Here is a 57,671-nt window from a genome sequence, read left to right as displayed (position 1 = left end):
GGATCACGCCGCGGGCCGAGATCCTGCGGGCGTTCGCCGCCGAGGATGATGTCCTGCTGCGCGGGGTGCTCTTCGACCTCTGCGAGAGCCGCCTGATCTTCCAGGCGGGGCAGGGAGCTCAGGTGGTGTATCGCGCGATGTCCGACGACGAGCTCGGCGCGCTTCGCGCGATCCGCTCCGGCGAAGGCGTGGACGAGCTCGTCGTGGCGATCATCTACCGGGAAGGCCCGCTCACACGCGACGATCTGGTGCAGCGGACCCACATCGATCGCGCGGAGCTCGATTGCGCCCTGCAGCGCCTGGTGGAATCAGCGCGAGTCGAGCGGACGGGTGAAGATGCCGGAGCGACGTACAGCGCCGCGAGCCTCTACGTGCTTCTTGGCTCGCCCGTGGGCTGGGAGGCGGCGATCTTCGATCACTACCAGGCGATGGTGAAGACCATCCTGTGCCGGTTGCGCGAGGATCGCACCGCGCCCGGCCTCGGCGACCGTGTCGGGGGGAGCACCTATACCCTCGACGTGTGGCCCGGCCATCCGCACGAACAGCGGGCCCACGAGACGCTGGGGCGCCTGCGTGCCGAGCTTGTCGCGCTGCGCGAGCAGGTCGAGGCGTTCAACGCGGCGCACGAGACGCCGGACAGGTACACGCAGGTGGTGCTGTATGTCGGACAGTGCTTGATCCAGCAGGACATCGGGGGCGGCGATGAGGCCTAGTGGGGTCGCGACGGCGTGCCTCGTCGTGAGCGTGACGGGCGCGGTGCTGCTGGCCCCGGCCTGCAAGGGCGTGGGCCCTCAGACCGGGAGCGAGACAAACTTTCTCACGAGCTTTCTCACGAGCTGCGATGCCAGCTGCGGGGACGGTCTCGCCTGCATCTGCGGCGTCTGCACGCGCGCCTGTTCGGTCGCCGACGAATGCTCGGGGCTCGCCTCCGGCGCCGAGTGCGTGGCCGCGGCGGAGCGGCCCACCGAGGCGGCGTGCGCCGCGGCCGAGAGCGCCGCGTTCTGCGATCTCTCCTGCAGCGATGATGCCGCCTGCGCGCCGCTCGGCGAGCCGAGCGGCGCGCCGTTCCGCTGCCAGGGCGGCTTCTGCCGAGCGCCCGGCGATGGCGGCACGGCGACCGCCTGCCCGGTCACCACCCTGGCGCCCGGCGACAACGAGCGAACGGTGGCGGTCGGAGACGCGACCCGCAGCTACGTCGTTCGCCTCCCCGCGAGCTACACGGGAGCGAGCTCCATGCCGCTTGTGCTCGATTTTCATACGCTCGGCGGGACCTCGGCGGCGGAGGCCGAGGCCTCGGGGTACCGCGAGCTCGCCGAGAGCGAGGGGTTCATCGTCGCGTGGCCGCAGGGCATCGACGGCGCGTGGAACATCGGTCCGTGTTGCACGACGTCACGCGACGTCGACGACGTGGCGTTCGCGCGTGCCCTGGTCCAGCAAGTCCAGGCGGAGGCGTGCGTCGACGTCAAACGCGTCTATGCCGTGGGCGTCGCGAACGGCGGCGGGATGGCCTACCACCTGGCCTGCAACGCGGCGGACGTCTTTGCCGGGGTTGCTCCCGGCGCCTTCGACCTTCTGGCGGAGTCGGAGCAGCCCTGCCAGCCGGTGCGGCCGATAGCCGAGATCTCGTTCCGGGGTACCGCGGACGTGCTGGTACCCTACGAGGGGGGGGCGCAGCAGGCGCCGAACGGCGCGAACATCACCTTCCTCGGCGCCGTTGGCACCTTCGAGAGGTGGGCCGAGCTGAACCGGTGCACGGGAACCCCGAGCGCGGCGGACAGCAACGGTTGCTCGACCTACTCGAGCTGCGCGAGCGGCGTGGAGGTGACGCTGTGCACGGCGCAGGGCGGCGGCACGGCCTGGGGGAGCCCCGAGATCGGGTGGGCCACGCTGAAGCGGCATTCACTGCCGTGAGCGCGTAACGAACGATATTCCCCTGCCTCTTCTCTGCGTCCTCTGGGGTTCATTCTCGGTCTTCAAGCGGATCGGCGCTCGACCGTGCGGGATGGACGCCCGAAGCCTCATCACAGCGGTGCGCCGGTGTGGCGGCCGGCGACAAAGTCGTCATCCCCCTGCGTGGCGATCTTGCCGCTTTCTCGGCGGAACCCACCTCACCACCAGCCGATGTCCTGGATGATGGTGCCGATGTCGCCGTGCCGCACGATCGCGCGGTTCTGACGGATCTCATAGGATTTCGGCGAGCTGTCGACGACGTCCTGATCGAAGGTGTGGCACTCGAGCTTGTAGGTGCCCTCGCCCTGCATCAGCGCGCCCTTCAGCTTGATGTACGTGCCGTTGTGACGGCTCCTGAGCCGCTGGATCGCCTCATTGCTGGCGTCGATGAGCAGCTCGAGGTGGACCGTCTTCTCCTGCTTCCCGTGCGACGCGTCGAACGCGAGATTGACGGTGATGCCGGCGTCGAGCAGCGCCTCGATATCGGACTTGGAGAACGTTTCGTACATCACGATCTTCGCCATCGCGCGCTCCTTTCTAGGATGTGCTCGTAGCTGTACCACGGCACGAAGCGCCGAGCCGAGGATCGTCGGTGAAGCGCGGCGCCGGAGCCCCGGGGTTGCCCTCGGGCACCGGGGTCTTCGTCGCGCGCCCGAGCCGGGGCGCTGCCCTCATCAATGGAGCCGCTCGAGCTCGCCCTTCACGGCCGCGAGGCGCGCCTCGCGCTGCGCCTCGAGCTGCTCGACGCGGCGCCGGGCGCCCGACAGCTCGTCTTCCAGCGCGAGGATGCGGACGACCAGCGGATTCGCGCCCGCCGGCGAGCCGCTCTTGTCGCCGAGCGCCTCGAGGTGCTCGCGCAAGCGCGCGAGATCGCTCTCGATCCGGTCGATGCGCGAGCCCTCGGCCGCCATCTCCTTGTCGGTCCGCTCGACGTCCTCGAACAGCCTCGCCGCGGCGCCCAGCGTGACGCGGTCCGCGGCGGACAGGGCGGCGAGGTCGGACTTCTCCCGCAGCACGCGCGCCGACAGCGAGCGCACGCTGACCGAGCGCTGGAGCGCCTCGTCGAGGGTCACCTCGCGCTCCAGCTTGCTCCGCGGCGCGACGCGCAGGACGCCGAGCGGCTTCTCGCTCGCCTCGTCGAAGTCCACCGCGTCGAAGCCGCGCACGCTGGCGTTCTTCACGATGTCGAGCGCCACGTAGACGCGCCGCTCCTGGCCGCCGCGGTTCTCGACCACGTACCTGCGCCTGTGCTTGCGGACGAAGTGCTCCTTCAGGGCCTCGCCCTCGAAGACAAGCTTCTGCGGGACGTCCTCCGCGCGCCGGTCGGCCGCCCGGAGCTCGACGTCGAGATCGGCGCCGAACAGGAGGAACGCGCGCTCGCCCGGCTTGAGGCGGGGGAGCCCCGTCTCCCCGGCGAAGCCGCTCGCCTCGTAGACGGCGATCGGCCCCGCGGGCAGCGTCTGCCGGGTGGTGTTCGCGAGCCGCGCGCCGCTGCGGCCCCGCTCCTCGTCGCCGCCGAACCACGTGAGCCGCTGCGTCTCGACGTCCTGCTGCGTGAACGGGACGAGCGCCGAGCCGTGGGCGCGCAGGTGGAGCCCCCCGGCCAGCCGGTACGTGAACAGCGCGCCGTTCTCGACGCCGGCCGCCTGCGCGAGGTCGGCGAGGTTGCCGATGCTGAGGACCTCGCTCTCGCCGGTGCTCCCGTCGGGCGTGACCATCCCGCCGCGCACCGTCGGCGCCCCCGAGACGTGGGCTCCTCCCAGGCGACCGGCGCCCGCGCCGAAGCCCTGGCCGGTGACGGTGAAGCCCTCACCGACGTTGTCGCCCCAGAGCTGATCGGGCGTCCTGTCGGCGAGCTGCGGGACGGTCGAGAGCGCCTCGGAGGGCTCGCCGAGCTCCCTGCGCGCGTAGCGCGGGGCGCTCAGCGGGAACAGGAACGAGTCCGGCCGGCCGTTGACGAGCTCCACGCTGACGCCGGCCCAGGGCTCGTCGGTGTCGTTGTGCAGGAGCGCCCAGCCCTGCAGCCGGGCGCGCCCGCCGTCGAGGATCAGCCGGTAGGTGGAGCGCCAGACCGGCGTCTCGGCGATGTATCCGAGGCGCACCGGCGTCGCGCTGTCCGCGAGGACGCGCAGGCTCCGGCGGAGCTGCGCCGCGCGCCCCGAGAGCGCGCCGACGGCGGCGCCGAGGCGACCGGCGACCGTCGGGTCGACCGGGCGCACCTCGTCGACGCGCGAGGCGCGGAGGCGCCGGACCGCGCCGCCCCGCTGGATCAGGGTGAGATAGAGATCTTCCTGGGTGTCCGGCGCGACGGGCGTTCGCTCCGCGGGGCCGGGCTTGCCCGCCGCGGCGCCCCCGCCGGTCCCGGCGGCCGGGGCCGAGGGAGCCGGCGGCGAGAGCGGTATCGGCGGCGCCTCCGTCACCTCGGCGAGCTGGCCGATCCACGTCGCGTCCCCGGCCGTGACCTCGACCTCGATGCCGCGCAGGCTCTCCAGCACGTCGCGGTAGGTCACCGGCGTATCGGAGTCGACAGGCAGCGCCGCGAGCGAGCGGCTGAGCGCGCCGCTCAGCACGCTGTCGAACTCGACGCCTGTCACGCGCGCCTTGCCGTCCGAGAGCACGACGAGCGTCTTGAGCGCGTCATCGACGTGAGAGGCCGGCACGGGCAAGGAATCGCCGCTGCTCGACGAGATGTTTCCGCTGCGCTCGAAGTAGCCGATCCCGGTCTCGTACAGCCGCAGCTTCTTCAAGGGGAGCGCCGGCGGCGCGTCCGGCGAGGCCGCGGGCGACACGTGACATCCGGCGCTCAGCGCGAGAATGCAGAGCGCGACGGCTCGACGGCGAGCCGGGGTCAGACTGACCAGCATGCGTGTCATGACACCTCGGGGGGCGTCGAGGTTCCCGGGCGCCGGGCCGACGCGCCATTCCGCGGCGGGAGCGCTCCGGGCGCGCTCCTGGGGTCGGGGGGCCGGGGCCATTTGACCGGGGACGCCTGCGCGTGGGAGAACGCCCGGTCCTCGGCCGATGACGTTCGTCCCGCTGCAGCCGCCCGATCTGCCCCCCATCCGCGCGCGCGGGACGCCGCGCTGCCGCGGCTGCGGCTTGCCGCGATCGATGTGCCTCTGCGCCGCGCTGCCGCGGCTCGCGGTGCGCACGCGCGTCGTGCTGCTCACCCACCGGATCGAGCGCACGAGGAGCACCAACACGGGTCGGCTCGTCGCGCGCATGGTCGAGGGCGCGGAGGTGCGTGTGCGCGGCGAGATCGAGCCGCGGCCGCGCCCGCCGCTGCCGGAGGGGCGCCGGCTCGTGCTGTTCCCGTCGCCCGGGGCGCGCGCCCTCTCGCCCGACGACGCGCGCGGCGAGCCGGTGGTGCTGCTCGTCCCGGACGGCAGCTGGAACCAGGCGCGCCGGGCCGTTCACCGCGATGCGGACGCGCAGGGCGCCGAGCCGGTCACGCTGCCGCAGGGCGCGCCGAGCCGCTACGGGCTGCGGCGCGCTCCGCGCGAGGGCGCCCTGTCGACGCTGGAGGCCGTCGCGCGCGCGCTCGGCGTGCTCGAGGGCGCGGCGGTCGAGCGGCGGATGATGGAGGCGTTCGACGTGTGGGTGCACCGCGCGACGCGCGTGCGGCTCACCGGAAAGCTCGAGGACGGGGCGGCGGCCCGGGGAGAAGGAGACGGCTCCGAGGTGCTCGTGGGGCGGGAGCTCGACGGCTCGGAGAGCGGGTGAGCGTTCGCGCGCCGGTCACTGGAAGTTCTGCACCGCCCAGACGCTGCCATCCGGGAAGGTGTGGAATCCGCAAGCCACCTTTGTGTACTCGGTGTTGCTCATGTTGAGGTAGTGGCCGTGGGCATTGAAATCCTCGCCGGGCCCCTCGTCCCACATGAGCTGCAGGCACGGGACGATCATGGATTCGGGGGGGCCGCCCCAGCCGGGGCATTCGTTCTGAGCCCGCTCGTCGCATTTGCCGAACGCGCCGTGCGGCTTGTTGGCGTTCCCGTCGGACTCGGACTCTCCATCGGAGCACGACTCCGCCTCGCTCCAGCGCGCCAGGGGAGGCAAGCCGAGCGTGGCGCGGTGCTGGTTGATCGTATCGACGCACAGCTGCGCCGCGCCGGTCGAGCCGCCGTTGCCGCCGTCGCCGGAGCCGCCGGAGCCGCCCGCGGGTGAGCCGCCGGAGCCGCCGGAGCCCACGGTGGTTGAGCTGCCGGAGCTGCCGGAGCCGCCGGAGCCCGCGGTGGTCGAGCCGGCGCTGCCCCCGGCGCCCGCGGTGGTCGAGCCGCCGGAGCCGCCGGAGCCCGCGGTGGTCGAGCCGGCGCTGCCCCCGGCGCCCGCGGTGGTCGAGCCGCCGGAGCCGCCGGAGCCCGCGGTGGTCGAGCCGGCGCTGCCCCCGGCGCCCGCGGTGGTCGAGCCGGCGTTGCCGCCGGCGGGTGAGCCGCCGGAGCCGTCGCTGGCTCCGGAGCCCGCGGCGGTCGAGCCGCCGGTGCCGGTGGTCGGCCCGCCGCCCGGCGATCCGTTATCGCTCCCGACACCGGCGCCGCTCGTCGGGCCGCTCTCTTCGCCCTCGGTCAGCACGCTGCCCAGCTCCCCAATGCAGCCCGACAGCACAGAGGCAATGAACGTCGCGGCGAGCGCGATGGTACATGAGCGCGTCGAAGGGTTAAGCATCTGCTGAGTCTATGGGGCTTTGGACTCACGCTCAACGTGTACCGATCATGCTGCACTTTTGCATGCTGAGAGCGGTTCATGCGCAGTCAGTGAGCTTGCAGCGTTTCTGTGCGGAGAGAAGCGTCGGTGTCGCACAGGGGTGTGCTGGTCGGCCTTCAATTCCAGTCGGGCGGGATAATGCTGATTGATTGAGGGAAAGAAAAACGCGCCGAGACGCGAAGACGCCAAGATGCCAAGATGATGAGATCTTTCTTCTTCTCTTGGCGTCCCTGGCGCCTTCGAGGTTCAATCCTCCTCCGCTGGCGGATGACGAGCGCACACGACGCCGATCACGGCGCGCCGCGCCTCCGCTGGAGAAAGACGATCAGCGCGCCGGCGAGGGCGTTCGCCACCATGAGCGAGTTCGTCGCCACGAAGACCCAGTTCTCGACCAGCCAGCTGTAGACGACGAACCCGGTCGATGCGGCCAGCTGGCCCACGAAGAGCCATTTGGAAACACCCTCGCTCGTCTTGCTCTTCCACTGCTTGTGGACCTGCTTGCCGACCGTCAGGACGAGAATGACGGAGCTGATCCAGCCGATTGCTTCTACCATGGTCGACCGCCGAACTGCCGCTCGCGGGCCCCGGGCCGGCGCGCCGCGCGCCACCACCAACACAAGAAGAAGAGCCGCGAGGGCTGGGAGGGCACAGGGCCTCCGCCGCCCCGCGCCCTGCCTGCCCCGCGGCTCAACCCCGGTCTATCGCGCTCCCGCTCTCCGCTCGCTCTGGCCCCGTCAGCCCAGGTTCACGCCGTTCGCGTGCCTGGGGTGGCTCGCCTTGTCCGCGGAGGTCTTCTTGTAACCCGCCGGGAGCAGCGCCTCGTACCCCTCGGCCAGCCGCTGCTCGAACTCCGCCTTCATCTCCTTGCCGAGCTCCGTGAGGCGCTTCTCGTCGAGGGCCTTCTCGACCTTGGGGAAGAGCTCCTCCTCCTCCTCCTCGACGTGGTGCTGAATGAGCTCCTTCAGCGTCGTCACGCGCGCCTTGAACGAGATGTCCTCCGGGTCCGTCGCGAGCAGCCGCTTCAGGGCGAGCTCGGCGATGGCGTGCTCCTCGTAGCTCTCGAGGATCAGGTCCTCCTTGACCTGCCGCACGGCCGGATAGAAGCTCTCCTGCTCGATCGCCATGTGCGCGACAAGCTCGTTGGCGAGCTCGGCGAGCAGAGGCCCCGGCTCCGACTTGCCGCCCTCGAGCTGCTTGAAGAGCGACTCCACCTTGCGATGCTGCTTCTCGAGCAATGACGTTGCTTTCATCTTCCTGCCTCCACCCCGCGAGCCGCGCCTCGGCGCGGCCGGGTCTCATGGGTTCAATCGAAGGCCGCGGAGGATCTCGGGCATCTCGCGCGTAGACCCTCCGGCCAGATCTCCTCGCAGCGCGACGCGCGGTGGGGCGAGCCGCCCGGCCCAGCCCCCACCGCGCGAACAGCAGGAGACCACCTCAGCGCTCCGCGCCGCTCTGCCGGGCGCGCCGGTCCTCGGGCCAGCGCGTCCCGGTAGACGAGTCCGGTCCTGCTAGTCCGTCTTCTCCTCGACCTTGTCGCCCGCCTCCTCGGCGGCATCACCGGTCGACTCCGCCGCGTCCTTCGTCTCGTCCTTGACGTCGCGCGCAGCGTCGTCCACAGCCTCGCCCGCCTTCTCGGCCGGCCCCTCCGGCTGAGGCTTGCTGCCACCACAACCCACGATCACGATGCCGCCCAGGAGCAGCGACAGATACACTGTTTTCACGGTACATCTCCTCCGAGATCAAGCGCGACCCGCGGCGTCTACCCCCGGGCGCGTTCAGCAGTTCTCCAGCGACTCTCGACGCTTGCTTCAGCTCCTTTCGCCCAGCAATGCCCGGGCCAACAAGGATCGAGCACCCGCGCGTCCTCCTCCGCGCCGCGCCCGCGCTCCGGCGCGAAAACCCTGAGACATATCGCCTCGACCGTGGCGTCCTGCGACGCGCAACGGCCGTTCGCCCGCCGGGGGCGCCGCGCCCCGCGAAGGCGTTCAGCGCAGCCGCCGGCGACGTCCCGCGCCGCAGCGCGGGCGCATTCGCTTGGCCTCGGCGCGGATCGGAGCAAGACTCCGCCCCGGAACGCGACATGATCCACGACATTGCCCGCGCGCTCAGCGCCATCTTCACAGGCGAGCGAGCCCGCCTGCTGCACGTGATCGTTCCGGCGCACGTGCACGGGCACACGCTGGCGCTGCTGCGGGCGCTCGGCGAAGCAGGCCCGGCGCCCCGTCCCGTGTGGGTCCTGGCCGACCCCTTCTACGGGCCCAGCCGGGGCTGGGCCGCCCGCGAACGCGCGCTGGCGCGCGAGCTCGGCGCCCCGGCGATCCCCGGTGAGCCCACGGCGACGCCCGAGCCCGGGCCCCTGCGCGAGCCGCTCGACGCGTTCGCGGGCGCCCTCGCGGCCCACCTCGCCGCCCGCGCTCCGGACGCGGGCGCCGTCGTGGTGCTCTCGCCCCAGCACATCGACGACCCCCGCGCGTATGCCCGCGACGTCCTCTGGCTCGCGCAGGGGCCCGAGCTCGCGCTCGTGCGCTGGGTCCTCGTCGATGCGGTCCACTCGAGCGTCGGCGACCTGCTCGCGCGCTTCGGCGAGGGCGCGTCCCGCGTCGTGTGGCCGGAGGCCGACAGCGCGGCCCTTGTCGATCTCGAGCGCCTGCTCACCGATCTCTCGGCCCGCGGGCAGCGCCTCCCCGCCGACCTCGAGAACCGCATCGCGCCCGACTCCCCCCTTCGCGCTCCGGAGCTCCTCCAGGCGCGGCGCCTCCTGCACGAGGCCGACAAGTGCTTTCAGGCGGGGCGGCACACCGAGGCTGCGCAGCTCCAGCAGCAGGCCGAGGAGATGCTGATGGGCCGCGGGCTGGGCGAGGAGGCCATTCACGTCGCCATGCAGCGCGCGCGCTCGCTGATCGGCGCGGGCGTGGTCGACGAGGGACATCGGGTGTTCGTCGCCGCGCTGAAGGAGGCAGAGCGGCGCGGGCTGTTCGCGATCGTGCCCGAGGCCTACGCCTCGCTCGGCAGCCTGCACAGCAAGCAACGCCGCTTCCTCGACGCGTCGGAGGCGTACGCCCGCGCCGGAGACCTCGCGGACCGCCGCGGCAGCCACGAGTTCGCGGCGGACATGCACCGCTGCTCCGGGCACGCGGCGCTGAACGCCGACATGCCGGACGCCGCCGCGAAGTCGTGGCGGCGCGCCTTCGAGCTGCTCGGCTCCGCGGCGCCGACCGTCGGCGCGCTGGAGAAACCCCAGCAGATCGTCATCCTCGGGCTCGCCCTCGCCGACGTCTTCGAGACGCATGGCAACCTGCCCGCCGCGCGCGGGCTGCGGGGCCACGCCGAGGCCATCGAGACCCGCAACCCGCGGCGCTCGGAGACGTGGAGCTGACGCCGGGCTCCGCCTGACGAGGTGCGGTGTCCACGGCGCCCCCGCGAGGGGAGCCGCTCCGTGACGCCGCGGGCTCCGGGGTCCGCCGGGCAGGGGCGCGAAGGAGCGCCCGGGGTCAGCGCGCGCCGGCGCGCTCGGCGACGAGGAGCCGTGCGCCGGCGGCCGGGTTGGACGAGGCGAAGGGCGCTCCGAACTGCCGGGCCCAGTCCTCCGCGCCGGTGTCGCGCAATGCGCGGAACCCGGCCCGCTCGACCTCGGCGAGCATCACCTCGCGCCGGCGGAAGCCGACGAGCGGCTCGCTCCAGATCCGCGCGATCAGGTGGCCAACGAGGCCCAGGCGACGCCGCGCCTCGGGCTCCATGTAGTTCACGAGGAGGAGGCTGCCCGGCGCCGAGGCGTCGGCGAGCGCCCGCAGCGTCGCCCGGAGCGCGTCGTCCGACAGGTACATCACGACCCCTTCCCATATCCACGCGGTGGGCTCGTCCGGCCGGTGACCGGCCGAAAGGAGGCACGTGGAGAGCGCGTCGCGCTCGAAATCGACCGGCACGTACGTCAGCTTCTCCACGACCGGCGACAGCGCAGCTGCCTTGCTCTGCTTGAACGCCTGTGTCGCCGGGTGATCGATCTCGAAGAAATGAGTCGCCGAGAGCGCCTTCATCCGGAATGCGCGCGTGTCGAGGCCCGCCCCCAGGCTCGCGACCTGCCGGCACCCGAGCGCCACGGCGCCCTCCAGCTCCACGTCGATGGCCCGCACCCGCAGCGGGACCGAGGAGAGCCGGGCCAGGACACGCGCGCGCTTCGCGGGGTCCATGCGCCGGAGCCGCCGCGCGATCAGCGTCAGCGCGGCGCTCCACCCGCGCGACAGGAGCCGGTGCACGACGGGGTCCTCGAAGCCCGGCACATCGGTGAGGCCCTGGTCGGCGAGCGCCCGGATGAGCGCGACAGTGGCGGCGGTCTGGCTGGGACGACGCTCACGCATGCCTCGTGCATAGCGTCTGCCGCCGACATTTCAATGCGCGAGCGACTCCGAGCGACACAACGGAAGCGCTCTGCATGGAGACGTGCGCGGTGATCCGACCCGCACGTGATGCAGCCCCGCGCGAGTCCCGCTAGGCTGCGCCTCCCCATGACCTTGGAGGCCATTCTCGCGCTCGTAATTCTCGGGCTCGCGATCGTCCTGTTCGTGAGCGATCGCTTGCGGCTCGACGTCGTGGCGATGATGTCCTTGCTCGCGCTCACGATCTCCGGTGTCAGCACGGTCCCGGACGCGCTCGCGGGGTTCTCGAACCCCGCGGTGCTCATGATCGCCGGCCTGTTCATCGTCGGGGCCGCGCTGACCGACACGGGGGTCGCCGACTGGCTGGGCCAGCGCCTGGAGCGCTTCGCCGGCGGGGGGGAAGCGCAGGTGACCGTCGTGGTGATGGGGGCGACGGCGCTCCTGTCCGCCTTCATGAGCTCCACGGGGACCGTGGCGATCCTCCTGCCGGTCGTCGGGACGCTCGCGCTCCGCCGCGGGATCGCGCCGGCGCGGCTCTTCATGCCCGTCGCGTTCGCGGCGCACCTCGGGAGCAACCTCACGCTCATCAGCACCCCGCCGAACCTGCTCGTGAGCGAGGCGCTCCGCGAGGCGGGGCGAGCGCCGTTCCGCTTCTTCAGCTTCACCGTCCCCGGCCTCGTCGTGCTCGCGGTCGGCGTGGCGTACGTCGTCGCGATCGGTCGCCGCGCGCTGCCCGGCAAAGGGGACAAGGCCGAGGCGGGCGCGCCGCGAGCGCTCTCGCTCGACGACCTCTCGATGGAGTACGGGCTCGGCAGCGCCCTGCGCGCCGTGCGCGTCCCGCCCGGCGCGAGCCTCGCCGGCCTCACGCTCGGAAAGGCGAACCTGCGGGCGGACTTCGGCGCCACCGTGGTGGGCATCGCGCGCCCCGGGCCCCACGGCCTCGAGGCGCAGCGCGTGGTGCCGCAGGCGGTGTTCGCCGTCGGCGACGAGCTGCGCCTGCTCGGGAGCGACGCGGCGATCGCGGCGCTCGCCGATCACTTCGGGCTCGAGGCGCTCTCGGCGCGGCCCGTCTTCGCGCTGCCGCCCGAGGAGTCGCTCGCCGAGGTGGTGCTGCCGCGGCGCTCCGGCCTGACGGACAAGACCCTGAGGGAGGCCAGGTTCCGCGACCGCTACCGCGCGAGCGTGCTCTCGATCCGGCGGGGCGACGGCTGGCTCCCGGTGTTCCATGCCACGCCCGAGCTGCGCGATCTCAAGCTCCGCGCCGGCGACACGCTGCTCGTGAAGGGGCGGCTCAAGCACCTGAAGAACCTCCGCGACGAGCGGCGCGATCTCGTGCTCGTCGCCGAGCCCGACGCGCGCGGCGACGTCCTCGTCGATCGCGAGCGCGCCGCCGTCGCGGTGTGCATCACCCTGGGCATGCTCGTCTGCATGGCGTTCGGGTGGCTGCCCAACGTGATCGCCGTGCTGCTCGCCGCGCTCCTCCTCGTGCTCGCGCAGTGCGTGCGCCCGGTGGACGCCTACCGCGCCGTGAACTGGGAGAGCGTCGTGCTCATCGCCGGCATGGTCCCCCTCGCCGCCGCGCTCGAGCGCACCGGCGCGATGGGGGCCGTCGTCTCCGCCGCCGAGGGGCTCCTCGCGGGCGCGCGCCCCACGGTGGTCCTCGGCGTGCTCGTGCTCTTCACCTCGGCCATCGGCATGGTCCTCTCGAACACCGCGACCGCCGTGCTCATGGCCCCCCTCGCGGTCCGCCTGGCCGGCGCGCTCGATCTCACGCCGGAGCCGCTGCTCATGGGGGTCGCGTTCGCGGCCTCGGCCGCGTTCGCGACGCCGATCGCCTCCCCGGTGAACATCCTCGTCATGGGACCCGGCGGCTATCAGTTCAAGGACTTCACCCGGGTCGGCCTGCCGCTGCAGCTGCTCGTGCTGGCGACCACCTTGATCGTCGTCCCGCTCGTCTGGCCCTTCTGATCGCGGGTCAACGCTCCTCCGTCGCTCTTTGCCCGGGACCGCCGCCCGCGGAGGACGCGAGAGCGCGCGAGCGCGCGTTGCGGATGTCGTGTCATGTGATCTCGGACATCTCCCCGCTTCCCGGGCACAGGCACGCTCCCGTCTCGCCTGGCTTCGCGCCTGCCTTCGCACGCAGCCCGCCCGACCGCTCCGGTGACGCCTCTCCTATCTTGCGGATCCGGGAGCGATCCTGTAGCGCAGGATCTACGGTGATCGCCCCCAGAGACATCACGCACATCGCGGCGCGCCCGCCGCGCGCGCCGATTGCCATCGTCCTCGTGTCGCCGCCGCGAGGCGACGCATGAGGGAGCGGCTCGAGAGCCTGCTCCTCGTCCTGGCCGTCGGCTCCACCGTCGCGATCGGCGCCAAGCGCGTCGGGATCCCGTACAACGTCGCGCTCGTGCTCGTGGGGCTCCTCCTCGTCGTCGTCGACGTGCTGCCGAACACGCCGATGGACCCGGAGGTCATCCTCATCGCGTTCCTCCCGGTGCTCGTGTTCGAGGGCGCCCTGTTCGCCGACGCGGACAGCCTGCGCGCCGCGAGCCGGCCCATCCTCGCGCTCGCCGTGCCGGGGGTGCTCATCTCGCTGCTCGGCACCGCCGCGGTGGCGACGCTGGTGCTCGATCTCCCGTTCGCGGCGGCGCTGCTCCTCGGCGCGGTGCTCTCCATCACCGACACCGTGAGCGTGCTGCTCGCCTTCCGGAGCGTCCACGTCCCGCACCGGCTGGCCGCCATCATGGAGGGGGAGAGCCTCTTCAACGACGGCACCGCGCTCGTGCTCGTGGTGCTCGCCTCGCGCGTCCTCGCGAGCGGCACGTTCGACGCCGTCGAGACCTTCCGCGGGCTCTCGATGGCCGTGGCCGGCGGCGCCGTCCTCGGCGGGGCGTTCGGCGCCGTCGGCACGGCCCTCCTCCGCCGCACGCCGGACCACCTGACCGCGATCCTCGCCTCCATCGTGATCGTGTTCGCCACGGCCCTGGTCACCGAGCGGCTCCACGCCTCTCCGGTCATCGCCGTCGTTGTCGTCGGCGTCGTCATCGGCAAGGCGGCGCGCCGCCACCTCGAGCCCTCGCGCGTGCTCGCCCTCGAGGGGTTCTGGGAGACGGGCGGCTTCGGCCTCAACGTGCTGCTGTTCCTGCTCGTCGGCATGCAGATCCACGCGGAGATGCTCGTGCGCGAGGCGGTCTCCATCGGCCTCGCGCTCATCGCCCTGCACGCCGGCAGGGCGGTGGCCGTCTACGGCTGCTTCGGCGTGCTCCGGGCCATGAGGGTGGAGGCTGTGCCGCTCCGCTGGCAGCACGTGATGCTCGTCGGCAACATCAAGGGCGCGCTCTCGATGGCCGCCGTCCTCAGCCTCCCGCACGACATGCCGTACCGCGACCGCCTGGTCACGATCGTCTTCGGCGTGACCTTCGTGACGCTGATGGTGCAGGCGCTGCCGTTCGCGCGGCTGCTCAAGTTCCTGGGGGTCGCGACCCCGAGCGCCGACCCGACGCTCGACGCCGCGAAGGCGACGCTCATCGCCGCGCGGCGCGGCCAGTCGGAGCTCGACGACCTGCTCGCCTCGGGCCTCCTCTCCCGAAAGGAGCACGCGGAGCGCCGGGCCGCGTTCCAGCGCCGCGTGATCGCGGCGGAGGCGGCGCTCCAGTCGCCGCGGGGCGAGGAGGTGCGCGACCACCTCACGGACGTCGCGCTGCTCACGGCGCAGAAGGCGGCGGTGCTCGACGCGGCGAGGCGGGGGCTCATCGACACCGAGACGGCGGACGCTCACGCGAACGAGATCGACCGGGAGATGGTGAAGCTCTCCGCGCACGAAGGAGGCGGATGACATGCGCGTATTCATCGCGGGCGCCGGGCGCGCAGGGCTGAGCGTCGCGGTCCACCTCGCGAAGACGGGCCACGAGGTGACCATCATCGATCGCGACGAGTCGATCGCCAACAGCGCCTTCGAGCGCCACGGCCTCGTCTCGCTCGTGGGGGACGCGACCGACGCCGGGCTCCTCAAGGAGGCCGAGGTGGGGCGCGCCGACGTGGTCGTGGCCATGCTCCGCCGCGACGCCGACAACCTCGCCGTCGCGCTCCTCGCCCAGGCCGCGGGCGCCAAGCGCGTGATGGTGCGCATGCGCGACTCGGACTACCGGAGCGTCTACGTCAGCGCGGGCGTCCACCGGATCCTCTCCGAGATCGACGTCTTCATCGGCGCGATGGCCACCGCGATCGAGCACCCGGGCGTCCGCCACGCGATGGTGCTCGGCGCCGGCGAGTCGGTGGCGTTCGAGCTCGACATCCCCGTCGACTCGATGGTCGCCGGCCGCTCGGTGAGCGTCATCGCGGGCAGCGGCGGCTTCCCCGCGTCGTGCGTCTTCGCCGGCGTCTACCGCCCCGACGGCCGCGTCGAGGCGCCGCGCGGCTCCTCGATCGTGGCGGGGGGCGCCACGGTGCTCCTCGTGGCCGCGCGCGACGAGCTCGCCGAGGTCATCGCGTTCTTCCTCCGGCGCGAGCTGGCGACGAACGGCGGGGTTCACGAGCGTCGCTGAGGCGAGGGCAGGTGTTCCCATGGTGAGGCGCACGGGCTTATCGGTGTGGCGGGGCGCGGCGCTGGCCGTCGTCCTCGCCGGGTGCGGCGGCGACGACGAGGCCGGGGCCGCGGCGGGCGGCGGCGTCCAGGCCGCGGTCTCGTACTACCGGGACGTCAAACCCATCTTCGACGCGAGGTGCGCGGGGTGCCACAGCGGCGGCGGCATCGCGCCGTTCTCGCTCGAGGGGCCCGAGGCGGCGGTGCCCTGGGCGCCGCACATCCAGCAGGCCGTCGTCGAGCGCACCATGCCCCCCTGGCCGGCCGACAGCGCGTGCGCCGAGTACGTGGGCGATCGCTCCCTGTCCGAGCAGCAGATCCAGACCATCGCCGCGTGGGTCGACGGCGGCGCGGCCCTGGGCGACCCGGCGGAGGAGGGCCCGCCGCTCGATCCGCCGGCGAGCAACGAGCTCGCGCGGGTGGACCTGACGCTCGAGATGCCGGTCGAGTACACCCCGCAGGCGGGGCCCGACGATTACCGCTGCTTCGTGATCGACTGGCCGGAGGAGAGCGCGCGCCATGTCACCGGCTTCGGGGTCAGGCCCGGCGAGGAGCGCATCGTCCACCACGTCATCGCCTACATCGCGGGGCCGGAGCTGGTCGCCGACGTCGAGGCCCTCGACGCGGCCGACCCGGGCCCGGGCTATCCTTGCTTCGGGGGCCCGGGGATCCGGCCGCGCTGGCTCGGCGGCTGGGTGCCCGGCGGCGGGAGCATGACCTTCCCCCCGGGGACGGGCACCCGGGTCGAGCCGGGCTCCCGGCTTGTCGTGCAGGTCCACTACAACACGCTGGCGGCGGGCAAGCTGCCGGATCGCTCCGCGATCGATGTGATGCTCGAGAGCTCGGTCGAGCGGGAGGGCTCCACGGAGCCGTGGACGAACCCGGCCTGGCTCGTCGGCGACGCCATGAGGATCCCCGCCTTCGAGGGCGACGTCGTCCACCGCTGGGGGGCGCAGCCCACCCGGGCGCTCGCGGGCGACGCTCCGATCGAGCTCCACATCGCGGGTCTCCACATGCACACGCTCGGCACGCGCGCGCGCCTCGAGATCGAGCGCGCCGACGGCAGCTCGGAGTGCGTGCTCGACATCCCGCGCTGGGATTTCCACTGGCAAGGGAGCTACAAGCTCGTCCAGCCCAAGGTGCTCAATCCGGGCGACAGGCTGTCGCTCGAGTGCCACTGGGACAACACGCCCGAGAACCAGCCGATCATCGACGGAAAGCCGCGGGTCCCCGGCGATGTCGTGTGGGGCGAGGGCACGAGCGACGAGATGTGCCTCAGCACCTTCTACATGACGGAGCGCTGACCTCGCCATCTCCCAGAACGCTCCTGGGCATCCGACACCGCGGGGGGCGGTGTGTGCAACAGAGCAGATGTGCACAGCCGCTGGCTAGCTATCGAGGGAGAGAGCACGGACACGGCGATCTTGCAGCCTGACTCGAGCGGGCAGCGAAGTCGTGACGCGCGGCACTGGCAAGCACGGCCACCTCGCGCGTCGGACACGGGCCGTGAGCTCCTTCGGGAGCGCACGGCCGGGGTATATTCTCCGGCACCTGGGGCGAGGCGTGTCACCGTGAAAGAGAAGACAGCTGAAACCCTCGCGCAGGCCGTCCGGCGCCCCGTCGGAGCGGAGACGCTGCCGCGGGCGGCCGACGCGCCGCCGCCGTCGAGCTTCAGCCCGTCGAGCTTGAGCCCGTCGAGCTTCAGCCCGCCGAGCCGCTTCGAGGAGTACCGGCTCGTCCAGAAGCTCGGCAGCGGCGGCATGGGCGACGTCTATCTCGCGCACGACACGCTGCTCGACCGGATGGTCGCGGTGAAGCTCATCCGCGCCGAGACGGCGGACGCCGAGGTGCGCGCGCGGCTGCTCGCCGAGGCGCGCGCGGCCGCGCGCATCCAGCACCCGAACGTCGTCGCCGTCTACCGCGTGGGCGAGCTCCGCGGGCAGCTGTTCATCGTCTCGGAGTTCGTCCGCGGCCAGAGCCTCGACCGCGTCGCCGTGCCGATGCCCTGGCCGCGCGTGCTCGATCTCGGGGCGGGGCTCGCGCGGGGCCTCGCGGCCGCCCACCGCCGGGGGGTGCTGCACCTCGACATCAAGCCGGCCAACGCGGTGCTCACCCAGGACGGCGAGGCGAAGCTCCTCGACTTCGGCCTCGCCAAGCTCCTCGAGCCGGCGGCGCAGGGGCCCGCGCTCCGCGGCGGCGCGGCCCCGCTGCAGGCTCCGGGCGACGGCGATCCGGCGTTCGTGCACGGCGACGAGCCGCTCGACAGCGAGATCCGCGAGGCGGCCGAGATGGCGTCGCGGTTCCTCGACGCGACGAGGAGCGTCGACGGCGGCACGCCGCACTACCTGCCGCCCGAGCTGTGGCGCGGCGAGCTGGCGACGCGCCGCTCCGACGTGTACTCGCTCGGCGCGCTGCTCTTCGAGCTCTGCGCCGGCGTCCCGCCGCACGACGACGTGCCGATGAACGAGCTCTCGCACGTCGTCCATAGCGAGCGGCCCCGGCCCCTCGCCGCCCTCGCGCCGGGCGTCGACGCGCGGCTCGCGGCGGTCATCGAGCGGTGCCTCGAGATCGACCCCGCCGCCCGCTTCGCCTCGGGGGACGAGCTGCGCGACGCGCTGGAGCAGCTGCTCGCGCGGAGCCGGCACGCCTCGATCGCGCCGGAGGGCAACCCCTACCGCGGGCTGCTCGTCTTCGACCTCGAGCACCGCGCGGTGTTCTACGGGCGCAGCTCCGAGACGGGGACCATCCTCGACCGGCTGCGCTCCGAGCCCATGATCGTCGTGGCCGGCGACTCGGGCTCGGGCAAGTCCTCGCTCTGCCGGGCCGGCGTGCTCTCGCTCGTCCTCGAGGGCGCCCTCGGCGGCGGGCGCGCCTTCCAGGCGGCCATGATGGTGCCCGGCCGCCACCCGCTCGCCGCGCTGACCGCCGCGCTCGAGCCCGTCCTCGGCGCGCCCGCCGAGCGCATCGCCGAGGCCGTGCGCGCGGCGCCGGGCTCGCTCGCCCGCGATCTCCGCGCGCGGCTCGGCGAGCGCGGCGGGCTCGTGCTGTTCATCGACCAGCTGGAGGAGCTCGCGACGCTCAGCAGCCCCGGCGAGGCGGCGCTCGTCGGCGAGATCCTCAGCGCCTTCGCGGCGCGCTCGCCCTCCCTGCGCCTGCTCGCCACGGTGCGCGGCGACTTCCTCGCGCGCGTCGCCGGCATCTCCGGCCTGGGCGACGAGATCGAGCGCGCGCTCTACCTGCTCCGCCCGATGTCGGCGGACAAGCTGCGCGAGGCCATCACCGGGCCGGCGCGGGCCAAGGGCGTCGCGTTCGAGTCCGACGCGGTCGTCGACGCGCTCGTCGAGTCGACCGCGCGCGCCGAGGGCGGGCTGCCGCTCCTCCAGTTCGCGCTCGCCGAGCTGTGGGACGCCCGCGCCGCGCCCGACGCGCCGCTCAGCAGCGCGGATCTCGCGCAGATCGGCGGCGTCGAGGGCGCGCTCGCCCGCCACGCCGATCGCGTGCTCGGCCGCATGCCGCCCGCGGTCCGCGCGGCCGCGCGGCGGCTGCTCGGCGAGCTCATCACGCCGCAGGGCACGCGGGCGCGGCGCCCCGAGGCCGAGCTCGCGGAGCGGTGCGGCGACGAGGCCGCGCGCGCCGCGCTCGACGCGCTCGTGCAGGGGCGCCTCCTGTTCGCCCGCGAGGGCGAGCAGGGGACGGTCTACGAGATCGCCCACGAGGCGCTGATCCACGGCTGGGGGACGCTGCGCCACTGGCTCGAGGAGCAGCGCGAGCAGCGCGCCACGCGCCAGCGCCTCGACGCCTCCGCGGCCGAGTGGGAGCGGCTCGGCCGGCGCCGCGACGCGCTGTTCAGCGCGCGCCAGCTGAAGGAGGCGAAGGGCCTCGACCCGGGCGATCTGCCGCCGCGCGAGGCGGCGTTCCTGCGGGCGTCGCGGGGCGCCGTCCTGACGCAGCGCGCGGCCCGGTGGGCCCTCGCCGTGGGCGTCCCGCTCGTCGCCGCGCTGCTCTACGGCGCGCTGGAGCTCAGGGCGGCGCGCCACCTCGCCGCGAGGGCGGACCGGAAGATCGACGAGGCCGCGACCACCTCGGCCGCCGCGGCGCTCGAGGGCGCCGCGGCCGAGGCGCTCCGCGCCGAGGCGCTCGCGGCGTTCGACGGCCGGCGCCGCGACGAGGGGGAGGCGCTCTGGGAGCGCGCGCGCCGGCGCGCCGCCGAGTCCGAGCGGCTCCACCTGCAGGCGAGCCAGAAGCTCGAGGCGGTGCTCACGCTCGACGGCGCCCGCCGCGACGCGCGCGACCTGCTCGGCGACGTGCTCTACGATCGCGCGCTCGCCGCGGACAGCAGGGGCCACCCCTCGCTGCGCGAGGAGCTGCTCCAGCGCATGATCACGTACGACCCTGACGGCGAGCGCCGAGAGCGATGGAACGCGCCCGCCGAGGTCGCCATCGAGACCGAGCCCCCCGGCGCGGATATCACGCTGGAGCGGTACGAGAGCGACGCGGAGGGGCGCCGGCAGCTTGTCGGCCAGCGGATCGTCGGGACGGCGCCGCTCTCGGGCATCGCGCTCGCGCAGGGCTCTTACCTGCTCACCTGCGAGGCGCGGAACCGCACCATCGTGCGCTATCCGTTCCAGGTCCGCCGCGGAGAATCCCTGCGCCTCTCCATCCCGCTGCCGCCCGCCGGGGACGTCCCTCCCGGCTTCATCTACATCCCGCCGGGACGGTTCCTCTTCGGCGCCGCCCTGGACGACATGTACCGGTGGGCGTTCCTCTCCACCGTTCCCCTTCACGAGATCAGCACGGGCGCGTACCTCATTGCGCGGCACGAGACGACCTTTCAGGAGTGGCTCGACTACATCCAGGCGCTCCCGAGGGAGTCCCGCGGGCCGTCTTCCATCCAGGCGGGCAACGGCGCCATGACAGGCGCCCTCGGGCTGCGCCGTTTGCCGAGCGGCGTATGGCAGCTCACGATTCAGCCCACGGTGCAGGCGTACACGGCGCACGCCGGCGAGCCGCTCGTTTACCCCTCGCGGTCGGTCCGGGCGCAGCAGGACTGGCTTCGTTTCCCGGTCACGGGCATCTCCTTCGCGCAGGCCACCGAGTATGCCGCATGGCTCCATACGACAGGCCGCGTCCGCGGCGCCCGGCTGTGCACCGACCACGAGTGGGAGCGCGCGGCGCGAGGCGCCGACAGCCGCATCTTCCCGCACGGCGACACGCTCTCTCCCGGCGACGCCAACTTCGATGAGACCTATGGCAAGGAGAGCTCCACGATGGGCCCAGATGAGGTGGGCTCGCACCCCGCCTCACGTAGTCCCTTCGGGGTCGACGACATGGCGGGGAACGTCCTCGAGTGGGCTATTTCGTCGATAGAGGCCGACAAAGTTCTTTTGCGCGGCGGGGCTTACCTCTACGATCAAACATCGGTCCGCAGTGACAATCGGACCGTCGTTGACGGCACCTTCCTCGATCCGGTGATCGGGCTCCGCATCTGTGCCTCCTTTCCTCCACCACCGTAAAGGGTGACGAGGATCTGCGGCGCCCGGGCAGCGCCGCCTCAGGCCGCGTGACTCGCGCGACCGGAGCCCGACAGCCGGGAGGGAGATCGTCGATGCGCGGGCGTCATGGCTTCAGCGTCAGCCTTGGAGGCGATCATGTTTCAGCGAGGGTTCCTGGCAGGGGCGATGGTCGGGCTCATCTCCGTGGGCGTCGGGTGCGTCGCGGAGGTCGACGGCGGCGGTGACGAGGAGGAGCCAGCGGAGAGCGCGCTCGCTCTGCGGGCGCTCAACGATCTCACCTTCAACGGCACGTACCTGAACGGCACCCAGCTCAACGGGGTCCGCTTCAACGGGGTTCGCTTCAACGGGGTCCGCTTCAACGGCGTCTCGCTGAACGCGACGACGCTGATCGGGACGCGCGAGAGCGACGGCGCGCCCGTCGACGGGATCGATTTCCTCGGCGCGGAGGCCGAGGCGATCCTTGGCGATGGGTCGACGCTGGCTGTTCGCATCACGGGCATCGCCCAGCGCAACGGGCTCACGTACTACACGGTGAAGTACCTCGCCGCCCCCGGGATCTGGGCGAACGTCTGCGGCGAGGGCCTCGGGGCGATCCCGGTGAACGGGACCTGGGATCCGGTGACCGGCGCCTTCTCGGATGACGGGAGCTCGTTCACGTTCGCCTGCCAGGGCGCGGTGATCGCGAAGTGCGCCGAGTGGGGCTACAGGGACTGGGCAACCAGGGCGGAGTGCGACGGGAAGACCTGCGCGAGCAGGGATCTCTCCTACTTCCACCAGGCGTGCATCCGCATGGTGCGCGCGGACTACTGCGGCGACGGCGCGCCGCACACGCAGCCCGGGACGGCGATCGACGTCTGGGATGCGCTCGGCATCCAGACCCAGACCGCGGGCTCTGGCATGAGCCTCGAGGCCGAGTGGACGGTGGACGGCGCCGCCTGCATCCGGCACACGCGGTGGCGGGGCCTCGGCGGCAGCAACCCGGACCACGACTACGTCATGGCGCATTGCCCGGAGCGGTGGGCCGGGAGCGACCCGAGCTGCGGCGGGAGCTCCTCGACGTTCCACACGGCGAGCGGCTTCACGACGCCGCTCGCCGCGCGGCGCATCCTGCGGAACGCGTCGTTCACGATGAACGTGAGCCCGCTGTAGGGTGCGCCGCTGCGCAGGGCCGGACGCGCGGGCACGGTCGCGCGGGCACGGTCGCGCCCGGCTTGACGCCCTGGCGGTTCATTTCTCGCTCAGTCCACGCGATCGGTGTTCTCGCGTGGTGGAGGCGCTCAGCTCCTCGCTGCGGAGAGGATCGCCGCGGCGTGCTCCTTGGGATCCACCTCGAGCCAGACCTGCTTGATCTTGCCGTCCTTGTCGATGAGGAAGGACTGGCGCGAGGCGAACTCATTGCGCAGCGGCACGCGGAATGCGCTGGAGACCGCGCCGCCTTCGTCAACGACGAGCGGGAACGGGAGCTCGTATTTCTGGATGAAGGCCTGGTGGCTCTGCGCGTCCTGGGTCGAGACGCCATAGACCTCCAGCCCGGCGGCCTGGAGATCGGCCCAGCCGTCGCGCAGGCCCTGGGCCTGGACGGTGCAGCCCGGCGTGTCGTCCTTGGGATAAAAGTAGACGAGCACCTGCTTGCCCTGCAGGCTCGAGAGCTTCACCTCTCTGCCGTCGTGCAGCGTGAAGGTCACGTCGGGCGCGGCGTCGCCCGGCTTGAGCGCGGCGGGCTGGGCGGAGGCGCCCGCCTGCGAGGGCTTCTCGGCGGCCCCGCCGGGCGCGCTGGAAGGCTCGTTGCAGCCGGCGGCGAGGGCCAGCGCCGCGAGCGCGACGCCGAGGAGGGAGGCGAGGTGCGTTCTGCTCGTCATGATGAGGCGCATGGTCCCACCGGCCTCCACGGACGGCAAGCGAGCATCGGACGACGGCGCGCTCTGCGGCTGAGGCGGACAGAGCCATGCTGACGTTTGCGGGCGGTCCAGGGACGCTGGCGAGAGCGCGCGTGACTCGAGGAGACCCGCCGTCAGGATGCCTGAAGACACCGTGAGTCAATCTCCCTTTCGGGCGTCCGGCGGCTCGATTCGAACATCACGCCAGAGCGGTGCTCGGACGATCGGACGAGAAGACTGCGAGCCGCGCAACGTACGCCAAGCCGCCAAGCCGCCAAGCCGCCAAGCCGCCAAGCCGCCAAGGACGCCGGACACGCCGGCCCCACGTCCGAACGAGCAATGCAAAAACGTCCTGACCGAAAGCTAAGGTGGCGCCCGATGCGCAGCCCACGCTATATCTGCGGCTGCCATGCGCTGGACACCCGGGAAACGCAGTGCAAACCTCCGAGATCTCCGCGGCGTCTCCGGCGGAGCGAAGCTCGGCGTCGGCGGGACGGTGATCCTGCTCGTGCTCTCGCTCGTCTTCGGGAAAGACCTCCTCTCCTCGGGGCTCGGCCAGGGCGTCTCGCTCCCCGGCGCGGGGAACGAGCGCGCGAGCTCGCCCGAGGAGGAGCGGCTCGTCGACTTCGTCTCGTTCGTCCTCGATGACACCGAGGCCGTGTGGAAGCAGGTGTTCAGCCGGACGGGGCAGACCTATCCGGCGCCGCAGCTGACGGTGTTCACCGACTCCGTGAGGTCGGGCTGCGGCGTCGGCGAGTCGGCCATGGGGCCGTTCTACTGCCCGGCCGACCGGACGGCGTACATCGATCTCGGCTTCTACCGCGAGCTCAAGGCGCGGTTCGGCGCGCCCGGCGACTTCGCCCAGGCCTACGTGCTCGCCCACGAGATCGGCCATCACGTGCAGAACGTGCTCGGGATCGAGCGCCGCATGCGCCAGCAGCAAGCCGCGCGTCCCGGCGAGCGGAACGCGCTCTCCGTGCTCATGGAGCTCCAGGCGGACTGCTTCGCCGGCGTGTGGGCCCACTCCACGGCGAAGCGCGACCTGCTCGAGACGGGCGACGTCGAGGAGGCCCTCCAGGCCGCGTCCGCGATCGGCGACGACCGGCTGCAGAAGAGCGCGACCGGCAGGGTCAACCCGGAGACGTGGACGCACGGCTCGTCGGCGCAGCGGGTCGCCTGGTTCAAGCGCGGCATGCAGGGCGGCCGCGTCGAGGACTGCGATACGTTCGCAGCAGGCGCGCCCTGAGAGCGCGGCGCGCGCCCGAGGCGGCCCGATCCCCCGCGTCCGCCGGCGCTGAACGGCGCCGCATAACAGACGACAGCCGCTGAGCCCGCCCAGGGCGCCGCGTGCGCCGGACGGCCTCCGTCCTGTGGCGGTGTGTTCGAGACAACCGCGAAGTCGGCCTGCTGAGCTCGCGCTTCCTCGTCCGACCGGGAGAGCCCGGACCGCATGAAGAGCGGCTCGCGACAGCTCCGCGCGACGGTGTACCCTGCTCGCCCGCCGATGGTCTCGCCGCACGGTGTCCCGCGCTTCCCGCCGCAAGGCCGCACTCTCCGCGATCGTGCTCGCGAGGGGACGCCGTGAGCCTGCGCGAGGCGACCGACTCCTGGACCGCCGCGCCGCGCTCGCTCGCGGAGGTCATCGAGGACAGCCTCCCGCAGATCGAGGTCCGCCTGCGCCCGCGCGCCATCGCCGCGGTCGTCGCGCGCGTCACGGCCGACCTGGGCGACGAGGAGCACCCGCGGCCGGCGCTGCTCGCCGCGCTCGCCCGGTGCGCCGACGGCGCGGCCGCCGAGGTCGACCGGCTGCGCAGCGCCGAGTCCGCGCTCGTGCTCGCCTACCAGTCGGCCGCCACCCCGGCCGAGCGGCGCGAGCTCCTTGCCCGGCAGCTCCGCGTCTGGGCGCGCGAGCGCAAGAGGGGCGGCGCCGCCTCCCTGCTCGGCTGGGCCACCGCGCGCGTCGAGCAGACCGGCGACCTCTCGGCGCTCGCCCGCAACCTCGACCTCGAGGCGGCCCAGGAGCGCTTCGCCACGGCCATCGCCGACCGCCTCGACGAGATCGAGGTCGCCTACCACGCGCTCACCCACCTCGCGCAGCACCTCGACCCGCCCGACGCGCTGCACGTCGTGCGCGACGGCGGCGTCCTCCGGCTCGCCGTCGCGCACGCCGAGCCGAGCCGCCCGGCGCCCGTCCGCCGGTCCGCCTTGCTCGCGGCCGTCGCCCTCCTGCACCGCATCCCGGCGCGCGAGCGGCTCGGCCACCTCGGGCTCGACGCCGCCCGCTCGGTGCTCGCGTGGGCGCGCGGCGTGGGCGCGTCCCGCTGGGTGCAGATCGCCGCCCTCGAGATCGGCGTCCTCCTCTTCCCCGACGAGGCGTTCTCGCTGCTCGCCGATCGCATCCGCACCCGCGACCCGGCGGACAAGGACGGCCCCATCCTCCGCCGCAACGCCCTGCGCCTCCTCGGCGCGGCCGCGCGCCCGTCCGCCCCGGTGATCCCGCTCGGCGACGCGCGCGCGGCGAGCCCGGCGCGCCGCGCCGGCGCAGCCGAGGACCCGCGCCGCTGGAACGGCGCGCAGGCCGGCCGCGGCAGCAGGCCGAGCGTCGCGCCGGAGGCCGCCGCCCCCGGGGGCGCCCTCGACGGCCCCGACAGCGCCGATGCGCCCGATGCGCCCGCGCCCGACTCGGCGCCCCGGCTCAGCGCCGAGCCCGCCGTGAGCGCGCCGCCCGCCCGCGCGGCGCACGCGAGCGCGGACCCGCTCGCGATCGTGCTCCTCGCCCGCGACGACCCGAGCGAGCACGTCCGCCAGGAGCTCGTGCGCCAGCTCCTCGCGCTCGGCGGCCCCGAGGCCCTCACGGCGCTCGCCGAGGTCGCCGAGGGCGACGGGTCGCCTCGCGTCCGCGGCTACGCCATGCGGGAGCTCTCGCGCTCCGCGACCGACCACGCGGACGCCGCCCCGTACGCCGAGCGCACCGTCCGCTTCGCCCTCGCGAAGCCCGGCCCGCCGCTCGTGTCCCGCGCGGCCCTCGAGGCCGTCCGCACGCTCTGCGCCGGGCCTTACGCCCCGCTGCCGCCGCCGACGTTCGTCGACCTGCTCGCCGAGTTCGCGAGCCGCCCGGCGATCTCGCCGGACCTCTCCGACGAGGCGGCCGCGGCGCTGCGGCTGCTCGAGGTCGAGAGCCGTCCGGTGGCCGAGGACATCCGGCAGGCGCTCGTCGCCGTCGCCTCGGAGCTCCTGGAGGGCGAGAGCGCGCCGGTCGAGATCCCGGCCGACGCCGAGCCCCGGGACATCGAGCGCGCGCTCGTGGTCGCGTCGCGCGGCGACATGACCTACACGCTCCGGCGCAGGGGCCGGGGCCGGTACGTGCTCACGCGCGGCGAGCCGCGCGGCTTCCGCCTCTGGCGGCTCCTCCACGAGATGCGCACCCCGATGCCGGACAAGCGCAAGGGGTGGATCCACTCGAGCGGCCGCCTGTTCGCGGGCGAGCTCGTCGCGCCGCCGGTCGGCATGTCGGAGGTCACGCCCACGCGCGTGCCGGGCGAGCGCCACGTCTACCCGCCCGTCGGCGGCTGGGGGCCGTTCGTCCCCCGCATCGACGACCTGCTCGCCGCCGCCAGCCTGACCCAGCGCGAGATCCGCCTCGTCACGGCGCGCGGGACGGTCACGGTGCGCGCGCCGGCCAAGCTCGCGCACCGGCTGCGCGCCCGCGCGCTGCTCACGCTGCGCTACGACCGCTACGCGCAGGCCCGCATGCGCGCGCTCGTGGCGCAGGAGCCGGCCGAGCAGAAGAAGTTCACCCTGATGACGGGCGAGCTCGGCTTCACGGTCGCGCTCGGCGACACCGGCGGCGAGGTCGACGGCCGCCCGTACGCCATCGAGCCGCACCTGCCGGGCAAGTACCTCTCCGTCGCGCTGCCCTCGGCGTTCCAGATCGGACGCGACTGGCTCGTCGGCCCGTCGGTGCCTGTCTGGATCGACAGCTTCTTCTCGTACCTCGTCTCGCCCGCGGGCAACGTCCCCACGCAGCTCGCGTGGGTCGTGTTCCTCGTCCTCGCGTACATGGTCCTGCGGGCCGCGTGGATCATGACGCAGATCGAGCGCGCGCGCCGGGGCATCCCGCTCTCGATCGGCGGCTGGGGCACGCGCGGCAAGAGCGGCTCGGAGCGGCTCAAGGCCGCGCTGTTCCACGCGCTCCGGTACGACGTCGTCGTGAAGACGACCGGCTGCGAGGCGATGTTCATCCACGCCATGCGCGACCTGCCGGCGCAGGAGATCTTCATCTATCGCCCCTACGACAAGGCGACGATCTGGGAGCAGCGGAACATCCTCGCCGCCGGGAGGAACCTCCGCGCGCAGGTGTTCCTGTGGGAGTGCATGGCGCTCCAGCCGCTCTTCGTGGACACGCTCTGCTCCGAGTGGATGCGCGACGAGATCACGACGCTGACGAACGCCTACCCGGATCACGAGGACATCCAGGGCCCCGGGGGCGAGGACGTCGCCCGGGTGATCGCGCGCTTCATGCCGACGGACGGGCTGTCGTTCACGACGGAGGAGCAGATGCTCCCGCTGCTCAAGGACCAGGCGCAGCGCAAGGGGACGAACCTCGTCGCGATCCCGCCGATCGACGCGGATCTCTTGCCTGTCGACCTCCTCGACCGGCTCCCGTACCAGGAGCACCCGCGCAACGTCGCGCTGGTGCTGGCGCTGGCGGATCACTTCGGGGTCGATCGCGAGTTTGCGCTGGTCGAGATCGCGGATCACGTGATCCTCGATCTCGGCGTCCTGAAGACGTACCCGACGGTGCAGTACCGGGGGCGGAAGCTGACGTTCTCGAACGGGATGAGCGCGAACGAGCGCGCCGGGTTCATGTCGAACTGGACGCGGCTCGCGTTCGACAAGCACGACATGGACGCCACGCCGGGCAAGGCGACGGTGATGGTGGTGAACAACCGCGCGGACCGGGTCGCGCGGTCGCGCGTGTTCGCGCAGATCGTCGTGGAGGACATCGGGGTCGATCACGTGGTGCTGATCAACTCGAACCTCGGCGGGATGATGCAGTTCATCACGGAGGGGCTCGACGCGCGGCTGCGCGAGGTGGTGATCACGGGCGACGGGGGCAAGGAGCGCGCGCTCGAGCGCTTCGACGAGCAGATGAAGAAGGTGGGCATCCCGGCGCGCGCGGGCGCGTTCGAGGACGATCTCACCCGGATGCTGCGCGCGCTGCCGACGCTCGACGAGGCGGCGGCGGCGGCGATCGTGGGCGGCCCCGAGGTGGCGGGGAAGAAGGGGGAGCCCGAGGCCATCGAGGCGGCGGTGAAGAGGGCCCTGGAGGCGCACGCGCCGCCTGCGGGCGAGGACGACATCCGCCCGGACATCGTCCACCACGCCGCGCGGCTGTCGCGGCGGCTGGCCCGGCGCGACAAGGCGCGCGCGGAGGTGGAGGCGGCGCTGTCGCGGGGCGCGGACGCCGAGGCCAACCAGGCGTTCCGGGCGGCGCTTCGCGAGCTGTCCCTCGACCGCATCGCCGTCCTGTGGAACGCCGACGCCAAGGGGGACAAGGTGATCGACTTCATCACGCGCGAGATCCCGCCGGGGTTCGACGCGCGGCTGATGGGATCGCAGAACATCAAGGGGACCGGGCTCGACTTCGTTTACCGGTGGCTCTCGATGGACCGGGTGCGGACCGCGATCGAGCGGCTGCAGAGCAACGCGTCGGCGCGGCGCGAGGTGCTGACGTTCTTCCTGTCGTACTCGGATTTCGGCCTGATCGATCTCCGCGAGGCGCTCGCGGCGGTGCGCGCGGCCAAGGAGCAGGGCGGCGCCGGGTGGGCGGAGCACGCGAACCTGATCGACGGGGCGATCCGCAGGCTCGAGGCGCTCGACAAGGAGAAGACGGCGGCGCTCGTGGTGACGGGCAAGACGGGGGTCGGGACGAAGGTGCTGCTCCGGATAGAGCAGTTCGTCGATCATATGGACTCGGTGCGCCGCACGCGGTGGGCGAAGATCGTGATGGATGACCTGTTCGCGATGCGCATCGGCCACGGCCAGGCCGCCCTGCTGCTGCGGGAGATCGTGGGGCGGCAGAAGGGCGGCTGGCTGGCGAAGGACCTCGCCAAGTGGGTCGAGAAGCGCCGGGCGTGGCTGGAGAGCCGGCGGAAGAAGCCGAAGCAGGCCGAGACCGCCGCGCCGCCGGGGGCGCCGACGACGGAGCAGGGGTGACGCGGGCGCAGGCGGGCGGGGACGGGCGGGGAGGAGAGCGCTGCTGCCGCTGGAGGGGCGGCTTGGGAAGAGGAGCCGGCAGAGCAGGCGGCGCCGGCGCGGGCAGGGGCGGGCGCCGGGAGGAGGTCGGCGGCGTGCCGCGTCGGACCTCTCCTGGGGGGAAGGGGCGGGCGCCTCGCCTCCAGCGGGCGGATGCCGTACGCTGTCCGCCATGGGACACGCTGCCAGGCGCACCGGGCTCTCGCCCGCGGAGTACCTCGCGTTCGAGCGGGCCTCCGAGCAGAAGCACGAGTACGCGAACGGCGAGATCTTCGCGATGGCGGGCTGCACCCGGGCGCACAGCCTGCTCGCCGGGAACATCCAGCGCGAGCTCGGCAATGCGCTGCTCGATCGCGCCTGCGAGGTCCACACCTCCGACCTGCGCGTCAAGATCACGTCCACGGGGCGTTACGTGTACCCCGACGCCTCCGTCGTCTGCGGCGATCCCGTGTTCGAGGATGCGGAGCTCGACACGCTCATCAATCCGAGCGTGATCGTCGAGGTGCTCTCCGATTCGTCGGAGGCCTACGATCGTGGGGACAAGTTCGCGCAGTACCGGAGCGTCCCCTCGATCCTGGAGTATGTGCTCGTCTCCCAGAAGGAGGTGCGCGTCGAGCATTTCCAGCGGCAGCCGGACGGCCGGTGGCTGCTCGCGATCCTGGGCCCCGGGCTGCACCTCGAGCTCGAGTCGGTCGGCGTCGTCATCGACGTGGATCGCCTCTACCGCAAGGTGCCGCTCGCGCCCTCCGCGGTCGACTGAGCGGCTCTCCTCGGGGCGCTCCGGGCGCGGCGCGCGTCATTGCGCTGGACGGCAGTACTCGTCCTGCGGGGTGACCGACTCCACGACGACGGTCGTGCCCTTCCTGATCACGAACTCGCTCAGGCCGACCTTCTGGCCCTCTGGGCTCCAGTCGTACGTGTAGCCGAGGCGCGTCCACGGATACCCATTCTCGCCGTAGGACGTCGCCTTCAGGGCGTTGAACCAGTCCACGTGTTCTTGCGGCGTGCCGGCCGGGAAGTCGAGATCGGCGGTCGAGTCGTCGATCTCCAGGTCCGGGGTCGGGCGGAACATCGACTCGGCCGGTGCCCAGAGCGCCACGACGCGGTCCTTGCCGTTGCCCGGTGGCAGGCCGAGCAGCTGCTCCAGCCGCAACGAGAGCTCCGTTTCTTCGAGGCCGCTCGCGCGGCAGAACGTCTGAAGCGCGGCCGCCGCCGTGGTCCAGACCTCGACGGCGAGCTCGGTCTCCTCGCCCACGAGCTCGTCATAGCCCGCGTACGACGTCCAGGTGACCATCAGCACACGATCGTCGGCGTCGCGGAGGAGCTCCGCGTTCTCGTCGTCGATCGCCGTCAACGTGTCCACGCGCTCGCTCTCCTCGGCGATCTCCGCGTCGGCGACGGCCGCCTGGTACAGCTCGACAAGGCGCGTTTCACCGCCGGCGCCGCCGCTCCCGCCGGCGCCGCCGCTCCCGCCGGCGCCGCCACTCCCGCCGGCGCCGCCGCTCCCGCCGGCGCCGCCGCTCCCGCCGGCGCCGCCGCTCCCGCCGGCGCCGCCGCTCCCGCCTGTGTCATCGCCGCCGCAAGCGACGAGCAAGGCGCACGCGCAAACCCCCACCACCATCCAATTTTTGCCCATATCTCCTCGATGACTCCCGCCTGTCCCGCCGGCTCAGCGAGAGCCGACCGGACACCAGCCATCGCAGGCTACAGCAACGAGGTGACCGGCGGGCTACAGCAACGAGCTCGCCGCACGATAGGCTCGTCCGCGCTCTCCTCGCGCATCCTCACGTGGCGTCGTGAAAGATGACACCCAACGTGTGACGATGGCCCGAGCGCACGCGGCTGACACCGTGTCGCATGTTGACCCGGTACACCCCCCGCGTGCCCTGCACGGGTCGATGACGGACGGCGAAGACCGCCGCGTCGCCCTGGCGCAGCGGCACCACCATCGGTCGAGACTGCATGCGCGGGCGCTGCTCCGTCATCACGAGCTCGCCGCCCGCGAAGTCGCGCTCGGGCTCGGAGAGAAGGATCGCGACCTGCAGCGGAAAGACGTGCTCGCCGTAGAGGTCCTGATGCAGGCAGTTGTAGTCGTCCTCGCCATACTGCAGCAGGAGCGGTGTCGGCTGGACCTGGCCTGCGGCGTGGCAGCGCTCGACGAACCGCGCGTGCTCCTCCGGATACTGGACCTCCAGGCCCATCGCCGCGCTCCAGCGGTTGGCGACGGGCACGAGGCGCGGGTAGATGCGGGTCCGCAGCGAGGCGACCAGCGCGGGCAGCGGGTGCGCGAAGTACTTGTACTCCCCGCGCCCGAAGCCGTGCCGCGCCATCACCACCCGGCTGCGAAAGAGCTCGTCGCGCGCGTACAGCGCGGCCAGGTCGCCGCACTCGGCGCGGGTGAGCAAGCCCTCGACCACCGCGCAGCCGAGCGCGTCGAGGTCCTGGGACACGCGCGCCCAGTCCACCGCCGCCACCCGCTCGTCCACGCGGCTCGCGATGGGGACGGCGTCGCAACACGCGTTCAAGCGCCCGCCTCCCGGTCGAGCAGCGCGCGCTTGCGCTCGACACCCCAGCGATAGCCCGACAGCCCGCCGTCGTTCCGCACCACACGATGGCACGGGATCGCCACCGCCAGCGCGTTGGCCGCGCAGGCCTGGGCCACGGCCCTGACCGCCCTCGGCGCGCCGATGGCGCCGACGATCTCCGCATAGCTCGAGGTCGTACCGGCGGGGATGTCCCGCAACGCCTGCCAGACGCGCTGCTGGAACGCCGTGCCGCGGACGTCGAGCGGCAGCTCGACCGAGGCGCGCGGGCTCTCCACGAGGCCCACAACCGTCGCGACGAGCTGCTCGAACCCCGCATCGGCGCCGATCAGGTCGGCCCGAGGGAACCGGCGCTCGAGATCGTGCGCCAGCGCCTCCGGGTCGTCGCCGAGCAGGATGGCGCACACGCCTTGCGCGGTGGCGGCCACCAGGATGGAGCCGAGAGAGCACTCCCCGATCGCAAACCGGATCTCCATCTGCGCCCCTCCGGCGCGGTACCTCGTGGGCGTCATGCCCAGCACCTGGTTCGACTGCTCGTAGAAGCGCCCGCCCGAGCCGTACCCGGCCGCGTAGATCGCCTCGGTCACGGTGCTGTCCTTGCCGAGCTCGGCCCTCACCCGCCGGGCGCGGTGCGCCGCCGCGTACGCCTTCGGCGTCACCCCCGTCACGGCCTTGAAGACACGATGCGTGTGGAAGACGCTCCATCCCGCGTGGCGCGCCAGCTCCTCGAGGCTCGGCACCTCCTCGCTGCTCTCGATGAGCCGGCACAGCTCGGCCACCTGGGCCGCCTGGCGCTCGGCCAGGGGGGGCTGGTCCGGCTTGCAGCGCAGGCACGGCCGGAAGCCCGCCCGCTCGGCGGCGGCCGCGGTCGGATGAAAGCCGACGTTCTCGGGCCTCGCGGGGCGGGCGCCGCACGACGGGCGGCAGTACACGCCCGTCGTCTTGACCGAGTAGAAGAACTTGCCATCGGCGCTCGCGTCGCGGGCGATCACGGCTGTCCAGCGAGGGTCGCCCTCCACCACGACGGCGAGCCCATGGGCCTTTCCCGACATGTCGTCTGCCTCCTTCCGGCGCTTCTTGCGGGTCACGAGGCGAGCTTAACCCGCGCCGAAATCGCCGCACTCCGGGTCTTGCTCTCGAATTCGCCGACGCCGGCGAGGTGTCGGAGCTCGCCCTGGCGGACCCGGCCAGCCGCCGGGCTCGCCCAGGATCTCGCGCCCGCGCGGCGTCAGCAGCGGCGCCCGACGGCCGACGCTCCTCTTGAGCGAGCACGGCGGGCCGTTGTCGGGCTGCATCGCCCGCCGTCTGCGTTTAACCTGCGAGCACCCCACGCTCGGAGGAGACGACGATGAAGACCCAGATCTGGTGGATGGCGCTCGCGATGCTCATGGCATCCGGATGTGGTAGCGACGGCGGCGAGACAGAGGGTCTGCCATGTACAGGCGCAGGATGTGCGTGCAGCGGGGCCGACTGTGAGTGCGTGGCGGGCGCCGATTGCAAGACCGATTGCGGCGCGACGGCGTGCTCGCTCGACTGTTCGGCGAACGCCAGGTGCCACGGCAGCAGCGAGGACGCGCTCACGCTTGAGTGTATCGACACGAGCGAGTGCAAGGGCAGCGGCGGAGACGGGAGCGTGATCACGTGCACGCAGGCGTCGAGCTGCGATCTGAAGGCCGGCGACGGGTCCACAGCGGCCTGCCGGGACCAGGCCGTGTGCAAGCTCAACCTGGGCTCGGGCGCCTCGATCCGCTGTGAGGGCGGGAGTACCTGCGACCTCAAGTGCGACGCGGACTGTGTCGTGACGTGCGTCGAGGCAGCGCAATGCAACGTGAGCTGCGGCGCGGACGGCACGCCCGGCGCGACGTGCCCAGACGGGCGCCTTGTCTGCGGCACGGCGTGCTGAAGAGCACGTGTTCGGTGTGGCCTTTAGCGCCCTTTCCCTGGCGCTAAAGGCCCCCTGTGGGCCCTCCGCGTCCAGGCCCCGCCCTCGCCTGCGGTGGTCAGCCCGGGCGCGCCGGCTGCCGGACCGAGTACTCGGTGCCCGAGCGGAAGGGCACCGTCATTGACGCGAAACCGTGGCGCGGATCGCGCACGTAGGCGACGTAGTCGCGGTAATCGGCCTTGAAGACGCCGACGTTGTCGGTCACCACCACGGCGCCCGGACGCAGGGCCGGGGCGACGAGCTTCAGCACGTCGAGGGCCCGCAGGGGAAACCCATCGTTGAGCATGAAGTCCACCTCGCCGAGGTCCGCCCGCAGCGTCTCCGTCGCGTCACCCACGCGGATCTCGGCGAAGGACGCGAGCCCCGCCTCCTCCAGGTTCGCCTGCGCGCGCCGCGCCTTCTCCGGCACGAGCTCGGTGCCGATGACGCGGCCGCCGCCGTTGTCGCGCACCGCCGCCGCCAGCCACAGCGTCGAGACGCCAAAGGACGTGCCGAACTCGACGATCGTCCTGGCACCGAGCGCCCGCGCCGTCAGGTAGCAGAAGGCGCCCTGGTCGCGCCCGAGCGCGAGGTACTTGTCGGTGAAGTCGAGCTCCGCGCCCGGGGTGTCGACGCGGCGGCCGAGGAGCATCCGCGGCAGCTGCGGCAGGAAGTGGAGGAGGACGCCCGGCACCTGCCGATCGGCCTCGTCGTGGAGGCGCCGCAGCACGGCGCGCACCCGCCCGTCGGGCAGGACAGCGAAGGGATCGGACTTCATGGTCGGCCTCGGGTCAAGGACACAACTTCTCGGAGCATTCGCTCACCCTTCTTACTGGCATTGCCGCTAGCGCTGAACACCGGAGAATCCCTTTCGCCCTGGGGCCCAGTAGGCGATGTTGGTGACCTGTGAACAACATAGCGACCGGTGCGGTTGACCGCATTGCGCAATCAAGACAAAATGTTTATCAAAACGGCCATGGCAGCGAAGCGGCGGGATTCGAGGGCGGCACGGGTTGCGCATCCGACGGGCTGGACGATTCGCGGAGACGTCCAGGTGGCGAACGAGCCCCGTGGCGCGGTGGCGTCGCTCGAGTCGCTCGCGAGCCGTTTCGTGCTCGAGGCGCGCGGGCGCTGGAAGACCGCGGTCGCGCGACCGGCGAACGCGGTCGGGCTCGGTATGGCGAGCGGCGGGCTCGAGAGCGAGCCTCACGCGCACCGTGAATCGCAGCTCGTGTACCTGGTGCGCGGAGAGCTGATCTGCGAAGGGTCGAGCGCTCTCTGGATCGTGCCGCCGCAATCGGCGCTGTGGATCCCCGCGTCGGTGACGCATCGGATCCGCGCGCGCGCGCCGCTCGAGGGCTACAGCGTCTTCGTCGAGCCCGGCGCGGCGCCGAACCTCCCGCCGGACTGCTGCGCGGTGTCGGTGACGCCGCTCTTCCGCGAGCTCTTGCGTCGCCTGGCGACTCGCCCCGCGCTCTACGATCTCGAAGGACCGGACGCGCGTTTGGTGAGCGTGCTCCTCGACGAGCTCGCGACGGTCTCGATCGAGAAGCATCGCCTGCCGATGCCGACCGATCCGCGGCTCCGTCGTCTGGTGGACGCGATGACCGCCGATCCGGCGAACCGCGCGACGACGAAGACGTGGGCGCAGCGAATCGGCGTCGGCGAGCGCACCTTGAACCGTCTCCTGGTCGAGGAGACGGGCTTGAGCTTCGGCCGCTGGCGCCAGCAGCTCCACATCATCCTCGCCATCCAGAAGCTCTCCCGCGGCGCGACCGTGCAAAGCGTGGCGCTGGACCTCGGCTACGAGAGCGCGAGCAGCTTCGTGACCATGTTTCGCAAAGCTCTTGGAATGTCGCCCGCGCGGTACATGGCGAGCCGCTTGGCCGCGCCAGCTTGACTTCATCGACGGAAGGGCGCCGACTGCTTGGCCGAGGCTCCGTTGAGCGACGAGGTCAGACGGTCGCTTCGGCGAGATCGCGCTCGAAGGCGGATGCGGCTTCGGCCTTCGCTTGCGCCTCCAGCCAGGCGGTTTCATTGAATGTCTTGCTCGCCATCGCGCGCTCGACGGCCTGCGTCTCTCGGAATTCCCTCGCTTCGGCGCTCAACGTCCACGTCACCTCCACAGCCATCCCCTCAATCTCCTGACGGATTTCGTGGAGCGGAGCACGGAAGAACTCCTTGCGGGGGTTCACCTTGTTCACCTGGTTCCGCACGAAGCGCTGGTGGAGCGCGCGCTCGAGCGCCGGAGCATCGACGCTTGGGATCATCGCGTGCACGTCAAACTCGAATGGCACGCTCGCATCGCCGAGCTCCCGGACACGGTCCAGAGGCTCGAGCCGCCGTGTCATACCGATCTTGTAGACGTGCTCTCCGAACGACCCGACGTTCGAGATGATGTATACGTGCCCGGTCTTGGTCTGCTGCGCCATCGAGAGGGCGCGCTGGTTCTTCTCCTCCGCCACGCGGAGCCGCTCGGAGAGCTCAAGGAGCTTCTGCTCGTACTTGGCGCGCTCGTCGTCGTTCGATTTCTCCACGTCTCGGCGAGCTTTTTCCATCGCCTTCCGGAGCGCCTCCTCCTCCTTCTCCGCGTCCTTCCTTGCTTTCTCAAATTCGCGCTGAGCTCGCTCTTCCTCGCGAATACGCTCCTTGATCTGCCGCTGCTCCTCGCGCTCCTTCAACTTCAGCTCCTGCGCGATCACCGCCCACCGGAGCTCCTCGAGCCGCGCGTCGAGGTACTCGGGCAGGATACGCGCGTCACGAAAAGCGCGTCCGTTCTGGTTCACGAGCAGGAACGAATCTCGAATTTTTTGCTGTAATGTCCCGAAATTGTCGTGCCGAACGTCAGCGAGGATCGTGTCGACCTTGCCGTTGAACGCGTCGAGCACGAAGGTGATCGCCGTGGTGCGTCGGTTCGCCTCCACGTAGTCGCATGTCGCTGCGGTACCGAGGCTGATCATGTCCCGGCACTTGCCACGAGCGGCTTTGAGGCGCTGTCCTGCCTCGGTGAATCCGAACTCCTCGGCGAGCTCGTCCAGAAGCCCCGTAGTCGGCAGCACATAGCGGTCGCCGTAGCCCTCGATCACGTTCTTCATCGCGTGTGCGGTCTGCTCGAGGCGCGTCGCTTCCCGCTGCGCGGTGAGCGCTGCGCCGGCGATCTCCTCGGCGCGTCGGTTTGCGTTGTCGACGACCCGCGCCGCATCCGCGGCGGCCTGCGCGAGCGTCGCTTGCACGGAAGCGCGCGCCGCAGCCTGGGCGGCCTGCGCCTCCGCTGCGGCCTGCCTCTTTAGGGCGTCGGCCGCGGCTTGCGCCTGCGCGTGCTCGGCGCGCGCGTCGGCGACGACGCGATCCGCTTCCCGCCGGGCGCTGGCAGCGAGCTCGGCCGCGGCTACCTGCGCGTGCGCCCGTAGCTCCGCTGCCCACACCTCGGTCTGCGTTCGCATGGCGGCCGCGGCCGCCTCGACATCGACGATCGTCTGGTAGCGGCTCAGGCGCTGAAGCTGCTCCTGCAGGCCCGCCATGCGCCGGCTGAGATCTCCATTCGTGCCGAGCGCCAGGGTGAGCTCGCCTCTCACCTGTTGGAGCGAGCCCTCCGCTTGCCGCAGCGAGTTCTCTACTTGCCGCAGCGAGCCGCTGGTCTTGTGCGCTTTGGACGCGAGGAACGCTGCAGCCGTGAGCGCAATTATGACGAAGATGATGAGAACGAGCTCCACGATGCTCCCCCTGCGGCCAGCTGGGTGCCGCGCCTCCAGAGTACTTGATCACCGCGTAGCGCGTCCCACCTCAAATTCGATGTTTGGTGCGCGCCTGCCGACGGCGCAAACATCTCTCGGCACTCATCGCCACAGGATCGCCTGACATCGCGTCCGCGCGCACTGGACCCTACGCCAGCGCACACCACATCGCGGTGGCGCTCGCTCGCGAACACCCGCAGCTCGACCGTGCGCATCAAGCGGGCACGATTCGGAGCGGCCCGATTCGCTTGATTCTCGAGCGATTTTTCTTGTTCCAGGGTCCACTTACATAGATTTTTGAGTTCAATCTCTAGATGTGGCTTTAGATTAGCCAGATTCCAGCGGAAATATTCTGGATGGAGCCTGCATGTAACTAGAATCCAGGGTCGAATATCTAGATTTTGTCGACTTTTGTCCTGTTCGTTGACTAGGATGTCTCGATGCCCCTGGTCCATGCGCCCCCCGTCGCCCTGCGCGGCTACAGCGCCGTCGAGCTGGCGCGCGCCGCCGGCGTGAGCACCGGCACGATCAAGCACTGGTTCGCGGAGGGGCTGGGGGCTGATAACGCCAAGAGGGCCGTGGTCGATGGCCCGAGCATTCGAAGTTGAGCACACAACGGCCATCTACTCAGGAATACTCCGGATGGCCGACCTTCTCGCCCTGCAGCCGAACATGGACATCCGGCTTCACATCGTCGGTCCTGAAGATCGCCGCCGGAAGGTCTTCGACGAGATTCGGCGTCCCGTCTTCTCGCTTATTGAAGGAAAATCGTTGCAGGAGCGGTGCACATTCCTCTCGTACGGGAGTGTCGAGGAGATTGGGAAGTTACCGCACCTCGGGCACGTCAACGACAGTATCCTCTCAGAGTATGAAGATGACGCGCGGTCGGAGGGGGTCTGAGATGGCCGGACGGCGGTCGATTTCGAGGGAGTAATGGGACGGACTTCACGAGGTGAGGCGCTCCGCAGCACACCCGCGAGCAGCTGGGCGAGCTAACACTGAATTTTCCGTACACCGAGGAACATGATTGCATTTCTTCATACTGCCCGCGTCCACGTCGAGACCTTCAGCCGTCTTGTTCGGAGCGTAGACGACACGATCCCGGTGCGGCACGAGGTTCAGGAGAGCCTCCTCGCGGACGCGCTGGAGGCCGGCGCGATCACGGAGGGCATCCGTTCGGCGACTGCCACGGTCGTTCAGGCGCTCGCGAGCGACGGCGCGAAGGTCGTCGTGTGCACCTGCTCGACCCTCGGCGGCGTGGCGGAGGCGGTCCCCGTCTCGGACTGTGTCGTGATGCGGATCGATCGCCCCATGGCAGAGCAAGCCGTCGCGAGCGGCCGCCGGATCCTCGTGCTGGCCGCGCTCCGGAGCACATTCCAGCCCACCGTGGCGTTGCTGCGCCAGACAGCCTCTGACGCGAGTCGCTCGATCGATGTCGCCGAAGTCCTGTGCGGGCGAGCATGGCGGCTCTTCGAGGCGGGTGACTATCCTGGCTATGCTGGCGAGATCGCCAGGACCATCGAGGCGACAGCGCTCCCGGGCGATCTCGTGCTGCTGGCTCAGGCGTCGATGGCCCCCGCAGCCGAGCTGGTCCGCCACCTCGAAATCCCTGTCCTGAGCAGCTCGCAATCAGGAGTGGACGCCGCCGTGTCGCGGTATAGATCGAGAACACAACACGATGCCGTCTAGCTCCATGTGGACCCGCGCCGAGCTCTCGCTCTGAAACGGCGGTAGGGGTGGGTCCTACGCGGGATCGTCGAAGTCGGTGATCTTCGCGAGGTCCTGGCGCAGCTGGAGATCTCGCTCCACGAGGAGGCGGTCTAGCTCCTCGTCGGAAGCGTGCGCCAACCTTCGATGGCGCTCCGCGACCCGGCTGTCGATCGCGCGGACCATGCGCACCGCGAGCCACGCCGCCGCGATCGACGCCACGTCGGACGCGATGAACGCAACCCTGGACCGGATGAACTCCGCCACGGTCAGATCCGGCATGACAGAGGCCAGCCACCCGAAGCCGCGGCTCGTGACATAGAGCCCCCACCACGCGCCGAGCGCGGCATGGTGCACCGCGCCCGCCCGCGGGGCGTGCGCCATCTCGACGCGCCGATAACCCCCCGCGCCGTCCAGGAGAGGGCGCGGCGCGGGCTCGGGCACGCCCGCCGTAGCGAGTCCGTCGTGGAGATCACGCAGCACCCTGTACGGCTGCACAAGGTTCACGACGGGAATGAAGAATACCAGAACCGACTCGGCCGGGGTCCAGTGAAAACCCCGCACGGGATCCAGCACGAAAGCCAACGCGACCGCCCTCGCGAGCCAGCACAGGAACAACGCACCCGCGAGGAGCCCGAGCCCCAGCTCGAGCAAACCCCCGGCTTCACGGAACGCACTGGCAAGCTGCCACGTCGACGCCGAGACCTCCGTCCAGCCGAGCAGCACAATGTGCCAGGCCCCGACCAGCGCCGTGAACGCCGCCACCGCCCCCATCGCGACCAGCCCGGCAATCGCCGCCCGAGCGCGCCGGCGCACGACGCGGACGTCGCGGCTCCACGCCTCCCGAGCTTCGGCCCAGCCCCTCACAACGACCGAGGTTATCAGGATAACGCGCCGCATCGCAAGCGACGTGGCAGAGGAACACTCGTGGGAAACGTGCGCCTCGAGGCGCTCGCTCTGCCCCTCAACGGGGCAACCGCCGGGCGGCGCCCCGTCAGCTCGCCATCGTGCGGCAACGGCGGCACGGACGGATCAAGCGCCTGTGGAGCGCTCGGTAGCGGCGGTGCCACGAGCCGTAGCAGCGGTGCAGCGAGCGGCGGGGAGGCCTCCGGCGGCGCGAACCCCACGAGCGAGGGAGAAGGAATTCCAACGTTCAGGGAACGTCATGCCCCAACTGTGCGACCTGCCCCCCGGGCTGACAGAACACACTTTTTCTGTGCGATCCGACTGCCCCCTGGGAAAGCGACGCTATATCAGTAGTTTATCCATACATCTAAGGCGACGCCTTCACTTCACACCCTGCGGGGTTTAACCTGGCTTTACAAACTCGGCCCGGTGCAGGGATAATCGCCCGGTGCGACCGGAGACCGTCTTCGCGGGATGCTACGTCCTCGAGCGCCGCGCCGGCGCTGGCGGGATGGGTGAGGTGTGGAAGGCGCTCGATCGAACGACGGGCGAGGCCGTGGCGATCAAGGTCCTGCCCGGCGATGATCCCGACGGTGCCGCCCGGTTCACGCGTGAGGCGCGGGTCCTTGCGAGTCTCTCGCATCCAGACGTGGTGCGGTACGTGGCGCACGGAGCGAGCGCCGATGGCGCTCCGTACCTGGTTATGGAGTGGCTCGACGGTGAGGATCTCGAGGCACGCCTCGCGCGCGGTCCGCTCGGCATTCACGAGAGCGTGGCCCTCGTCCTCCGCGTCGCGGAGGTGCTTGCGTACGCACACGCGCAGGGGGTGATCCACCGCGACCTGAAGCCGAGCAACCTGTTCTTGCCAGGTGGGCGCCTGGAGGCGGTGAAGCTGCTCGACTTCGGTATTGCGCGGCTCGGGCACGCGACGCGGATGACTCGCTCGGGGATGCTGATCGGCACGCCGGGGTACATGGCGCCCGAGCAGGTGCGCGGCGAGGCGAGCATCGATGCGCGCGCGGACGTGTTCTCCCTTGGCTGTGTGCTCTTCGAGTGCCTGACGGGCGAGCCTGTATTCGGCGGTCAGCACGCCGCGGCAATCCTCACGAAGGTGCTCTTCGAGGGCGCTCGGACGGCGCGGAGCGTCCGGCCCGAGGTGCCGGAGCGGCTCGACGAGTTCTTGCGAAGGATGCTGTCCAAGGAACGAGTAGAGCGGCCGAGCGATGGCCAGGCAGCGGTGACGGCGCTGCGTGCGCTCGAGGCGTTGCCCGCGACGCAGTCTGGACTAGCGATCCAGGCCCCGTCGTTGACAGGCGGCGAGCAGCGCGCGGTGGCGGTGATCCTGGTGAGCTCGGGTGCGAATGGCGAGATGAAACAGTCCGATGGTGGTTCGACCCTGGCGATGGCCCCTGACGACGCGACGATATTGCGCCAGGCCGAGCTGCACGGCGGCATGAGCGAGCGCCTGGTCGACGGATCGGTGGTGGTGCTGCTGGAGGGGGCGGGCATGGCGACCGATCTCTGCGCGCGGGCGGCGCGGTGCGCGCTCTCGCTGCGGGCGCGTGCCGGAGGGCGCCGCGTGGCGCTGGCCATGGGACGCGGTGAGCGCGGTGCGCGGTCCTTTGGGCCGGCGATCGACCGGGTGGCGCGGCTACTGGATACTGCGACGTGCGATGCTGCGCCGGAGGGCGCCGTGGTGATCGACGAGGTGGTCGCGGGGCTCCTGGACGCGCGCTTCGACGTGCGCGAAGAAGACGGGGGCTTCGCGTTGCGTGGCGAGCGGGCGCTCGCCGAGGGCGCGCGGTTGCTCCTCGGCAAGGCCACACCGTGCGTGGGCCGCGAGCGCGAGCTTGGCGCGCTGCGGGCGCTGTTCACCGAGACGGTGGACGAGGGCACGGCGCAGGTGGCGCTGGTCGTGGCGCCGCCGGGCGTGGGCAAGTCGCGTCTGGCGCACGAGCTCGTGCAGGAGCTCAGGGGGCGCGGCGAGGCGGTGTCGATCTGGACGGCGCGCGGCGACGCGCTACGGGCGGGGTCGCCCCTGGGCATGCTGGGGCAGGCATTGCGGAGCGCATGCGGGATCCGCGAGGGTGAGCCGCTGGAGGTCCGGCGCGAGAGGCTATCGGCGCAGGTGGCCACGTGGATCGCGCCGAGCGAGCGGCGGCGCGTCGCGGAGTTTCTGGGCGAAGTCGTGGGCGCGCCCTTTCCGGTCGAGGACAGCGTGCTGCTCCAGGCCGCGCGGATCGATGCGCGGCTCCGTGTCTGGGCCGACGCATGTGTTCCACGGCGGCGAACCTGATCGAGGACATCCTGCCCGAGGTGGCGCACCGTCCGTGGGTGTTGACGTTTCCGTTTCCGTGGCGGCGCAGGCTCGCCCAGGACGGGGCGTTGTTCGGCGTGCTGACCCGCCTCTTCGTCGAGAGCGTGGAGCGGTTCTACGAAAAACGCGCCGCGCGCCGAGGCGCGTGCGGCGCGGTCAAGAGCGGCGCGGTGACCGCCGTGCAACGCACGTCCGGCGACATGCGGCTCAATCCGCATCTGCACGTGGTCTTCCTCGACGGGGCTTATCACGAAGACGGCACCGAGCTCGTGTGGAACGAACTCGGTCATCTTCCAACTCGCGCGGTCGGTCAGGTCCTAGAGCACGCCGTCGGGCGGATGCTCCGAACCCTTCGGCGGCACGGGCATCTCGAGATCCAGCACGACGTCGAGGAGGACGGCGAGCCCGAGGCAGCGCTCTGCGCCTCCGCCGTCTCCGGACGAGAGCCGCGCCACACGTCGTCGCCCCGCAATGGCTCCGCGGGCTGTCGCCGTCTTCTCCGAGCGCGCTCGCGTACGACAAGCCGCTGTGCGCTGCGCTCGATGGCTTCACCTTGCACGCAGCGACGCGCGCCGGTGCGCACCATGCCGCGGCAAGGGAGGCGCTGCTGCGTTACGTGCTGCGACCCCCGATCGCAAAGGAGCGCGTCGAGCCGCAGCAGGACGGCCTGGTGCGGCTGTCGCGGAGGCGCGCCTTCGCTGACGGGACTGTCGCGGTGGACATGGATCCGCTCTCGCTCCTGTGCCGCCTCACGGCCAGCGTCCCGCCGCCGCGCTTTCACACCGTCAAGTACGCTGGCGTGCTCGCCTCGGCAAGTCGCCCACGTTGGCGCGCAAGCGCATCGGACCGCGCCCTGCGAAGCCAGAAGAGCCTACGAAGGCGGACGAAGACGCCGCTTCGAAACGCAAGCGTGGCGGCTATCGGGCGGTCGACAAACCGCGCCGAGCTCTTGCGCCGCACATTTGCGATCGACGTCATCGAGTGCCCAGCTTGCAAGGGGCGGATGAAGCTCGTCGCCATGGTGACCGAGCCAAGGAACATCGCCCGCTTCCTCTCCGCGCTCGGCGAGCCGACCGATGTTCCAGCACGCTCTCCCAGCTTCCACGCGGCGGCCGCCGTACTGGAAGAGCACCGTTCTGCGCCGCAAGGCGCCCGGTGACGCCGCATAGCGTCTCGCGACGCGCCTCCCGGGCCAGACCAACGCCCGGCCGGACACGTGTGCCCACGGCACGCCGATGCGCCCCTAGCGCGCTCGGCGCCGCCCGGACCACGCTCTTTCGACCCAGGACCGAGCCATCACGACGCTCGCGGTCCCACCCTTTCGGTTTGCTGCGCTACACTTCTTCGCGCTGCGATCCGGCTTCTTTTACCTACGCGCCCTGAGGGGTCGCGGCGGCCGGCGAGGGCCGTTTACGCGTCGCAGGAGTGAGCGTCGTCAAGCCCTGACGGGTCGCGGCGGCCGGCGAGGGCCGCTCACCGGCGCGTGGCCGAGCCGGCGGCCTGCGACCGGCCCTGCACCCGCGCCTGAAGGCAGGTGTAGCGAGAGCCGGGGTGCTGCTTCTCCCTGGTGTACGTCAACGGCTCCTGTACCTGCGCGACGGGGCGCCCGTCGACCTGCACGCGCAGCGAGAACACGTCGCCCGGGGCGAGCGCCTGCTCGTCCTCCACCACCGTGCGCACGTCGAGCGCCCAGCGCGCCTGCTCCTTCCACGCGAGGAACGCGCCCGCGGAGAGCTGCCCCGAGCGCGCGAGCGCGACGCGATCCCCCGGGCGAAGCGCGGTGAGCGAGAGCTGCGCGGCGGCGCATCGGGCGGCGTGACAAGCCTCGATCGTGAGGGCGCGTCCCTCCATCTCTTCCGCCGGGAGCGAGAGCGCCGCGGTGGCGCCTGGCAGGCAGCGATCTCCGGTGAGCTCCGTCTTCCTCGGCTTCGACGGGAACCCGCGGAGCAGGACCGCGGGCGAGCTTGCGAGCACGACCGCCTCCTCGTGATGGATCTCCCCACGGAACGAGAAGAACGCGTCCCGATCCATCGTCACGAGCCGCGAGGCGGGGACGCCGCGCCGCTCGAGGTCTCCCCGGACAGCGGCCACCCGGCTCGCCGCCAGGCGCGCGGCCGCGTCCTCGGAGGGAGACTCGCCGCACGGAGTCGTCCCGTGGACGACGACCTTGCCGTCAGGATACTCGGCGAGCAGCCGCGCCAGGCTCTCCAGCGGCGCGGGGCGCGTGAGCTTGCACGAGCCCCGCGCGAAGGGGATGGTCGCCTGGACCGGCGTACTCTCGACGGGATAAACGACATAGTTCGGCGGCGCGAGCCCCTTCGCGACCGCATCGAGGCAGCCCTCCAGCGTCGCGGGCTTCCAGCCCGGGACAGGCACGCGCGACGCGCAGCAGATGCGGCCCTCGTCGCCCATGACCCAGCCCGCACCGGCGGGATCGCCGCCCGGCGTCGGACAGTGGAGCAGCCCGGATTCGCCGGCGCCGGCGGGCGCAGGGGCAGCGCTCGCCTCGTCCGCCGGGCTCGCTGGCCTGTCGCCCCCCGCCGAGCCGCGCCCGGACGCCTCGGCGCGCGGCGCGGCGCCCGAGGGCGGTAGCCCCGCCTTCGGCGCGGAGGGCTGCGGGCTCCCGCACGCCCCCACGGCGAGGAGCGCGGCGAGCCCGAACGCCCCGGCGATGCGCGCTCGGCATGGGTTCCACGATGGCTTCTGGATCAAGCGCTCTCCGCCTCTCACGAACCACGTAACTTGATGCCGGGCCGATGTCGCCACGAGCTCCCGCAGCCCGAGCGTGCGACGCGACGAGGCGCCACGGTCCCCCGGGGCCCGGCGCCTCCGGTCAAAGGAACGGCACGTCGCCCCGCACCTGCGCGCGCAGGCACGGGCCGCCCGAAGCGGTGAAGTTCTTCTCCTGGGTATACTTCAGCGGCTCCTCGACGTGCAGGACGACGCGCCCGTCGACCTGCACGCGCAGAGAGAACCAGTCGCCCGAGGCGAGCTTCGCCTTGTCCGCCATCGCGGTGCCCACCTCGAGGACCGCGCCGTCCGGCTGGTTCCAGGCGAGCTGCGCGCCCGCGGAGAGCCCGCCTTTCAGGGCGAGCGCGACCGTGTCGCCCTCGCGAAGGGTGTCGAGCGCGAGCTCTGCGCCGGCGCATCGGGCGGCGTGACACGCCTCGATGGCGAGGCGACTCCCCTGGAGCTCGGCCGTCGGGAGGAGGAGCTTCGCAACGGCCCCCGGTATGCATTGGGAATGCGGCGGCGTCGAGCGCGGGGCGATGTTGCCGCGCGGCCCGTAGAGCAAGACCGACGACGTATCGAGCTCGGTGAGCACCTCGTTATGCCGGAGATCGTCCCGCTGGCGCAAGAAATCGGCTCGGTCCTGGTTCACGAGCTGCGAGTCCTCGACACCGTGCTGCGTGAGCTCGTTTCGAACGGCGGCGACCCGGTCCGCCGCGAGCCGCGCGGCCGCGGCCTCGGAGCGGGCCTCGCCACAGCGCGTCGTCCCGTGGAGGTAGAGCTGCAGGCCTGGCTTGGCCGTGAGCCTCTGCGCGAGGCCGGTCAAAGGACCCCCCAGCTTGGCCGAGCCGCGGTCGAACGCGACGCGGTCAAGGAGGGGCTCCAGATCCAGAGAGCGATCGGGGACCAACACCGGCGCGAGCGCGGGCGCCGCCGACCGGAGACACTCGTTGTAGTCGAACGGCACGAAGCCCGGTGCGGGTGACCGCGGCAGGCAGCAGAGGCGCCCACCGCTGGCCATCTTCCGCTCGCCCGCCCTGCTATGATCGCTGTCCTGCGCCGGGCAGCGCAGGACGTCGGGCTCGGCTTCGTCGCTCCCCGCCGACTCTGGCCCCGCCGGCCCGCGACCGGGCTGGCCCGCGGGCGCCGGGCCGCCCGGAGGGAGCAGCCCTGGCTTTGGCGTGGGGGACTGCGGGCTCGAGCAGGCCTCCACGATGAGGAGCGCGGGGAAGAGCAACGCTCCCGCGGCTCGCTTTCGAACCCTGCTCCACGACGGCGACCGGTCCAACATCAACCCTCCTCGTGAGCGACATACATCGATCGCCTGCTGGAGTCATCCGCAATGGAACACGATGTCAGACGAATACGGTCCAGCCGGGCGGGGGGTAATGTTTGCCTGGATTCCCCGGAGCGTACAGCGTCGATTCGAACGTGACTTGAGGCAAATGGGCCCGGTCACCAGGGTGCAGATACACTTCGCCACCAGAGTCCCCGCACTCATAGATGACGACGTCGTACGCCGGATGGTCGATGCGCCCCTCGCGGAAGCTCCAGCCGACGTCCGATGGCACGGTATAGTGTCGGGTGGCAGTGACGCCGCGCGTCGCCTGCAGGGCTGTCAGGACGCATTCGGCCGAGGGCAGGCTGGTCACGATGACCGACCTGGAGATACCAGCCTTCTCGTGCCCGGTCACCATGATGTAAACTGCCATGTAACCAACCAGACCGAGGACGCCAAGCGCAACGATTGCGACGTTTCGTTATTTGATCTTCACTGCTTTCGACATCATGTCTGCATCCTCGTTTCGTCACGAGGTCACGCGCAAGCCGCGCTCGCATGCGCACACGGCGCCGAAGCTGCCCGTATCGTATCCGATCACCACCTGAGGCGGCCCAACTATCCGTCGATCGGCCGATCGAGGCCGCCGGACCAGGTCTGTCTGGATCGTCGCCCTGTGACCTCCCCAGGTAAGTCTAGCGGATAGGCTCTGTGCCACAAGGGCCCAGCGCTGTCCGCCGCCATGGGGTAGATCCATCGAACGCCTTGCCAATCTGCTGCGGGGCGGGCTGCCGCGCGAAGCGCGGTTGCCCGAACCGTCAGCCGCATTGGCATGTTCGGCGCCCGGTCAGGAAGAACGAATCACGCGACCGCCACCGCAGCTTGCGTTCTCCCGTCGTCATTTTGAAGGGCCGCGCGTCCTTCGTCGGCGCGCGGGCTGCCGCCCCGATGCCGCCCCGAGGCGCTTCTGAATCGCAGCCTGCGTTTGGCGGGGCAGCGTCGCGAGGTACTCCTCCGACAACGCACGAAGCATCGCGTCCGGCAACGCGAGCACCGCCTGCGCCTCGGTGAGCCCTGCGAGGCGCTGCTCGGGCGCGAGCCCCGCGAGGCGCTGCTCGGGCGCGTACGCCTGCAGCACCTGCTCGGGCGCGAGCCCCGCGAGGCGCTGCTCGGGCGGCAGCCGCGCAACGAGGCGTGCCAGCGCCTGCTCGAAGCTCTCGACGACCCGCTTTTCGTCCTTCATGTGCCGCTTCCTCTGCCCCGGGAGGGGGTGTCGAACCTGCTCGACATGCTCCAGGAGCGCCCAGAACACCGCGACCTCCGCCGGGGAGAGCGCCGGGATGCCGCCGGGGTCGGCGACCATCCCAGGGGTCACAGTGTACAGCAGATGCTCGCCCTCGCGAGCGTTGGCGGCCACCGTCTCCACCACCCGCAGCGGGAAGACCCCGAGCCGCCCCTCCTGCGTGCCCGGCCCGGTCGGTGTGAGCGTGCAGCCCAGCGACCTCAGCGCCTCGGTGAAGCGCGGGGTCAGGCGGGGCGCGAGCACGCGGAGGGCGACCGCGCCGGGATCGTCGATCTCGGCAACCACGAGGTACTGGAGCGCGTACGCGAGGAGCATGCGCGCGTCATCGCGCTCGAGCTCGTCGGTCGGCCCCTTGAAGTGCACCAGCGTGTGCTCGGCCAGCTCGCCCACCAAGCTCGTGAGCAGGCGCGGCCTGGGTGGGGCTCCGCGACGGCTGCGACGGAGGATGACGATGTCGACGCGGAGCGGCTCGCGGGCGAGCTGGAACTCCGAGATGCACTGGTACCAGCCCTCGGGGAGCACGTGCTCCAGGAGCGCGACGAGCACCGGGTGCCAGGCGGTGTAGACGCGAACACGCCGCTGTCGCTGCGAGGAGCGAACCTCGCGCGTCGTCGCCATGCGGTTGCCCTTCGCCATCAGGAGCAGCGCTACCACGACCGTCGCCGGCCGGCGACCTCGTGGCGCGGCGCGGTGACATCGGCCACGACGTACTTTGCCCCGCGGCGTTCCCGCCCCGCATCGGACGTCGGGCGACAACAACCGTCGGCTACGCTCTCCGGCGCCGAACGCCTCCGGTTCAGCGGCGGGCGCAGCCCGTCCGCTGCAACCGGGAATTGGGCGGCGCTGCTGGTCGATCGCAACGGGCGTCGGGGGCCAACGTGCGGCCATGACGACTCAGCGACGTTCATCGTCCCACTTATCGATCGTGTCACTGACAAAGTCCGCGAACGCTCGACCTTCAGATCCGTCGCACAAGACTAGACGCACCGAGCCCGCGGGCGGGTCGCTGCTCGTTCGAGGAAGTTCGATGACCTCGTATCGCGTTATATGATGTTTGGGCAATCGCTTGGCAATCTGTGCCTGTTCCTGGAAGAACGTTCGGAGCCGCGCATCTCTGATGGTATTCGGATCTGGAATATGCTTTCTCGATGGTGGCTCCAGCACCGTGTGTACGCGTGGAACGATCTTGCGCGCAAGGTTGTCAAGATCGATTGCGCCGTCACTCAGAGGCACCAGGGGAGGAACAAGGAGGATGGCTACAGCCAATTCAGTGAACAAAGGGAATAGACGTGGGTTCGTTGCGCGCAGCTGGGCGAGCGCTGCCTCGACAGCTCTCTTGAAATTCGCGCCCTCGCCACGCCTCTGAGGCAGGGGTGCAAGATCGAGAGAAATGCTTGGAGAGAACAGGAACTGCTTCTGGATGTCGCTGAGATCCACGGGAGCCAGACGAACGCCGCCGAATTCAAGCTCCTCAACAGGTAACGAGAGCGCGCCGCTCAGGAGATCTAGCAAAATGGAGTGCAACAAGCGCTCCGTGCCTGCAAGCCGTCCCTGCTGAACACGAGTAAGTTGAAACCGTCGATGGGCATGAAACGTTTGCTCCCCATATCGCGAAACAATGTGCTCGCGATCTCGCTCCCAGTGCCGAAGGTCTTCAAGATTCTCGTCCATCCTGTCATCTTCCCGCCACGAACTCCGATCACTCTCGCGACGAATGTTCCGCGCGAGACGAATGTCCTCACGGAACGCCGACATACGAGTGGCACGAACAAAGATGGATGGAGCGGTCACCATTTTTAGACTGTAGCGAACCGACAGGTATCGAACTTGACGATCGTCGATGAGCAGCTTTCCGCACCCGGTCGATGCCCTGTATGCAAGATCGATATAGTTCTTCGCGACCGTGTGGATCTCAGGCGGATTGTCGGCGGTCGCGTCGAGATCAAGCTCAAGCATCACGGGGGCGCGAAACCCCTTCCTGTTTCCGAGTGCGTCAGAGAGTGACTGCTGAAAGGCACGCTCCTCAGCCTCTGTGATCGTGTTCTTACTTCTGGGCTCTACCTGGGCATGCGCTCGTACACGCACGCGCTCTCTACGCCACCGCTGGGCACGTTGCCCTTCGGGAGTGTCGAGCCAGTTGTCTCTGAGGTTGAACATACCTGGCATCGTGGATCTTAGAATACGCCGTGTGAGCGAAATTCAGCCTTCACTGCCGCACCCAGGGCTCTCATCTTCGCAAGGTCGATAAGATCAGTCTCGACATCTGCCAGGTGAACGACCTTTGCCGCTACCGAACGAAGGACATCTCCAGGCATTGCGACAGTTTGATCCAGATCGGCGGCCAGTTGAACGTCGCCAATCGTACGCTCAGCGACGACAGCGGGTAGAATTCGCATCAGAATTCTGAAACCATCCGAGCTCATTAGAGTTCCATCGAATCGCGGCCCCCTGATGTCAGCAGTATCCTGGTACAGAGTTGCCCATGCACCGATGGTTGCAGGAAACCCCTTGTCTCCGATTTTGGAGATGGCCGTGCGCTCATCTGCAAGGAATCCCTCCCGTCTTGCGAGACGCCAGCCTACGTATGCCTCACTGGCAAGCCGCATCCCTACCTGGGCGTCGTCGTCTTCGGGCCAAGAGGAAGTCGAGATTCCTGCTCGGCGATAGTGCTCTGCGTGTGCGCCCTCGTGCACGATCGTCGAGTCCGGAGCGCCGAATCGAACTGCAAGAGTCCCGAGTCGTGGGAAAAATGCCCCGTCTGTGTCATCAGGTACACTCTGAAAGTCGATGGGCATATCGTTCGGTAGAGACGCTCCGCGCAGGACACCTCGTACGCGAAGCCGCTCCTGTTCCATCCGCGCCAATTCCGCGGCAGCCTTCTTTTGTTCCGAGGCGGCGGCACGCTCTGCGCGGCGGTGCTCCTTCACGTTGTGCGCCTGATGCCTGGCCGCGAGTTTCTTGGCCCGATAGTTGTGAGGCTTTTTGCTCATTCCGTCACCTCTCCGTCGCGACCCATCTTCTCGGTCGTCCTTGACTGGCATGGCGCCTCGCCGCCCAACGCCAAATTGAGCCGCGGTGTGGGGCGAGCAACGCGAGCCGCACCGTCAGATCCAATTTGATGTTCGGCGGCCTCTTCATGTTGCCGGGGCGTCTCCATTAGTCGGGGTCGTCTGGTTACCGGCCGACGACTGTGCGGCACCTCTCCGCCAAGCTGCGAGCACCAGCGCCACGTGCCACAGGCGCTCCACGTTCGGAGCAGTGCACTCGGATAGCGTCAACAGGCCGTGTGCCACGCGATTGCGGAAGTTGAGGCCCCACTCTTCGGCAAGGACGGCCTGAAGCAAGCGCGCAAGCGGTTCGGGCAGTACGCCAGCCGCCTTGCCTTCCCGAATCAACTCGCCGAAGGTTCTCTCCTTGGTGGCTCCGTCTTTGATGGCTGTCGCGTCGACACCGGAGTTGATCAGGTGTCGACGTGTCATCTGCTCAAGGCGTGGAACCAGAACGTGCACAGCCGAAACATGATCGCCAGCCAGATATCGCTCTGCGGCGATGGTAATAAAAGGCTTGTCGGCATCCGCGGCGGTATCCGGGCATACTGTGCTGACAAGATCGTCGACGCTCAGCGCGAACACTGAACGAAGGCGTTCGAATGCGGAGGAGAGTAGAATCGCGCAAAGCGCGACCAACTCGAAGACAAGTGCTCGTTGGGCTGCAAAGGGAGCGGCCTCAGCATCATCGGGCGCTATCTCAGCCAACGCTCGATCATCGACGATCGGTATGGTGACGGCGATTCGGCTGGCGAGGCTCCTTGGGGAAGTTCGTTGAGCGCCCTCCAGAGACGGTGCAAACAAGCGCTGCCCCAAGCGCCCGAGTATGTCGGTCGCACTGCTCGCACCCTCAAAGTACGCCGCCAGCAAGGAGTCGACCACCTCTGGCGGTACGTCCATAGGAGTGTTGATCTCTTGGACCTCGCCGTTGGTGGTTGCCGCAGAAATAGCCGCTCGGGCGTCTCCTTTTGCGGTTGCGGCTTCTGCCCGGAGTCCAGCCTGTGCGAACGCTTCAGCAGCGTGTTTAAGGTACATGGCTTTTGTGAACTGACTGTCGGCGCGGCCTGCCTGCTGTACGAGCAGTTCCGCCATACGTCGGCTGGTTTCCTGCTGGTCCGGCGGGGCGCCCAATAGACCCTCAAGTTGAGCCCGGACATCGAGCACTTCCTTCTCGACATGCTCCATGTGCTTCATCTTCACCAGCGCGTCGTGGAGCGCATCAAGCCGATCGAGTTGAACCTGGAGGTCGCTCAGCGATACGATGCTTCCAGCAGATCTGCGCGCAGACGCCTTGGCGAGGTCTACGACGCACTGGATGAGTCCGAGCGCCCAATGCGGCGCGATGTTTGAGTAATGCTCGATCGCGTCGAAGAGTTTCGACAACGCGACACCGAGCTCGTCAAAGCGCTTGAGTTCAGTTGCTATTCTTATCGCGGTACGCCAGTGTCTGGTCTCGATCATACCAGCGGTGGACGGATCCTTGTTGCATCGTGCTCTCACGAATTCGGCGGCGCGCACGTGTGAAGCGATCGCGTCTTGCGCGGCGACAAACGGTGTTGGGAGAGCCGGGGCCTTCCATCGGCCCCACACGGCGCGCAGTTCCCATAGCGCGGTGGATCCAAGGGCACGGGCAGGTTCCGGTAGACCTCGCGTTGAGGTCCAGAGGTGGGCAACGGTATTCGCTGTTACCCCAGAAGGCGATATCGTGGCGTTGCCCGCAAGTGTGTACTCCTCGCTGCCGAACGTGTAGGTCATGAAGAGGTGAGATACGAACTGCTCGTCACTCGCGGCGGCGCGTGAACTGCTCCCTGCGTCGGAAAGCTTGCCGAATCTACGGTATACCTCGCCGACATATAGGGGTAGCATGTCGTCGGGGTTCTCTTTACCGATCCGGTCCAGCAGAGCTTCTAGATCAGTTGTCGTCGCAGCTTGTTGAATGTCGACTTCTGCCACCATATGTCTATCTCGCTTTGCGCGGTTTTGAGAGTGTCGGCGCCTCGGCCCGCTGAACGGTCGGGCCATCACCCGCGGCGCGAAGCGCCGCCGGGTGCATGGCCTTGTTGGGCGGCATGGTCCTCATTCCCGATGCCCCTCAGTTCGCCCCCAGGACTATCTGTGCCGGCGCGTGTATGTGCACCGCAAATGCTCACAAGTCGATCTCCACCTAGCGACGAGTCCCGAAGCAGCTCGTCGGCAAGTGCTACAATCTGCTCCCATTGGTCATCGACGACCGACGTCGACTCTTCACGCGCAAGCTCCAGTCTTGCTTTCAGGTCCGGCGAGAACGGTTCGGCAGCCTCGTCAAGTTCACGCAAATAGAGTATCGTCTTTTGCCGATCGTCCGTGTTCGCCTGCGCATAGGCCGAGCACAAGTTTGCCGCCTTATTCGGGGGGTAGTTCGCAAATATGTATCGGCGCTCCGCGATTTCTCCGGCAAGAGCAATCAGTAACTCATCATGAATGTGCGCCCGACCGTCTCCGTCGGGCCACGACATGCTTGTGCTCCCGCGTTTCCGCTCCCAGTCGATCGTTATCAAGGCGATGACCTTGCCAAGGTAATGGGCAACGATCGCGTGCCCCGCCTCGTGGTATGCGACTGGCGTCATTGCCTCGACAAGTTGCTTCGCTCGCGGCTCCTTCATTACGCGGTCCTCCTCGATTTGTGCCCATCTCTTGCTCTGCTCGAACACCTTGCGCTCCCGCAAGTACTCAGTACTTCATAGCCTGCTGCAAATCGTGGTATGCCTCGATCGGACGCCGTCCGGAGAGCGATAAACAGGCCATCTCTTCGAGTGGAAGATCGGGCGCGGTCGTGCTCGTACCAACATACTTCAATCGAACGGGCCCATGCTCAATGGAGAAGACACCAAAACGCTGAACCTGGTTAAGGATGTTGGGCGAGAACTCCAACAGATCTCGAAGAGTAGGTGCCGAACCACGCTGCTGCTTATAGAATGCGACGCATTCTGCGTCGAAGAGATCGTGGGCCTCCACATTTGCTCGAGGAGGCGCCTCCTCGCAAATGAAGAAGTTGCCGAGCACTGCACGTTGGGCGTCTGAGTACGGCTGAAGTGCCACCGTCACATCCACCACTCTGTACGGAGGTGCGCAAACCCACGCATGCCCAGTAACGGCACGGTTGCCTTTCATCATGATTGGTGCCATGTGCACCGGCGAGAGCCCAGTATCAGGCGCGAAGGAGACCGTAAGAGCTCCCTTGACTATGTAATTCCATACGCCTTGCGCTTCAAGGAAGCGGGACAGCACCTGGGACGCGTCTACGCACGCAGCTAGGCGCCCATCTTGTACGAGAGCGTCGAACAAAAATTGAGCTGTCTTTGGAACAATGGAACGTACGCGCGCGGCCTCGTCGGGTAGGACTAGCCGCTTTTCCACGTACGCTGCGTACTTTTCGAGAAATGCGCCATCGTTCGCCTCAGCAGCACGAAACTGTGGACTGTCGTAGAAGCCGGGCTTTGAAAAGTCGATACCGAGCAACCGAAACCGCTCGTGCAGTGTCTTTGGCTTGTTCTTTTTGTCCTTCTTTCCCATGCTTACCTTCGTCCTCCTGCGCCCTACTACAGTCGACGGCTCGACACAAACGTGATGCGCGGCGAAGTTCGCGTTCTTGCTACGCATTGCTGTCGGTGCGGCGTGGCACGTGCTCGGGTCGAGGGCCGACCGTCGTCTGCCCGCCCAACGCGCGGCGATGAGCCGCGAGCGGGCGAGGTGCGCCGCAGGCGCGCCTCGACTGCTCGTCGGATCCATCGCTTAGTTGGGCGGAGCTCACGCAACGTAAAGCGCATTGTGGTATCACAAGGTGGCAGTTGCATGCTGAACGACCTGAGACAAGGCGGCCGCGCGTTCCAGAATGTTGCTGATGTGCTCGCCGTTCGAGAAGGACGTCGTGTAGATGCACTTGTACCACTCGGTTGTCGCAGGACTTCCCCTGGGCTGGAGTTTCGCGCGGCGCACAGCTTCGAAAAGGCGGCGACGAACATTGGCAGCGTGCTCAAATGCCGCCTGGAAGCGGTGCTCGTTCTGGACGGTCCATTGATGTCGCTGCTCCCCATCGAGGTAGGGCAACACACAGGAGCCGAGCTGGAGCGTAATCGACTGAAAGTCCGGGTAAGCATGGAAGCGCAACAGGATGGCTACGCCGACGCCCTGATGATCGGCGCACGGAAACCAGCCATCGCCACGCGATGTAGGTGCCATATCAGCTTGATAATCGCCGCGCGCGCCGCGGTTTGTCAGGCAGCGGCGCCAGTTCGCTCCGCCCGCGGCGCCTACAAAGGCTTCCGCGAGTTCTGCCAGCACGAGCTGCTTCAGCAATACTGGATAGTCTTTCAGATTCGAACCAAAGGAGCCGTCCTCGTTATCGATCCAGCTCGTCAGCTCCTGAAGCGCCCGAACCGTTGTATTGGGCGATCGCAGCGTGTCACGTAATCCGGCTCGAAGATCGGCCCATCGCGCAATCGTACGATGGAGGTCGTTTTCCACTGTTCCGGCTTCGTCGCCGTCGATGTGCTCGAACAACGCACTCCAGTCCGAGAGGAGGATGCCGTCGGGCAGTGTAACCCCCTGACCGACCGCGTGGCGGACCGGACTGATCAGAATCAGGGGCACGGAGCGGATCGATTGATCGAGTATGGCGCGATAGCGGGCGAGCTGGTTGTCCGCGGGTGGCGCAGCCCACTTGGCCTCGACGAATGCGACCGCTTCGTTCAGCGCGGAAATGCGCAGGTCGACGCGACTGCTGGCGTCCAGGCGGATCTCTCGATCGACCTGGAGCGCCGCAAAGTCGCGCGTCTTCCCCGTAACTTTGGCGAGCCACTTGCTCGCATTCGCAGGTTGCGTCTGCAACCATCTTCGAAGCGCGGCGGAGCGAACGTTCTCCGCCGCAGCACTTCCGACGTCCTCGATGAAGGTAGGCACAACACGGCGTCCCCTCACCAGACCGCGCCGTTCCCAGCGAGCGATCACATCGTCAACGAGGGACATTCACAAACCTCACCATAGTGTCTGTATGTAGGAGGCTCTCCCGCCCAACGACTTGGCGGCGTACCGCGGGGCGCCGCGCCAGGCGCAGCCCGGCGCAGGAGACCTCCGTGCCCCGTCGTGCAGCACCCGCTTGTTGGGCGGGCTCCTGTCATTGTGGTTGAGCCCCCGGCTCGGTCGAAGCAGTCGGGGGAGGCCCCTGAGAAGCCGCCTCTCCAGACTGAGCGATATAAGAAGTCAGCCGGATGAGCAGGAGCCAGGCCATGAATACCCTGGTCGGTGCAAGCGCATCAGGCCTGATCGTCCCGTGTGCAATTTCATTTCGCATGTTCCACCCGAACGCCCGGTCGCAGAGCACGAATTCCACAAGATCACAGTGCTTTTCGCCGAGCAAATCCCTCACCAATCTGGCTCTAAGAAGGGAATTGAGCGTTTCGTCCATCTGAACGCCACCGGGTTCGATCTTGAGTGCAGAATATCCTGCCGCCCGCAGAAGATCTCGAAGAACCGCCTCATAGAGGGTCGCCACAAGGTAACCAGAAGAAACCCAGTCCTGTCCAGCGAAACGTTCAGCCGCAACGCTAAGAAGCGCTCCTCTGCTCTCTGCGAGGTGAGGCCAATTGGCAAGCGCATCTACCAGCGTTCGCGAAGTGAGCAACGGGAATAGTCGATCCAGAGCATGCTGCAGAACGGCCTCGATCATGACGAGATGGAATCCGACGTTGGTAGCGACCTGCCGCTGGACGTTGCCCTCGGGATCGTTCGCCTGGAAGGTGACCTTGCCTTCGCGATGGTAGTGCGCCGAGTTGAAGAACAGCGACAACGGGTTCTCAGCCAGCATCTTCCGGGTCTCGACGTCGATGCGTTCGCGGTCGATTTCGAGAAGTCCAGGGAGGACTGCAATCTGGCGAATGGCGAGAGCAGAGTCTTGAGCTGCCACAATAATGGCATCGAGTTGCTCAAGGGCCTCCGGGGGCACTTGAAAACGTCCCGAGAGCGCCTTGAAGTTCGCAACAGATTCCTTAATGGACTTCATAAGTTGCAGACGACACCGCTCAGAGAGATCGCTGATGCCGTAGTCCAATGCGCTCTGCAGCGCGCGCTGGATGGTCCAACTAGAGACGCGTCGATCTCTGTCGGCACATTCCAGAAGCTGCTCGACGACATCCCTTCGGACGCTCAGGGCCTTATCCGCTTCACCCCATTTTGCATGCCACCCTTCGAGGACGACAAGAGCGTCGTGTCCGTGATGAGCGTCGTGGCGGTATCGCCCCGCAATTCTCTCCAACTCGAGGGCCCACTGGTCGGCACGTTGCTTTGAGAATGCCTCGCGCCCCGTCTTCTTATTCAAGATAGTGTTGTTGACGACATCCGCGAGGACCGGGAACGCGAAGGTCTTGTCGCCGCCTTCGAGCTTACTGGCAGTTCTGTCAAGCAGGTCCATCAGCGCTTGCATCCGGTCCTTGGCATTTGCCTGCACAAGTAGACCCATAAGATGTCCCAGGTTCGAGACGATCGGGGGCCAGGACTCGCCATCGAGCAGGCGTTCTGCCATCTCAAAGCGCGCTTCATGCGCCGCTCTGGCGTCCACGAAATCTTTCCATCGCGTCCACAGGACATGGGAGACGCGAGCACGCACGAAGGGGTTCCGCGACTGAGTGGTGAACTCTCGAAGTCCCGGCGCATCTTCCGGCTTAAGATCCTCCAGGGCAAACGAACGGTACGTTCGACCATCACGAGGGACCTGTGCGAAGGCAACGAACGGAGAGGTATGTACGGGGCCCTGTCGTCCAGTGCGTGGCCACGTGTCTACCTCGTGCATCTGAAGGACGTCGATCAGCAAAGCGATCGGAACGCCGCCAGAAACAGGCGGGCCATCCTTGTCAAGGTTGGCCGCGATTTCGAAAATCGTGCCAACATCGCCAGAGG

At 69.7% G+C, this 57,671-nt stretch carries 45 protein-coding genes and 2 pseudogenes (2 of these 47 cut by a window edge); 22 read left to right on the top strand and 25 right to left on the bottom strand.

Annotated features, from left to right (window positions below; genetic code table 11):
- Both WME75_RS38805 and WME75_RS38800 read left to right on the top strand, forming a co-directional pair.
- Nucleotides 1–713: the 3' portion of a hypothetical protein gene (locus tag WME75_RS38805; protein WP_437481638.1), read on the top strand. Its footprint begins 199 nt before the window's first position; 713 of the gene's 912 nt are visible here — the last part of the coding sequence; the start codon falls outside the window, past its left edge; the stop codon is at nt 711–713.
- Nucleotides 703–1,911, top strand: a complete 1,209-nt coding sequence (locus WME75_RS38800) for an alpha/beta hydrolase family esterase (protein WP_437481637.1) — start codon at nt 703–705, stop codon at nt 1,909–1,911. Before WME75_RS38805 ends, WME75_RS38800 begins: the two co-directional genes overlap by 11 nt.
- 197 nt (nt 1,912–2,108) lie before the next feature.
- Here WME75_RS38800 and WME75_RS38795 read toward each other — a convergent pair whose 3' ends face one another.
- Complete coding sequence (locus tag WME75_RS38795; protein WP_437481636.1) at nt 2,109–2,474, bottom strand: hypothetical protein; 366 nt, start codon at nt 2,472–2,474, stop codon at nt 2,109–2,111.
- A gap of 150 nt (nt 2,475–2,624) precedes the next feature.
- On the bottom strand, nt 2,625–4,814 hold the full coding sequence (locus tag WME75_RS38790; RefSeq protein WP_437481635.1) for a hypothetical protein: 2,190 nt from the start codon (nt 4,812–4,814) through the stop codon (nt 2,625–2,627).
- Nucleotides 4,815–4,971: 157 nt separating this feature from the next.
- Between WME75_RS38790 and WME75_RS38785 the strand changes: the two genes are divergently transcribed.
- Nucleotides 4,972–5,673 (top strand): tRNA-uridine aminocarboxypropyltransferase, encoded by a 702-nt coding sequence (locus tag WME75_RS38785; RefSeq protein ID WP_437481634.1) that lies wholly within the window; start codon nt 4,972–4,974, stop codon nt 5,671–5,673.
- 15 nt (nt 5,674–5,688) lie between these two features.
- Here the strand turns inward: WME75_RS38785 and WME75_RS38780 are convergent, their stop codons facing one another.
- From WME75_RS38780 to WME75_RS38765, 4 genes are all read right to left on the bottom strand, one after another.
- Nucleotides 5,689–6,612 (bottom strand): CAP domain-containing protein, encoded by a 924-nt coding sequence (locus WME75_RS38780; RefSeq protein ID WP_437481633.1) that lies wholly within the window; start codon nt 6,610–6,612, stop codon nt 5,689–5,691.
- A gap of 329 nt (nt 6,613–6,941) precedes the next feature.
- Entirely contained in the window at nt 6,942–7,205 is a 264-nt protein-coding gene (locus WME75_RS38775; RefSeq protein WP_437481632.1) for a hypothetical protein, read from the bottom strand.
- Nucleotides 7,206–7,385: 180 nt separating this feature from the next.
- Nucleotides 7,386–7,901, bottom strand: coding sequence for a hemerythrin domain-containing protein (locus WME75_RS38770; RefSeq protein ID WP_437481631.1), 516 nt, complete (start codon nt 7,899–7,901; stop codon nt 7,386–7,388).
- Between the two features lie 258 nt (nt 7,902–8,159).
- Nucleotides 8,160–8,372: a hypothetical protein gene (locus WME75_RS38765; RefSeq protein ID WP_437481630.1), complete on the bottom strand. Its 213-nt coding sequence runs from the start codon at nt 8,370–8,372 to the stop codon at nt 8,160–8,162.
- 359 nt (nt 8,373–8,731) lie between these two features.
- Here WME75_RS38765 and WME75_RS38760 point away from each other — a divergent pair, with 359 nt between their 5' ends.
- The gene (locus tag WME75_RS38760; protein WP_437481629.1) at nt 8,732–10,027 is read left to right on the top strand and encodes a hypothetical protein; all 1,296 of its coding nucleotides are present in this window, start codon (nt 8,732–8,734) and stop codon (nt 10,025–10,027) included.
- A gap of 115 nt (nt 10,028–10,142) precedes the next feature.
- On the opposite strand, the gene WME75_RS38755 is transcribed toward WME75_RS38760, so the two are convergent.
- Nucleotides 10,143–11,006, bottom strand: coding sequence for a class I SAM-dependent methyltransferase (locus WME75_RS38755; RefSeq protein WP_437481628.1), 864 nt, complete (start codon nt 11,004–11,006; stop codon nt 10,143–10,145).
- Nucleotides 11,007–11,153: 147 nt separating this feature from the next.
- Here WME75_RS38755 and WME75_RS38750 point away from each other — a divergent pair, with 147 nt between their 5' ends.
- From WME75_RS38750 to WME75_RS38725, 6 genes are all read left to right on the top strand, one after another.
- Entirely contained in the window at nt 11,154–12,992 is a 1,839-nt protein-coding gene (locus WME75_RS38750) for an SLC13 family permease (RefSeq protein ID WP_437481627.1), read from the top strand.
- Between the two features lie 340 nt (nt 12,993–13,332).
- A complete protein-coding gene (locus WME75_RS38745; RefSeq protein ID WP_437481626.1) occupies nt 13,333–14,859 on the top strand; it encodes a cation:proton antiporter in 1,527 nt (508 codons plus the stop codon).
- Between the two features lies 1 nt (nt 14,860).
- On the top strand, nt 14,861–15,568 hold the full coding sequence (locus WME75_RS38740) for a potassium channel family protein (RefSeq protein WP_437481625.1): 708 nt from the start codon (nt 14,861–14,863) through the stop codon (nt 15,566–15,568).
- A 19-nt stretch (nt 15,569–15,587) separates the two neighbouring features.
- Complete coding sequence (locus tag WME75_RS38735) at nt 15,588–16,910, top strand: monooxygenase (protein ID WP_437481624.1); 1,323 nt, start codon at nt 15,588–15,590, stop codon at nt 16,908–16,910.
- A 267-nt stretch (nt 16,911–17,177) separates the two neighbouring features.
- Nucleotides 17,178–21,119, top strand: coding sequence for an nSTAND1 domain-containing NTPase (locus WME75_RS38730; protein ID WP_437481623.1), 3,942 nt, complete (start codon nt 17,178–17,180; stop codon nt 21,117–21,119).
- A 135-nt stretch (nt 21,120–21,254) separates the two neighbouring features.
- The gene (locus WME75_RS38725) at nt 21,255–22,268 is read left to right on the top strand and encodes an ADYC domain-containing protein (protein ID WP_437481622.1); all 1,014 of its coding nucleotides are present in this window, start codon (nt 21,255–21,257) and stop codon (nt 22,266–22,268) included.
- A gap of 128 nt (nt 22,269–22,396) precedes the next feature.
- On the opposite strand, the gene WME75_RS38720 is transcribed toward WME75_RS38725, so the two are convergent.
- On the bottom strand, nt 22,397–22,978 hold the full coding sequence (locus tag WME75_RS38720) for a peroxiredoxin (protein WP_437481621.1): 582 nt from the start codon (nt 22,976–22,978) through the stop codon (nt 22,397–22,399).
- Nucleotides 22,979–23,405: 427 nt separating this feature from the next.
- On the opposite strand from WME75_RS38720, the gene ypfJ reads away from it, so the two are divergent.
- The 3 genes from ypfJ to WME75_RS38705 all read left to right on the top strand — a co-directional run bounded on the left by ypfJ (nt 23,406) and on the right by WME75_RS38705 (nt 30,014).
- On the top strand, nt 23,406–24,242 hold the full coding sequence (ypfJ, locus tag WME75_RS38715; RefSeq protein WP_437481620.1) for a KPN_02809 family neutral zinc metallopeptidase: 837 nt from the start codon (nt 23,406–23,408) through the stop codon (nt 24,240–24,242).
- A gap of 335 nt (nt 24,243–24,577) precedes the next feature.
- On the top strand, nt 24,578–29,215 hold the full coding sequence (locus tag WME75_RS38710) for a capsule biosynthesis protein CapB (protein WP_437481619.1): 4,638 nt from the start codon (nt 24,578–24,580) through the stop codon (nt 29,213–29,215).
- A 211-nt stretch (nt 29,216–29,426) separates the two neighbouring features.
- Nucleotides 29,427–30,014: a Uma2 family endonuclease gene (locus WME75_RS38705; RefSeq protein ID WP_437481618.1), complete on the top strand. Its 588-nt coding sequence runs from the start codon at nt 29,427–29,429 to the stop codon at nt 30,012–30,014.
- A gap of 36 nt (nt 30,015–30,050) precedes the next feature.
- On the opposite strand, the gene WME75_RS38700 is transcribed toward WME75_RS38705, so the two are convergent.
- From WME75_RS38700 to ada, 3 genes are all read right to left on the bottom strand, one after another.
- On the bottom strand, nt 30,051–30,890 hold the full coding sequence (locus WME75_RS38700; RefSeq protein WP_437481617.1) for a hypothetical protein: 840 nt from the start codon (nt 30,888–30,890) through the stop codon (nt 30,051–30,053).
- 148 nt (nt 30,891–31,038) lie between these two features.
- Nucleotides 31,039–31,779 carry a 2OG-Fe(II) oxygenase gene (locus WME75_RS38695; protein ID WP_437481616.1) on the bottom strand — a complete coding sequence of 247 codons (741 nt, stop codon included), beginning with the start codon at nt 31,777–31,779 and terminating at the stop codon, nt 31,039–31,041.
- A complete protein-coding gene (gene ada / locus WME75_RS38690) occupies nt 31,776–32,849 on the bottom strand; it encodes a bifunctional DNA-binding transcriptional regulator/O6-methylguanine-DNA methyltransferase Ada (RefSeq protein ID WP_437495013.1) in 1,074 nt (357 codons plus the stop codon). Before ada ends, WME75_RS38695 begins: the two co-directional genes overlap by 4 nt.
- 296 nt (nt 32,850–33,145) lie before the next feature.
- On the opposite strand from ada, the gene WME75_RS38685 reads away from it, so the two are divergent.
- A complete protein-coding gene (locus WME75_RS38685; protein WP_437481615.1) occupies nt 33,146–33,700 on the top strand; it encodes a hypothetical protein in 555 nt (184 codons plus the stop codon).
- A gap of 97 nt (nt 33,701–33,797) precedes the next feature.
- Here the strand turns inward: WME75_RS38685 and WME75_RS38680 are convergent, their stop codons facing one another.
- Complete coding sequence (locus WME75_RS38680; RefSeq protein WP_437481614.1) at nt 33,798–34,496, bottom strand: O-methyltransferase; 699 nt, start codon at nt 34,494–34,496, stop codon at nt 33,798–33,800.
- A 276-nt stretch (nt 34,497–34,772) separates the two neighbouring features.
- Between WME75_RS38680 and WME75_RS38675 the strand changes: the two genes are divergently transcribed.
- On the top strand, nt 34,773–35,618 hold the full coding sequence (locus WME75_RS38675; RefSeq protein ID WP_437481613.1) for an AraC family transcriptional regulator: 846 nt from the start codon (nt 34,773–34,775) through the stop codon (nt 35,616–35,618).
- Nucleotides 35,619–35,673: 55 nt separating this feature from the next.
- Here the strand turns inward: WME75_RS38675 and WME75_RS38670 are convergent, their stop codons facing one another.
- A complete protein-coding gene (locus tag WME75_RS38670; protein WP_437481612.1) occupies nt 35,674–37,431 on the bottom strand; it encodes a DUF4041 domain-containing protein in 1,758 nt (585 codons plus the stop codon).
- A 461-nt stretch (nt 37,432–37,892) separates the two neighbouring features.
- Here WME75_RS38670 and WME75_RS38665 point away from each other — a divergent pair, with 461 nt between their 5' ends.
- From WME75_RS38665 to WME75_RS38655, 3 genes are all read left to right on the top strand, one after another.
- A complete protein-coding gene (locus tag WME75_RS38665) occupies nt 37,893–38,060 on the top strand; it encodes a hypothetical protein (protein ID WP_437481611.1) in 168 nt (55 codons plus the stop codon).
- A 34-nt stretch (nt 38,061–38,094) separates the two neighbouring features.
- Complete coding sequence (locus tag WME75_RS38660; protein WP_437481610.1) at nt 38,095–38,352, top strand: hypothetical protein; 258 nt, start codon at nt 38,095–38,097, stop codon at nt 38,350–38,352.
- 204 nt (nt 38,353–38,556) lie between these two features.
- The gene (locus WME75_RS38655) at nt 38,557–39,141 is read left to right on the top strand and encodes a hypothetical protein (RefSeq protein ID WP_437481609.1); all 585 of its coding nucleotides are present in this window, start codon (nt 38,557–38,559) and stop codon (nt 39,139–39,141) included.
- Between the two features lie 54 nt (nt 39,142–39,195).
- On the opposite strand, the gene WME75_RS38650 is transcribed toward WME75_RS38655, so the two are convergent.
- Nucleotides 39,196–40,059, bottom strand: coding sequence for a DUF4328 domain-containing protein (locus WME75_RS38650; RefSeq protein WP_437481608.1), 864 nt, complete (start codon nt 40,057–40,059; stop codon nt 39,196–39,198).
- Nucleotides 40,060–40,513: 454 nt separating this feature from the next.
- Here WME75_RS38650 and WME75_RS38645 point away from each other — a divergent pair, with 454 nt between their 5' ends.
- The 4 genes and pseudogenes from WME75_RS38645 (at nt 40,514) to WME75_RS38630 (ending at nt 43,541) form a co-directional block, all read left to right on the top strand.
- Nucleotides 40,514–42,361 carry a protein kinase domain-containing protein gene (locus WME75_RS38645; RefSeq protein WP_437481607.1) on the top strand — a complete coding sequence of 616 codons (1,848 nt, stop codon included), beginning with the start codon at nt 40,514–40,516 and terminating at the stop codon, nt 42,359–42,361.
- Nucleotides 42,337–42,711, top strand: a pseudogene (locus tag WME75_RS38640) (transposase); the annotation flags it as partial. The gene WME75_RS38645 and the pseudogene WME75_RS38640, both read left to right, overlap by 25 nt.
- Nucleotides 42,654–43,184: pseudogene (locus WME75_RS38635) on the top strand (transposase); the annotation flags it as partial. The pseudogenes WME75_RS38640 and WME75_RS38635, both read left to right, overlap by 58 nt.
- Nucleotides 43,185–43,331: 147 nt before the next feature.
- On the top strand, nt 43,332–43,541 hold the full coding sequence (locus WME75_RS38630) for a hypothetical protein (protein ID WP_437495100.1): 210 nt from the start codon (nt 43,332–43,334) through the stop codon (nt 43,539–43,541).
- A gap of 314 nt (nt 43,542–43,855) precedes the next feature.
- Here WME75_RS38630 and WME75_RS38625 read toward each other — a convergent pair whose 3' ends face one another.
- The 11 genes from WME75_RS38625 to WME75_RS38575 form a co-directional block, all read right to left on the bottom strand.
- On the bottom strand, nt 43,856–45,094 hold the full coding sequence (locus WME75_RS38625) for an OmpA family protein (protein ID WP_437481606.1): 1,239 nt from the start codon (nt 45,092–45,094) through the stop codon (nt 43,856–43,858).
- Between the two features lie 121 nt (nt 45,095–45,215).
- Entirely contained in the window at nt 45,216–46,403 is a 1,188-nt protein-coding gene (locus tag WME75_RS38620) for a hypothetical protein (protein WP_437481605.1), read from the bottom strand.
- Nucleotides 46,404–46,467: 64 nt separating this feature from the next.
- Nucleotides 46,468–46,824 (bottom strand): hypothetical protein, encoded by a 357-nt coding sequence (locus tag WME75_RS38615; protein WP_437481604.1) that lies wholly within the window; start codon nt 46,822–46,824, stop codon nt 46,468–46,470.
- A gap of 465 nt (nt 46,825–47,289) precedes the next feature.
- A complete protein-coding gene (locus tag WME75_RS38610; protein ID WP_437481603.1) occupies nt 47,290–48,330 on the bottom strand; it encodes a hypothetical protein in 1,041 nt (346 codons plus the stop codon).
- 258 nt (nt 48,331–48,588) lie between these two features.
- Nucleotides 48,589–49,653, bottom strand: a complete 1,065-nt coding sequence (locus WME75_RS38605) for a hypothetical protein (RefSeq protein ID WP_437481602.1) — start codon at nt 49,651–49,653, stop codon at nt 48,589–48,591.
- Nucleotides 49,654–49,868: 215 nt separating this feature from the next.
- A complete protein-coding gene (locus WME75_RS38600; RefSeq protein WP_437481601.1) occupies nt 49,869–50,684 on the bottom strand; it encodes a hypothetical protein in 816 nt (271 codons plus the stop codon).
- Nucleotides 50,685–50,828: 144 nt separating this feature from the next.
- Nucleotides 50,829–52,697 carry a DUF4209 domain-containing protein gene (locus tag WME75_RS38595; protein ID WP_437481600.1) on the bottom strand — a complete coding sequence of 623 codons (1,869 nt, stop codon included), beginning with the start codon at nt 52,695–52,697 and terminating at the stop codon, nt 50,829–50,831.
- 65 nt (nt 52,698–52,762) lie between these two features.
- On the bottom strand, nt 52,763–53,446 hold the full coding sequence (locus WME75_RS38590) for a hypothetical protein (RefSeq protein ID WP_437481599.1): 684 nt from the start codon (nt 53,444–53,446) through the stop codon (nt 52,763–52,765).
- A 4-nt stretch (nt 53,447–53,450) separates the two neighbouring features.
- A complete protein-coding gene (locus WME75_RS38585; protein ID WP_437481598.1) occupies nt 53,451–54,293 on the bottom strand; it encodes a hypothetical protein in 843 nt (280 codons plus the stop codon).
- A gap of 261 nt (nt 54,294–54,554) precedes the next feature.
- On the bottom strand, nt 54,555–55,745 hold the full coding sequence (locus WME75_RS38580; RefSeq protein ID WP_437481597.1) for a hypothetical protein: 1,191 nt from the start codon (nt 55,743–55,745) through the stop codon (nt 54,555–54,557).
- A gap of 148 nt (nt 55,746–55,893) precedes the next feature.
- A protein-coding gene (locus WME75_RS38575; protein ID WP_437481596.1) for a DUF4209 domain-containing protein crosses the window boundary here: on the bottom strand, nt 55,894–57,671 show its 3' portion. 40 nt of this gene lie beyond the right edge of the window; only the last 1,778 of its 1,818 coding nucleotides appear in the window; the start codon falls outside the window, past its right edge; its stop codon occupies nt 55,894–55,896.

The organism is Sorangium sp. So ce1014 (assembly GCF_051521505.1).
Classification (GTDB): Bacteria; Myxococcota_A; Polyangia; order Polyangiales; family Polyangiaceae; genus Sorangium.
This window is presented reverse-complemented; position numbering and strand designations above follow the sequence as displayed.

Bases quoted from the DNA above. Each gene is read 5' to 3' on its own strand.
- WME75_RS38755 (WP_437481628.1), bottom strand. From the start codon at position 11,006: ATGCGTGAGCGTCGTCCCAGCCAGACCGCCGCCACTGTCGCGCTCATC.
- WME75_RS38685 (WP_437481615.1), top strand. From the start codon at position 33,146: ATGAAGACCCAGATCTGGTGGATGGCGCTCGCGATGCTCATGGCATCC.
- WME75_RS38650 (WP_437481608.1), bottom strand. From the start codon at position 40,059: ATGCGGCGCGTTATCCTGATAACCTCGGTCGTTGTGAGGGGCTGGGCC.
- WME75_RS38775 (WP_437481632.1), bottom strand. From the start codon at position 7,205: ATGGTAGAAGCAATCGGCTGGATCAGCTCCGTCATTCTCGTCCTGACG.
- WME75_RS38665 (WP_437481611.1), top strand. From the start codon at position 37,893: ATGCCCCTGGTCCATGCGCCCCCCGTCGCCCTGCGCGGCTACAGCGCC.
- WME75_RS38600 (WP_437481601.1), bottom strand. From the start codon at position 50,684: ATGAGCAAAAAGCCTCACAACTATCGGGCCAAGAAACTCGCGGCCAGG.
- WME75_RS38740 (WP_437481625.1), top strand. From the start codon at position 14,861: ATGCGCGTATTCATCGCGGGCGCCGGGCGCGCAGGGCTGAGCGTCGCG.
- WME75_RS38595 (WP_437481600.1), bottom strand. From the start codon at position 52,697: ATGGTGGCAGAAGTCGACATTCAACAAGCTGCGACGACAACTGATCTA.
- WME75_RS38585 (WP_437481598.1), bottom strand. From the start codon at position 54,293: ATGGGAAAGAAGGACAAAAAGAACAAGCCAAAGACACTGCACGAGCGG.
- WME75_RS38745 (WP_437481626.1), top strand. From the start codon at position 13,333: ATGAGGGAGCGGCTCGAGAGCCTGCTCCTCGTCCTGGCCGTCGGCTCC.
- ypfJ (WP_437481620.1), top strand. From the start codon at position 23,406: ATGCGCTGGACACCCGGGAAACGCAGTGCAAACCTCCGAGATCTCCGC.
- WME75_RS38735 (WP_437481624.1), top strand. From the start codon at position 15,588: ATGGTGAGGCGCACGGGCTTATCGGTGTGGCGGGGCGCGGCGCTGGCC.
- WME75_RS38725 (WP_437481622.1), top strand. From the start codon at position 21,255: ATGTTTCAGCGAGGGTTCCTGGCAGGGGCGATGGTCGGGCTCATCTCC.
- WME75_RS38700 (WP_437481617.1), bottom strand. From the start codon at position 30,890: ATGGGCAAAAATTGGATGGTGGTGGGGGTTTGCGCGTGCGCCTTGCTC.
- WME75_RS38580 (WP_437481597.1), bottom strand. From the start codon at position 55,745: ATGTCCCTCGTTGACGATGTGATCGCTCGCTGGGAACGGCGCGGTCTG.
- WME75_RS38615 (WP_437481604.1), bottom strand. From the start codon at position 46,824: ATGGCAGTTTACATCATGGTGACCGGGCACGAGAAGGCTGGTATCTCC.
- WME75_RS38785 (WP_437481634.1), top strand. From the start codon at position 4,972: ATGACGTTCGTCCCGCTGCAGCCGCCCGATCTGCCCCCCATCCGCGCG.
- WME75_RS38750 (WP_437481627.1), top strand. From the start codon at position 11,154: ATGACCTTGGAGGCCATTCTCGCGCTCGTAATTCTCGGGCTCGCGATC.
- WME75_RS38760 (WP_437481629.1), top strand. From the start codon at position 8,732: ATGATCCACGACATTGCCCGCGCGCTCAGCGCCATCTTCACAGGCGAG.
- WME75_RS38705 (WP_437481618.1), top strand. From the start codon at position 29,427: ATGGGACACGCTGCCAGGCGCACCGGGCTCTCGCCCGCGGAGTACCTC.
- WME75_RS38780 (WP_437481633.1), bottom strand. From the start codon at position 6,612: ATGCTTAACCCTTCGACGCGCTCATGTACCATCGCGCTCGCCGCGACG.
- WME75_RS38660 (WP_437481610.1), top strand. From the start codon at position 38,095: ATGGCCGACCTTCTCGCCCTGCAGCCGAACATGGACATCCGGCTTCAC.
- WME75_RS38790 (WP_437481635.1), bottom strand. From the start codon at position 4,814: ATGCTGGTCAGTCTGACCCCGGCTCGCCGTCGAGCCGTCGCGCTCTGC.
- WME75_RS38795 (WP_437481636.1), bottom strand. From the start codon at position 2,474: ATGGCGAAGATCGTGATGTACGAAACGTTCTCCAAGTCCGATATCGAG.
- WME75_RS38800 (WP_437481637.1), top strand. From the start codon at position 703: ATGAGGCCTAGTGGGGTCGCGACGGCGTGCCTCGTCGTGAGCGTGACG.
- ada (WP_437495013.1), bottom strand. From the start codon at position 32,849: ATGTCGGGAAAGGCCCATGGGCTCGCCGTCGTGGTGGAGGGCGACCCT.
- WME75_RS38620 (WP_437481605.1), bottom strand. From the start codon at position 46,403: ATGTTGGACCGGTCGCCGTCGTGGAGCAGGGTTCGAAAGCGAGCCGCG.
- WME75_RS38770 (WP_437481631.1), bottom strand. From the start codon at position 7,901: ATGAAAGCAACGTCATTGCTCGAGAAGCAGCATCGCAAGGTGGAGTCG.
- WME75_RS38720 (WP_437481621.1), bottom strand. From the start codon at position 22,978: ATGACGAGCAGAACGCACCTCGCCTCCCTCCTCGGCGTCGCGCTCGCG.
- WME75_RS38680 (WP_437481614.1), bottom strand. From the start codon at position 34,496: ATGAAGTCCGATCCCTTCGCTGTCCTGCCCGACGGGCGGGTGCGCGCC.
- WME75_RS38610 (WP_437481603.1), bottom strand. From the start codon at position 48,330: ATGGCGAAGGGCAACCGCATGGCGACGACGCGCGAGGTTCGCTCCTCG.